Genomic DNA, 57,671 nt, shown 5'->3' with positions numbered 1-57,671 from the left:
CACAGCAGCCAGTACGGCGAAGGCGGCTATCCTCAGGTGCGAATGGTTTGTCTGATGGAGCTGAGCAGCCATCTGATCGCCGCCAGTGCATTCGACAGTGAAAAAGTCAGTGAAATGCGGCTGGCTGAGCACCTGACGGAGAAAACCCCGAATAACAGTATCACCCTGTTCGATAAGGGATTTTATTCGATGGGTCTGCTTCATCACTGGCAGACAGCAGGAGAACACCGTCACTGGTTGTTGCCGTTGAAAAAACACGTACAGTATCAGGTGGTTCGCCGTTTGGGGCGTGGAGATGAACTGATATGCCTGAAAACCAGTCCACGAGCCAGGAAGCAATGGCCAGGGGTCCCGGAAGAAATGGTGGCAAGACTGCTGACCCGCAGGGTAGACGGTAAAGAGAGGCAGGTGCTGACGTCACTGACAGACCCGAATCGCTATCCGGGTAAAGATATCAGCGAGCTATATCGCCACCGCTGGGAAACAGAACTGGGCTACCGGGAAGCAAAGCAGGGTATGCTGGACAGCCGGTGGACATTACGCAGTCGCCTGCCGGAGCTGGTGAGACAGGAGCTATGGGGGGTACTGCTGGCTTATAACCTGGTGCGATATCAGATGGTGCAGATGGCGTTCCATCTGAAAGGAGATTACCTGCCTTACCAGCTGAGCTTCAGTGGAGCGATAAGCGAAATAATCCGGATGCTGATAACCCTGCCCTGGGCTTCGCCGGGAAAAATGCCGGGAGAACTGAGAACCCTGTATGAACAGGCGAAATGGCTTGTGTTACCGGGTAGAAGAGAGCGAAGTTACCCGAGAGAGTTGAGGGTAAAGAGCAGGAAATATCCGGATAAAAAGGTTGCTGGTCACCTTAAGTGACCAGCATTAGGTGTACTAGCTCAGACCTGATCTGACAGTTACCGGTTATTTATACAGGTGTCTGTCAGATTAAATCTGGTTCAGATTTTTTTCTGCCCAGACCCGTTTACCATCAAGTAAAGTTGCCATTGGCGTACGCCCGCAGCACATTTTACCCTGATGAGTTCGCTCATTATTGTAATGCCACAACCAGTTGTCCAGATCTGCCTGCAGGCTTTCCAGGTCTCCATATAACTTCTTGCGGAACGTAACCTGATAAAAATCCTGCAAAATGGTTTTATGGAAGCGCTCGCAGATACCGTTCGTCTGTGGAGACATCGCCTTCGTTTTCGTATGGTCGATATCGTTGATGGCCAGATAAAGCTGATAATCATGCTGCTCCACTTTACCACAGTACTCCGTACCCCTGTCGGTCAGTATTCTCAGCATCGGCAGTCCCTGAGCCTCGTAGAACGGCAATACGCGATCATTGAGCAGGTCGGCGGCGGTGATCGGCGTTTTACTTGTATACAGCTTGCAGTGTGCCACTTTTGAGTACGTATCCACAAACGTCTGCTGGTAGATACGGCCAACACCTTTCAGATTGCCCACGTAGAAGGTGTCCTGCGAGCCCAGATAACCCGGATGTGCCGTCTCGATTTCGCCGCTGGCCTCATCATCATGCGCCTTTTTCTCCAGCGCTGCGATTTGGGCATCGGTAAGCACAATGCCTTCTTTAGCGACTTTCTCCTCAAGCGCCTTCAGGCGTTTACGGAAGTTCTCCAGGTCGTGTCGTTGCCAGATGGAGCGCACGCCGCTGCCGGAGATAAACACGCCTTTTTTACGAAGTTCATTGCTAGTCCGATGCTGACCATGAGCCGGGAACTCAACGGCGTACTCAACAACCGCACGTTCCGTGGCCTCATCGGCGCGGTTCTTCAGGTTGGGTACCCTACGACTTTGATTAACCAGCGCATCAATACCGCCTTCTTCAGCCAGTTCCTGATAACGGTAAAACGTGTCTCGCGACACGCCCATGATCTTACAGGCTTTTGATACGTTACCGAGCTCTTCGTCCAGATTGAGTAAACCGGCTTTGTGTTTGATGATGGGATTGTTAGTATGAAGCATGAGAGTTACCTCGCGTTTTGTATAAGGATTCGACACCCATATCAAAACCGGTAACTCTCAACCTTTCAAGGCCCATTGTCAGATCAAGTCGCGACTAATACACATTAGGCTTACGCCGGTTGATTTTTTTGACTTCAGTGTAAAAGCTGAACTCGCCCAACTTGCTTCTCACACCAGACACTTCTTTCTCATTCGTCCCGGCTTTGTAATTGCAGAATGTTTTTTTCCAGCCGCGCAACTAGCGTGACCATTCTGTCGATGTCCTCAGAGGAGATACCCGTGAGGATGTCATCCCGCGTAGCATTAATAACATTCTCAACCTGGCAAATAATCGATGCAGCTTGCTCAGTCAGTGTGATTCGTTTAGCGCGCCGGTCACTGGCACAGGTAGTACGAACAATTAAGCCCTTATCCTCAAGCTGGTCCAGGGTGCGCACCAGCGAAGGCTGTTCTATTCCAATCGCTTTTGCCAGCTGGATTTGAGACTGTTCCGGTGGCAATTGATGAATATTGTGCAAAGTTACCCAGTGTGTTTGGGTTAATTCCAGCGGTTTCAAGCGTTGATCGATTAATGACCGCCAGATACGCACTAATCTTGCGAGATACGTTCCTAAAGATGCATCCAATTTCATCTCCTTATAATTAGCTTGCTATCTGTCATGCGTCAATCTGAACTATTCTGCGAGTTTAACGATCAAAATACAAATTCAGGATACGGCTTCCTTATGATGAAGAAGTCAATGGTAAGAACGAATTAACATAACTCCAGTGACGCGTCAGCCTCTCAATATATACCGCCCCCGCCGTCGACACCATTTCGTCTTTCAGGAGGGTTAAGAGGCATATCCCTATTTTTTATCATGCTATTTATTGTTTTTACGCCCTGAAATTAACTTAATTAAGGTAAAATTTGCTATACGCCTTTGTCAGAATTTACCTTTAAATTTCTTTTCTGGCGCTTTCGCTAATCTGATCGGCGATAATTATCAGAAATTTCTGGCGTAAAGGCGCAGAACGTTATGAAGCAATGGCACTTGCAAAGACTCTGTAGAAGCAGTCCGTTTACTTTGCCGTTAACGGCCACTTTCTGCATTCGACAATGAGTGATTCACTGGCGCGTTTTTGCACAAAAATCCAGGATCGTACTCGAGAGGATTCATTATTATATAAACCCATCATTGTGACGTTGTCACAATAACTTTAACATATTTTGAAGATATTTTTAGCCAGTTAAGATGGAAAACTCACTCTCCACACCTAAATTGCACAGTTAATTCGACGCCTGATAAACATTGCAGCAAACGATCGGAGATTCAGTTATTAAGCCCCGTTCACTGAGTAAGTTATTTTAAAATACAGTGAAATGGCAGAGTGCTGAGGGAGGTCAAAGCCGGAAAGAAACGTGCCTGGCAGGCTGATATAACTGCCTGATTGCAGCCGTAACGCCTACCTGCTGACGCTGACAAAAATTTAAAATAATGAAGGTTGCTCTGGCGCAGACGGAAGGTCGTTTTTTTCGCTTCGTTGCTGACGTAATAATCGCTGACGGCAAAGCCGTAACACATCACGTTTTTGTGTATCGCTGTATTTCATCCAGTTAAAACGCTCGTCACGACTGCGCATGCAGCCATGGCAATAGCCACGTGGATCGGTTTGACAGATCCCACGACATGGGCTTGGAACCGGAAAAAATTCGAGTTGCTCCGCCACCGTCACTCCTGATGCATTAATGACAATCTGGATATTACGCTCTTACGGCACGCCGCAATGAAAGCAACCTCACCAGCAAACCGTAAATAAAATATACGGGCAATGATATTGCATCTTATACACCATTATCCATCCTAACGGATGTTACAAAAAAGTTATGACTTGTTCGATAAACGCAAATAAAGAAGCAAGCATGTTGTGCCGTCGCCGCACACTGGGTTACGGTGGCGAGAGAAACGCACGCGTTTTGCCCTTGAAGTGGTGGACACCGCCATTTCGGGTTGGGGTGCCGACCGTATGGGATCCGTATTTCACCGCTGTAGGCCATTTAATGGTCCGGACAACGGTGATGATCAGAAAGAAGCCGCGCTTTATTACATTGGCGAACTGGCAAAACGTAACCTTGCTTATCTATACATTTCCGAACCAGACTGGGCAGGTGGCAAACCTTATAGTGAAGCATTCCGTAAAGCCATCCGGGCTACCTTCCCCGGCGTAATCGTTGGTGCAGGTTCGTATACGGCGGCAAAAGCAGAAAGCCTGATTGAGCAGGGATTAACCGATGCCGTAGCTCCTGGACGCACCTATATCACAAATCCAGACCTCGTCGAACGTTTACAGTATAATGCCTCGCTGAACGGATCCCGGCCTGCATTTTTCTACGGTTGTGATGCGCATGGCTATACGGATTATCCCGCTTTAGGTGCTAAGTAGATAAAGTGGGGCAGTTATCTGCCCCACTCGGCGCTATACTGTTTTTTCCGTCATCAAATGATGACGCTTTTATTACAGAGGATATTATGCGTCTGCTTCATACCATGTTACGCGTTGGTGATTTACAGCGCTCCATTGATTTTTATACCAAAGTTCTAGGTATGCGCCTGCTTCGTACCAGTGAAAACAAGGAATATAAGTACAATCTTGCCTTTGTTGGCTATACCGAGGAAAGCGAAGGCGCCGTAATTGAGCTGACCTGGAATTGGGGTGTTGATAGCTATGATCTGGGCAACGCTTATGGTCACATTGCACTGGGCGTTGATGACGTGGCCGCAACCTGTGAACGCATTCGCAAAGATGGCGCGAATGTAACGCGTGAAGCCGGTCCGGTCAAAGGTGGGACAACCGTTATTGCGTTTGTTGAAGATCCAGACGGGTATAAAATCGAGCTCATTGAAAATAAACACGCGGGTCATGGTATTAGCGCATAACCCTTCAGGGCACCAGCAGGTGCCCTTGCTCCCTTCCCCATGCTGCATCCGGCAATGAAATTTGTCATAATGTGTGCTGCCTTTTTTACCTGTGAGATCCTGATGTCTGAATCGAACCAACTGAATACCCTCAGCGACCGTTTTCGTGGCTATTATCCGGTAGTGATTGATGTTGAAACTGCAGGATTCGACGCCAAAACCAATGCATTGCTGGAAGTGGCAGCCATAACGTTAAAAATGGATCGTAATGGCTGGCTGGAGAAAGATCAGACAATGCATTTCCACGTTGAGCCTTTTGAAGGTTCAGTTCTACAGCCGGAAGCGCTGGCGTTTAACGGCATCGATCCAAATAATCTCTTACGTGGTGCCGTAAGTGAATATGAAGCACTGCATGCTATATTCAAAATCGTTCGTAAAGGCATCAAGGATTTTGGCTGCAGCCGCGCTATCATGGTGGCCCACAACGCCACGTTTGACCTGAGTTTTATCAATGCCGCCGCAGAAAGAAGCGGCCTCAAACGCAATCCATTTCATCCGTTCGTTACTTTTGACACCGCAGCAATGAGTGGTCTGGTACTTGGCCAGACAGTTCTGGCCAAAGCCTGCGCGGCGGCCGGCATGGCGTTTGACGACACGCAGGCACACTCAGCGCTCTACGATACAATGCAGACTGCAGATCTTTTTTGTGAACTGGTCAATCGCTGGAAACGACTGGGCGGCTGGCCGCTGCCTGAAACACAGAACACCCATTGACAATGGCGCGGTCACAGTATCTTTGATGAGTGCTTATCTCTGCAGCCCGCTGCAAATACTGTGGGACAGTTGCTGAGACAACAGGTTCTCTTTTCGCACGGACCTACCCCTAATGCTGGTCACTTAAGGTGACCAGCAACCTTTTTATCCGGATATTTCCTGCTCTTTACCCTCAACTCTCTCGGGTAACTTCGCTCTCTTCTACCCGGTAACACAAGCCATTTCGCCTGTTCATACAGGGTTCTCAGTTCTCCCGGCATTTTTCCCGGCGAAGCCCAGGGCAGGGTTATCAGCATCCGGATTATTTCGCTTATCGCTCCACTGAAGCTCAGCTGGTAAGGCAGGTAATCTCCTTTCAGATGGAACGCCATCTGCACCATCTGATATCGCACCAGGTTATAAGCCAGCAGTACCCCCCATAGCTCCTGTCTCACCAGCTCCGGCAGGCGACTGCGTAATGTCCACCGGCTGTCCAGCATACCCTGCTTTGCTTCCCGGTAGCCCAGTTCTGTTTCCCAGCGGTGGCGATATAGCTCGCTGATATCTTTACCCGGATAGCGATTCGGGTCTGTCAGTGACGTCAGCACCTGCCTCTCTTTACCGTCTACCCTGCGGGTCAGCAGTCTTGCCACCATTTCTTCCGGGACCCCTGGCCATTGCTTCCTGGCTCGTGGACTGGTTTTCAGGCATATCAGTTCATCTCCACGCCCCAAACGGCGAACCACCTGATACTGTACGTGTTTTTTCAACGGCAACAACCAGTGACGGTGTTCTCCTGCTGTCTGCCAGTGATGAAGCAGACCCATCGAATAAAATCCCTTATCGAACAGGGTGATACTGTTATTCGGGGTTTTCTCCGTCAGGTGTTCAGCCAGCCGCATTTCACTGACTTTTTCACTGTCGAATGCACTGGCGGCGATCAGATGGCTGCTCAGCTCCATCAGACAAACCATTCGCACCTGAGGATAGCCGCCTTCGCCGTACTGGCTGCTGTGTTTACTGAAGACGGCTCTGTTTTCCGGCGTATCGGCGGTACGCCAGACCACGCCGTCGACAGCAAACAGATTCAGACCGTGCCATTTTGGATGTGCAGCCTGCTGATTCCAGTGCTGCTGTGTGATATCAAAAAGCTCCCGCACTGCATTTTCACCCAGAGTCTTACGGCGCTGAATGACAGCGCTGCGTGCGGTAAAAGGAGCTCCGGTCCGGTCAGTAATATCCATCAGATTGACGATTTCGGTCATCGGACGATCGCAAAAAATGGACATCCCAACGACAAGCCAAATCATGGATTCGAGGGAAAGTTTACGTTTACGCAAAGTAACGGTATCGGTCAGGGTGAGCGCCTGCTGAATAAGCTCGGGAGGAATAAGGTCGGCGAGACTACGGGCGCGCTCAGGAGTGGCGGCATTGATGATGCCGAGGGCCTGGGAAAGTTCCATTTAAAAAGGGTTCCATGATGAACATAGAACCCTTTTTACCGCATAAACCGGATCGGTCAACCGATCCTTAAATGATCGGCATTAGGCGTAAGCCGGTTGATTTTAGATTAACGAGGTGACACTGTCACCTGACTGCCATTCGAAGCAATCGCTACGCGCATACCAGGAGCGAAACGGCTTGCGGCCTGTTTCTGGACCACCATTATAGTGTTGCCATCATCCTTACGGATTTCCAGTTCAACACCTTGTGACTTGTTCATCGCTCCCTGTACACCCTGTCCAGCAACGCCGCCAGCAACTGCACCAGCAGCCGTTGCCAGGCTGCGCCCTGTACCGCCACCAACTGTATTGCCGAGGAAACCACCCAGAACCGCACCACCAATAGCGCCGATGACATTATTTTCATCGCCACCCTGAATTTGAACCGGGCGAACAGATACCAGTGTACCATAGGTAACACTTTGAACCTGGCGGGCTTCCGAAGCACTGTAAACATCGCCAGACAACGTGTTGTTATTGGCACAGCCTGCTAAGGTTACACTTGTCAGGGCTACAATGGCTATACGCTTAAACATGGTCAGAACTCCTTTATTATTCACATGCTGCAGTGAATCGTGCAGCGATCAACAACGTTATTATATGGCACAAGTCATGCATGTAACTTGCTTTTGTTGAAAAAAACGCAGGCGTTGAGAATAACCCGGCATCGATAAACCGGTCATCAATCAGCAATAAGATAGCCGGAAATGAGAAAAAACGTAACGGTGTTTAAAAATGCACGTTCAATCATGGTATTGCGTTATTGATTTTGCGACTCTCCGGGAATAGCGATGATTAATATGAATGGTTGAGGCGCAAAAAATGAAATCAGGGCGTTATATTGGGGTGATGTCAGGGACCAGCCTTGACGGTGTGGACGTTGTGCTGGCAGCTATTGACCAGCAGATGGTGGCGCAACAGGCAAGCTACTGCCATCCGATGCCAGCAGCGATACGTCAGGACATTCTCGCTGTATGCCAGGGGCAGCCTCTCACGCTGTCACAGCTAGGGCAGCTTGATACGCGACTGGGTCGACTGTTTGCAGAAGCGGTGCAAACGTTACTTCATCGGGAAGGACTGGAGAAAGACGATATCGCGGCTATAGGCTGCCATGGTCAGACCGTCTGGCATGAACCACAAGGTGATGCGCCCAATACTTTGCAGATTGGCGACAACAACCAGATTGTCGCCGCGACCGGCATAACCGTTGTGGGCGATTTTCGCCGTCGGGATATGGCACTGGGTGGGCAGGGAGCGCCCCTTGTTCCGGCTTTTCACCACGCCATTTTAATGCATCCGCTGGAGCGAAGGATGGTACTGAATGTTGGTGGCATTGCTAATCTTTCATTGTTGTTACCCGGGCAACCTCCGGGTGGCTATGACACCGGACCGGGGAATATGTTGATGGATGCCTGGATTTGGCAGTATAAAAAAGAATCCTATGATCGTGGTGGTCGATGGGCCAGTGGCGGAAATGTAAGTTATCCGCTATTACAAAAGATGCTCGCCGATCCCTGGTTTGCACTCGCCGGGCCTAAATCCACTGGTAGGGAATACTTTAACCGTGGCTGGATCGAACAACAGCTGGCATCCTTTCCTGACTTGTCTGCTCAGGACGTGCAGGCCACGCTGGTGGAACTTACTGCCACGACCATCGTGGATCAGATCGTGATAAATGGCGGCTGTGAACGGTTGCTGGTGTGCGGTGGCGGTAGCCGAAATCGGCTGCTGATGTCGAGGTTGACCCATCTGTTAGCAGGCACCGCAGTCGCCTCAACTGACAGCGTTGGCATAAGCGCTGATGATATGGAAGCACTGGCTTTTGCCTGGCTGGCTTACAAAACACTCTCAGGCGAAGCAGGTAACATGCCCTCGGTGACCGGCGCACGGGAAGCAACCATTCTGGGCGTGATTTATCCAGCCAATAATGGCTGCCATCGCTGAATGGCTATTGCGGGGGGCAGTTAAAAATTCGATGATTTTTTGGCCTGATATTGCCGTCAGGCCATACCACATCCTTTTTGCATGCGTGATTGTCAAGAACGGCATATCATTTAATAACAAAGCGCAGCGAGAAATCTCAACCCGGTTTTGTCGAAGCACAACGATATGCACACTGCAGCTTTTCCGGGTAATGGCGCGGATATTGTCACCCTCTGACTGGATAAGCGGCAAACATACATAAGCACAGTGGGGTATGGATGATGGCGCTATCCGCCGGGGCTACTCCGTTGAAATCCTGCTGTACAGAGCGCACAATGCGCTTTTCCCTCTTTTAGCCGAAGCCGGAATAATGAACGAAACCGATAGCCTGCAACAGATTGCCCACCTGCGTCGTGAGTACACGCGCGGGGGACTGCGACGCAAAGACCTGCCCGCCGATCCGTTAACCCTGTTTGAACACTGGTTGAGCCAGGCGGTTGCAGCTCAGTTACCCGATCCCACGGCGATGAGCGTGGCAACCGTTGATCGTCATGGTCAGCCTTACCAACGCATTGTTCTGCTGAAATATTTTGATCAGCGTGGCCTGGTGTTTTATACCAATCTTGGCAGCCGCAAGGCACAGCAGTTGGATGAAAATTCCCGCATTAGCCTGCTGTTTCCGTGGCACATGCTTGAGCGGCAGGTAATGGTGCTGGGAGCTGTTGAAAAACTCTCTGTTGTCGACGTGGTGAAATATTTCCACAGCCGCCCCCGTGACAGCCAGATTGGCGCGTGGGTGTCAAAACAGTCCAGCCGGATCTCTGCCAGGGGCGTGCTCGAAGGTAAATTTCTCGAACTTAAACAAAAGTTCCAGCAGGGAGAGATTCCGTTGCCCAGTTTTTGGGGCGGCTTTCGCATTAAACCTGAGTCAATAGAGTTTTGGCAGGGGGGAGAACATCGTTTACACGACCGTTTTTTCTACCAGCGTGAAGGTGATAGCTGGAAAATTGATCGTCTGGCTCCCTGAACCCGCGAAATAATCCTGTTAAGCGCTGGTGCAGAGTGCGTCAGCGCTTTATCCTGTACACCTCATTTTTTTCGTCCGTGCCTCGTCGGAAAGTGATTTATCAGTAATCAGTAAAGGTGCAGACTTATTTTTACATGGAGTCACAGATGGCCAGCAGTAGTCTGATTAAACAATTGCAGGAGCGGGGCCTGGTAGCCCAGGTTACGGATGAAAACGCGTTAGCAGAACGACTGGCGCAGGGGCCAGTCGCACTCTATTGCGGTTTCGATCCAACGGCCGACAGCCTGCATTTGGGACATCTGGTGCCCTTACTGTGTCTCAAGCGTTTTCAGGATGCGGGGCACCGTCCGGTCGCGCTGGTCGGCGGTGCCACCGGCATGATTGGCGACCCCAGCTTTAAAGCAGATGAACGCAAGCTTAACACCGCAGAAACTGTTGGCGAGTGGGTGGAAAAAATCCGCCGTCAGGTTGCGCCATTCCTTGATTTTGAATGCGGGAGCAACAGCGCAATCGCGGCTAACAACTACGACTGGTTTGGGCAAATGAACGTGCTAACCTTTCTGCGCGATATCGGTAAGCACTTTTCAGTTAACCAGATGATCAATAAAGAAGCCGTTAAGCAACGACTGAATCGCGACGACCAGGGCATCTCCTTCACCGAATTCTCCTATAACCTGTTACAGGGCTATGATTTTGCCTGCCTTAATGAGCGTCATGGCGTGGTATTGCAGATTGGTGGCTCCGATCAGTGGGGTAACATCACCTCCGGCATCGATCTGACGCGCCGTTTGCATCAAAACCAGGTTTTCGGCCTCACCGTGCCGCTGATCACCAAATCAGATGGAACTAAATTTGGCAAAACCGAGGGTGGTGCGGTCTGGCTTGATGCAAAAAAAACCAGCCCTTACAAATTCTACCAGTTCTGGATCAACACTGCGGATGCAGATGTCTACCGCTTCCTCAGGTTCTTTACTTTCATGAGCCTAGACGAGATCAATGCGCTGGAAGAAGAAGATAAAAAAAGTGGCAAAGCGCCGCGTGCGCAATATGTCCTTGCGCAGCAGGTCACCCGACTGGTACATGGTGCAGCAGGTCTGGCAGCGGCAGAGCGTATCACTAACAGCCTCTTCTCCGGTAGCCTGGATGAAATGACCGAAGCGGACTTTCAACAGCTGGCGCAGGATGGCGTGCCGTTCGTTGAACTGACGCAGGGGCAGGATCTGCAGCAGGCGATGGTCGATGGCGAGCTGGCCCCATCGCGCGGCCAGGCTCGTAAGCTGATTGAAGCCAGCGCGGTTAGCATCAATGGTGTTGTGCAGCCTGACAGTGAATATGTTTTCAATGCGGCTGAACGTTTGCATGGACGTTACACTCTTCTGCGTCGTGGCAAGAAAAATTACTGCCTGATCGTCTGGAAATAACACCTGGCTTAAGGTCGGTCTAACCGGCCTCTTTTTCTCACAGGGTATAATGAAAAATATTCTTTCTGTGCAGTCGCATACCGTTTATGGGCATGCGGGAAACAGCGCATCTGAGTTCCCCATGCGGCGGATGGGGGCCAATGTCTGGGCATTAAACACGGTGCAGTTTTCTAATCATACGCAATATGGCCACTGGACCGGGATGGTGATGCCTGCCAGCCACCTGAGTGAGATCGTCCAGGGGATTGCCAGTATCGATCGCCTGAAAATCTGTAGCGCGGTGTTAAGTGGTTATCTCGGTTCGGCAGAGCAGGGTGAACAGATCCCGGACATCGTGCGTCAGGTTAAGCAGGCGAATCCCGATGCCTGGTATTTTTGCGATCCGGTGATGGGGCACCCAGAAAAGGGCTGTATCGTTGCGCCCGGCGTTGCCAAATTTCACACACAAGCTGCGCTGCCAGCCAGCGACATCGTTGCACCGAACCTGCTGGAGCTGGAGATCCTCAGCGGACATGCCGTCAACAGTGTGGAACAGGCGGTGTTCAGCGCACGAGAGCTGATTGCCCGGGGACCAAAGATTGTACTGGTTAAGCATCTGTCCCGTGCAGGGCAAGGTAGCGACCGCTTTGAAATGCTGCTGGTTACGGGCGACGAAGCCTGGCATATCAGCCGCCCTCTTGTGGATTTCGGCGTGCGTCAGCCGGTGGGCGTCGGGGATTTAACCAGTGGGTTGCTGTTGGTGGATTTATTGCATGGCATGCCGTTAGCTCAGGCGCTGGAGCATGTTACCGCAGCCGTTTATGAAGTTATGTTGAAAACCCATGAAATGGGTGAGTATGAATTGCAGCTGGTGGCGGCGCAGCAGAGCATTGCACAACCACTTAACCACTTTTCAGCGGTTAAGTTATCTCCTGTTTGATTTATTCCAAATTGAAAACCACCTCCTGTAGGCGTGGTCATCAGCAGGTTTTGGCTCTGCCTTATTGTCTTTGATTGAAATCTAACAGGACTGCCAGAAACTTCTTTTTAAGGGGTTGGGTACGCCCTTTTAGGGCGCAATCGATGCCGACTTCAATGAAGGCGGATTTTTACTCTTTAGAAATATGCCGACGCCTGCTCGCTGGAATAGCAGGCGTTTTTGGGTTGATTTATTTATACCCACATGAGAACCAGGTTATTAAAAAAGCCACCCAGACTGGAAATACATTAATTTTTCAGGAACTCACCGTGAACGTAAACAGCCGCTATCATACTCCTTACGCCGTTTACCATTCCGATCATGACAACCAACCTGAATCATCAGCAGGCACGTCATCTCATGCAGCAACGGCTTCCGAAGTGGCCAGAAACATTAATGGCTGGGGGATGCATGAAAGGCTGAATGATTTATCCAGAAGGATTGAAAGCCGGACAACATTGACGACAACGGGTTATCAGTTTGCCATGGCAAGGGTTAATAACCCGCAGAAACTTGATGCTAACTCAGGTATAACCATGCGTCGTGCCCAGCAATATATTCAGTGTGCCAAAAAGCGCTTTCCTCAAAATACCCTGGCAAGTCTTGCCGCTCTTCAACATGACAGTATTTACCGTACTTCTGACGGTAAGCTTAAGGGTGGCATAGAAATGAATATGCAGCAGCTTACTGAATCTCTGGAAAAATGCCGTAAGACAGGGTTTGCGAATTGTGACATGCAGGCGCTTGAGATGGGACTGCATATAAAACACTGTCTGGGCATTAATGATTTCACGATCTACAGCAATAAGGCGTTAAGTCACAACTATGTAGTGATCAAACCCGGTGAACTCTTTCACCGTGGTGCCATCGTTGACTCCTGGAGTGGACACGGTGTGTTTGAATTATCGCTAAAGAATAAGCTGGTTTTTATGCATAAAGAAAATAACCTGGCAGTAAATCACACTATGCATGCGTGGATTGACGAGTATGGCAAGGATTTTGTTATCGATTAAGCCGTGAATAAAATTTAAAAACGCCCTGACATTACCGATTGCTGAATATGCTCGCACCGGAAAAAATGCCGCCGGGCAGGAATTGACACCCGGCGGTCGGTGCTAATGTGTTATATTCCTTCCGCCTTTAACGCCTCTGACACCGCAGGGCGTTCTGCCACCCGGTCAGACCACGTATTGAGTGATGTGTGAGCGGATAAATCCAGCCCGACAACCGCAGCCCAGCGCAATACGGTGAACAGATACGCATCTGCCACGGTGAAATGCGAACCGGTCAGCCACTGTTTATCCTGTAGCTGATCTTCAACCCAGCTGAATTTTTGCGCGAGCTGATTTCGCAGGCCAGCTTTTAACTCTTCAGGCGTATCGGGCCGGAACAAAGGTGCGAAACCCTTGTGCAACTCGGTGGCGATGAAATTCAGCCACTCAATGGTGTGGTATCGGGCCGGGCTGCCCACTGGTGCCAGCAGCTGGCGATCCGGCTTGCAATCGGCCAGATACTGTACGATTGCAACGCCTTCAGTAAGGATACTGCCATCATCGAACTGCAACGTTGGCACCTGTCCTTTTGGATTAACTAATAAAAAGTCCTCTTCCTGCTCGGTCTTTTTGTTTTGCAAATCGACTTTGATCAGCGTGAAATCAATGCCGGTCTCACGTAAAACGATATGGGGTGAAAGTGAACAGGCCCCCGGCTTGTAGTAAAGCTTCATTGAATTGCTCCTTCAATTGCACGACTAACACAGTCTTCAGCTTAGTGTCGGTGGGTGGAAAAGTCAGCAGCGGGCAGGCGGATCTGTCGAATAATCTGTGAAGCAAAGCACTATTTGAACAGCCAGCGGCGTTTTGGGCGGGGTGCCGTCCTTGATAATACAGGGCTACATCGCTGCAGCCCTGTGAATGACAGCGTCAGAACCTGCTACGCATTACCCTTCGCCATTGAGTGGTCGTCCTGCGCCATCCGATTTAGTTTGGGTGCCGTCAGCAGCATAATCAGCGCTATCGCGGCGGTAACAATACCAATTTTCAGGAAAACATCGCTGTACACATGCAGGGATTGCAGTAAGGTCTGGGCGACTCCTCGCTGATCAATGGCATGTGTTATATACGCGGTAACGCTATGGACTACGATAACTGGGCGAAAAAAGCGGGGCTGGAAAGTTGGTCTTATCTCAATTGCCTCCCTTACTTTCGCAAAGCTGAAAAGCGTGATATCGGCGAAAATGACTGGCACGGTGGAGACGGCTACCTGAGTGTTACCACGCCGAAAGCGGGAAACAACCCGCTGTTTCGTGCCTTTATTGATGCGGCAAAACAGGCGGGTCATAATGAAACGGACGATCTGAACGGCTATCGTCAGGACGGTTTTGGCCTGATGGATCGCACCGTTACGCCGCAGGGGTGTTGTTCCAGCACCGCCAGAGGCTATCTGGACGTGGCAAAACAGCGCCCGAACCTGACCATCATTACCCATGCGCAAACCGATCGTATTCTGTTCAGCGGTAAAACCGCCACTGCCGTGTGCTGGATGCGTAATGGTAAAGCGTACCAGGCAAACGCCAGCCGTGAAGTTGCTCTGTGCGGGTGCGATTGCTTCGCCGCAGATCCTTCAGCGTTCTGGGGTTGGACCGGAAGAGTGGCTGCGAGAGCTTGATATCAACGTGGTACACGCTTTGCCCGGCGTTGGTCGAAACCTTCAGGATCACCTCGAAGTTTATATGCAATTTCGCTGTAAAAAGCCGGTCAGTCTTTACCCTTCGCTGCAATGGTGGAACCAGCTGGCTATCGGCGCGGAATGGTTGTTTAGGGGGTCTACGCCGCAAACCTGGATATTTCCGCAACCAGTAACGGCGGGGGTTGTCACGTAAACGACCGGTTGAGTGACAATCATGAAAACAACGATTCTGATGCTGAAAGTCGTCACATAACCCGTAATTTATTCAACGCCATGCAAATCATATGGTCTTTAGCTTTGGTGACGGAATTTTCTGGGGTTCAGGCGGACAACCCCGTTTAAAGGCACCGGCATCGGAGCCAGCAACCAGTTTGAGGCAGGGGGATTCATCCGCAGTGATGATCGGCCGGACTGGCCGGACCTGCAATATCACTTTTTGCCAGTTGCCATTAATTACAACGGTAGCAACCCGGTAAAAGAGCATGGTTTTAAGGCTCACGTCGGACCAATGCGCTCGCGCAGTCGGGGACGGGTTAAACTCACCTCGAAACACCCCTATGCTGCGCTGTCAATCTTCTTCAACTACATGTCTGAGCCGCGCGACTGGGAGGAATTCAGAAGCGCGGTGCGCCTGACGCGGGAAATCATGAAACAGCCTGCACTGGCGGAATATTGCGGCGAGGAAATCCAGCCCGGTGTCGCGGTGCAGAGCGACGAGCAAATTGACGCCTTCGTGCGTGAGCATGCAGAAACGGCCTATCATCCCTGCGGCAGCTGCGCGATGGGCTACGATGACATGGCAGTTGTGGATGCTGAAGGGCGGGTCCATGGAATAGCAGGCCGGCGGGTGGTGGATGCATCGATTATGCCGCAGATCACCACCGGAAACCTGAACGCGCCAACAGTGATGATTGCTGAAAAAATGGCCGACATCCTTCGTAGCCGAACCCCACTGCCCGCCTCTGGGGTCGATTACTACCGGCTTCAGCGCAATCTCGCGGCTGAAAACCTCTGACATTGTTTAATCCGGCAACGGAGTACCGGATTATTCTGTGCGCGGGTGATGTCGCATCCTGCCTGAGTTAAGAAGCAAACCAAGGGTTCCTGCCATTGAGCAGGGGGTTAGATTCCCGTAGAGACGGCAGCGGTGTCGCTGGTGGTTTTAGTGCTGTCAGCAGCAGACGAGCTGGTATTGGTACTGGCGGCAGCGGTATCGCTGGTGGTTTTATTGCTGTCAGTAGCAGACGAGCTGGTATTGGTACTGGCGGCAGCGGTGTTGCTGGTGGTTTTAGTGCTGTCAGCAGAAGACGAGCTGGTATTGGGGCTGGCGGCAGCGGTGTCGCTGGTGGTTTTAGTGCTGTCAGCAGCAGACGAGCTGGTATTGGTACTGGCGGCAGCGGTGTCGCTGGTGGTTTTAGTGCTGTCAGCAGCAGACGAGCTGGTATTGGGGCTGGCGGCAGCGGTATCGCTGGTGCTTTTGGCACTGGCGGACACCTGCGTCTGACCACCCTGTACTGGCACAGTCTCATCCGGTTTTTTGGCGGGTGGCGGCACCGCAGTGGGTGCGGTTTCTGTAAATGTTGGCTTATTTTTTACCACGGAATAGGTAACATGCTTAATCTGACCCGGTACCGCAGTCACGTCGATAGCCTGAATCGTCACGCGACCATAGCCTAACAGAGTCGAAACATAGCCGCCGACTTTATGCTTTCCTGAAGCCATATGTAATTCGGCGGTTTCACCGCGCACCAGCGGTTCGGCATCCTTACCATCAACCGTCACCATAATTAAAGAACCGTCATCGGTAAGGCTGTCAACGTGGGAGAAGGTCACCAGCGACGAACCGCTGGCAAAATCCTGTACCTGCGAAGTGGTTCGCTGCGCACAGCCCGTCAGCGTCAGCGCCGCCGTAATGGCAGCAAGCGTAAAGCGAAAAATCATTGTAACTCATACTCCTTAACGGTCAGTAAATCCTATTTTAAAGATGCAGGGCGGCTGATAACAGAGGGGAAATATTCAGGTTGTTCTTAAAATCATAAGTAAATGTGAAATGCCCTGACACTAACTCAAGGCCAGCGGGGTTGTTGACCGACACCCCGGCATTGTAGCGGGGAATATGACTGCGCCTGCTGGCGGGGCAGATTATCAGACGTGCGGTTTTTCAGTATGCGCGGAGGCGGGCCCGTTTTATGACGCAGACGGCCAGCAGGCGTCGTTAAATGGTTACCTGGTAAAGAGAGAAGAAGAACCCTGTGACACTATTGCGCAATCATTCCGCCTTATCGCCATATTCACACAAATCTTCAATCAGGCATGAGCTACAGCGGGGCTTACGGGCAATGCAGGTATAACGTCCGTGCAGGATTAGCCAGTGGTGGCAGTCGACCTTAAATGCCTTTGGCACCACTTTCAGCAGCTTTTCCTCCACCTGCTCAACGTTTTTACCCGGGGCAAAGCCGGTGCGGTTACTGACACGAAAAATATGGGTATCCACCGCGATGGTTGGCCAGCCAAAAGCGGTGTTGAGTACCACGTTAGCTGTTTTACGACCCACACCGGGCAGGGCCTCCAGTGCCTCCCGATTTTCCGGGATCTCGCCCTGATGTTTGTCCAGCAGGATACGGCAGGTTTTAATGACATTTTCCGCTTTGCTGTTAAACAAGCCAATAGTCTTGATGTACTCTTTTACGCCGTCAACCCCAAGTGCCAGCATTGCCGCTGGTGTGTTCGCCACCGGATAAAGCTTTGCGGTAGCTTTATTGACGCTGACGTCGGTTGCCTGCGCGGAGAGTAACACCGCAATCAGCAGTTCAAATGGCGTGGTAAAATTTAGCTCGGTGGTGGGATGGGGATTATTATCCCGCAGCCGCAGCAAAATTTGCTGACGTTTATCTTTATTCATAGAGCACCTGCTTTACCATCCAGCTCACGCTGTGCGGTCTGTTCAGCCTTGCGGGCCGCGCGCATCCGATTATCAATCAGGTATTTTGCTGCCAGCAGCATACCCAGCCCGATAAAGGCACCCGGCGGCAGCATGGCCAGCAGCATCGGCGAATCGAAATGCACCACCTGGATGCGCATCACTTTCGCCCAGGGGCCAAGTAGCTGATCGGCGCCGTTAAACACCGTGCCGTTACCGATAATTTCGCGTAGCGAACCGAGCACTACCATCACGCTGGTGGCACCCAGTCCAATTGCCATACCGTCCAGCGCGGAGAGCGGAACGCTACTGCGTGAGGCGACCGCTTCAGCGCGTCCCACCACAATGCAGTTAGTGACGATCAGCGGAATAAAAATGCCCAGCGACTGATAAAGACCGTGTGCATAGGCATTAATCAGCATCTCCACGCAGCTGACCACCGCCGCAATAATCATCACGTAAATTGGAATACGGATATCGGCGGGTACCCAGCGGCGCGAGGCGGAAATGGCACTGTTAGTGCAGGTCAACACCATGGTGGTGGCCAGGCCCAGACCCAGCGCGTTGGTGGCGGTTGAGGTCACTGCCAGCAGCGGGCACAGTCCCAGCAGCTGAACCAGCGCCGAGTTGTTTTTCCACAGTCCGCCGACCAGCAGCGTTTTAGCTTCACTCATTGGTTTCTCCACAGTCAGGCAGCAAATTAAGTCGCTGCGGTAGGGTTTCGACAAACAGGGTGGTGCGCTTTGCAGCATTCACCACCGCCCTTGGCGTAATGGTCGCACCGGTAAACTGATCAAAGTTGCCGCCGTCCTTCTTTACCGCGAAATGGGGGGCGTGCTGGCTTTTAATCTGCACGCCGTTAAACGAATTAATCCAATCGGAAATACGCAGTTCGATTTTGTCACCCAGTCCCGGTGTCTCATGGTGTTCAACCACGCGTACGCCGAGCACTTTACCTTTAAAATCAGCGCCGACAATCATCTGAATTGCACCAGAATAGCCGTCGGGCGCAGTGGTCTCAATGGCGACGGCCACGGGCTGATCGTCTTTACGCGCCAGATAGAGACGGTGCGGGCTGGCATTGCCCAGCGCCGGGTCAGTGACGCGGTAACATTCTTTCTGAATGGCATTATTGTATAGCTCTGGCGGAACCACCTGATCCAGCAGGATTTTCTGCTGTAGCGCCGTCTGGTGTTCAATGGTTGGCCTGGTCACTGTGTTGATCACGGCGGTTACGCCAGTGGTTACCGCAGCAAAGATAGCCAGAGTCACGCCATTTTTACGAATCGCATCCAGCATCACTTCTCCTTACGGTGGCCGTAAACGCGCGGCTGCGTATAGTAATCAATTAAGGGCACGGTAATATTCGCCAGCAGCACGGCAAAGGCTACGCCGTCTGGATAGCCGCCATAACTGCGGATCAGCCACACCAGCAAACCGATCAGCACGCCGTAAACCAGCCGACCCTTATTAGTGGTGGAAGCGGTAACCGGGTCTGTGACGATGAAAAAGGCACCGAGCATGGTGGCACCGGAGAACAGATGAAGCAGTGGCGACAGCAGCGACGTGGGCGAAATCAACCAGCCAATTGTCGAAAACAGTGCCAGCGACAGCAGGAAGCTGACCGGAATATGCCAGCGAATGCTGCGGGTAAACAGTAAAAACAGGCCGCCAGCCAGATACCCCAGATTGATCCATTGCCAGCCTGCACCAGCAATGACCCCGGAGTAAATCGGCCCGGCAAGGAGCTGTTCAGCGCTGTGTCCGGCCCGTAAGCCGGTCTTAAAGGTATCCAGCGGCGTGGCCTGGCTGACGCCATCAACATCCATCTGCAATTGTTGCATGGTGTGGCCGTCGGCAGTATGACCGTGGAAAATCACCCCGAGGGAATCAATGAAACCTGGCGTCAGTGTTTGCAGTGCTTCTGGCGGCAGCCAGCTGGTCATCTGTACCGGGAACGAGATTAGCAGCACCACATAGCCAACCATCGCAGGGTTGAACGGGTTCTGTCCCAGTCCACCATAGAGCTGTTTGGAAATGACGACGGCAAACAGCGTGCCAATCACGATCAGCCACCACGGTGCCAGCGGTGGAATGCTGATGCCTAACAGCAACGCAGTAAGCAGGGCGGAGTTATCACCCAGCGTTTTGGCCAGCGGCAACTTACGCAGCTTCAGAATTAGCGCTTCAGCACCGATTCCGGCGATGGCCGCGATGCCAACCTGAATCAGATTACCCCAGCCAAAAAAGTACCACTGGGCGGCTATACCAGGGATGGACGCGATAAGCACCAGCAGCATAATGGTGCTGGTGCTGCGATGATTATGAGTGTAGGGCGAACTCGCGATACGAAAAGCCATTTAGTCCTCTTGCATGGAATGCTGCGCTTTGCGCGGGTCGTCTGTGGGCGGTGCTGCTTCTGCCACATACGTTAATGCATCGGTAGTTGGCGTCGCGGTCTGTGCAGCTTTTTTCGCTTTAACTCGGGCGATAGCGGCTTCCACCACCGCTTTGCGCGGGTCGTCTGCCAGGCGCGTTGATGTTTCAGCCACTGGCTGCTGCCACGTGCTTTGCGCCAGTGCTTCGGCCTGATGTGCAGCAGCAGTCAGATTTTCCGACGTTAAATTGCCGTCTGTTCCGCTTGACTGCTGTTTTGCTTTAACTCGCGCCAGCGCAGCGGCAATCTCACCGCTCTCTTTATGACTTACGCTGTGTTTGGCCTGCTGATAACGGGATTCTCGGGCGGTTTTTTCACGTTCAAGTCGCTGCTGACGCGCCTCAAAACGGGCTTTAGCCTGCGCGGTGCGTTCGGTTTCGAGATCGATCGCGTGCAGTTCGGCTTTCTCCTGACGATAATACTGCACCAGCGGGATATTACTGGGACAGACCCAGGCGCAGGCACCGCATTCAATACAGTCGGCAATATTATGTTCCCGTGCCTTATCATGATCGCCGCCGCGGCTGTACCAGTAAAGCTGCTGCGGCAGCAGGGCAGCCGGACACGCATCGGCGCAGGCGCTACAGCGAATACAGGATTTTTCAGCAGGCTGTTCGCCCGTTTCGCTGGCGGACGGTGCCAGAATACAGTTGGTGATTTTGACCACCGGCACGTCCAGCGTTGGCAGCGTGAAGCCCATTAGCGGCCCGCCCATTATCACCATTTGCTCACTGGCGGGCGTGAAATTCGCATGGCGAAGCAGGTGACTGACAGGTGTACCAATACGCCCCCAGACATTACCAGGCTGACCCACCGATTCTCCGGTGAGCGTGACCACGCGCTCTGTTAGCGGCTCGCCATCAATGACGGCGCGCTTTACCGCATAGGCGGTACCGACGTTCTGCATGAGCACGCCGATATCCGTCGAACGGCCGCCGTGTGGCACCTCCAGCCCGGTCAGGATTTTGGTCAGCTGTTTAGCCCCGCCGGACGGGTACTTGGTGGGGATCACGCGTATTTGCAGATCAGTTGCCTTGCCAAGCGCTTTTTTCAGCGCGGTGATAGCCTGCGGTTTGTTATCTTCAATGCCAATCAGCACGCGTTCGGACTGCAGCAACCACGCCAGAATCCGGCTGCCTTCCAGCACCTCCTGCGCGCAATCCTGCATTAAACGATCGTCGGCGGTGATATAAGGTTCGCATTCTGCCGCGTTAATGATCAGCGTATTCACGCCGCGAATACCGCTTTTCAGCTTGGTTGCGGTAGGAAAGCCTGCGCCACCCAGTCCTGCCACGCCTGCCTGATGGATAAGGTTGATAATGTCGCTACGTTCGCGCTGCTGATAGTCCGCCAGCGGCTGGCGCTCGCACCAGCGATCTTCGCCGTCAGGCGTGATAAACACGCACATTTCGGCCAGCGCTGACGGATGGGCAATGGTGTGTGGTGCAATACGCGATACCGTGCCGGACGTTGGCGCATGAACCGGCAGCATTCGTCCCCGGCCAAAGGTAAGTGGCTGACCACGCAAGACCTTATCGCCGGAGCTGACCAGCAGCTCGCCTTCATGGCCGATATGCTGTTTGACCGGAATAATAAAGTGTGTCGGGAGCGGCAGCTGACGTAGTGACGTGCCGTTGGACTGGGTTTTCATCTCAGGCGGATGAATACCGCCATCGAAATCCCATAATTGATCTTTTTTAAACAGCCTGAACAGATTACGCATGGTGTTCCACTGGGATAACTCTGACCGGGATGGTTTTCAGGTCCCACTTCCAGTTGTCGGTCGTGGTTGCGACCGGACGCATTTCAATACAGTCGGTCGGGCAGGGGGTAATGCAAAGATCGCAGCCCGTGCAGACGTCGCTCAATACGGTGTGCATGGCACGTGTCGCGCCAACAATGGCATCAACCGGGCAGGCCTGAATACATTTGGTGCAGCCGATACAGTTCGCCTCATCAATCCAGGCGACTTTGCGTTCAGGCTCGCGGGCCGCTTCATCGCCTAGCGGCTGCGGTTCAATGTTGAGCAGCGTGGCCAGCTTGAGCATGGTCTGCTTCCCGCCGGGTGCACATTTGTTGATCATTTCACCGTTGTTGCCAACCGCATCCGCATAGGGCCGACAGCCGGGATAGCCGCACTGACCGCACTGGCTTTGCGGCAGGATCGCGTCAATCTGCTCGACGATGGGGTCATCTTCCACTTTGAACCGGCGTGAGGCGTAGCCCAGCAGACCGCCAAATAACAGCCCCAGCAGGCTTAATACTGCAATAGCAATCCACACCGCGCTCATCAGAATTTCACCAGTCCGCTGAAGCCCATAAATGCCAGTGCCATCAGTCCGGCCGTGACCAGCGCAATGGACGATCCTTTAAAGGGCGCAGGCACGTCGGCCAGCACCAGCCGCTCGCGAATGCCGGCAAACAGCACCATCACCAGCGAGAAGCCCAGGGATGCGCTGAAACCATACAGTGCGGCCTGCAAAAAAGAGTGGTTAAGATTGACGCTTAACAGTGGCACGCCAAGTACGGCGCAGTTGGTGGTGATCAACGGCAGAAAAATACCCAGCAGACGATAAAGGTCGGGGCTGGTTTTACGCACCACCATTTCGGTAAACTGCACCACTACTGCGATCACCAGGATATAGGCCATGGTGCGCAGGTAGATCAGATCCAACGGCAGCAGGATTAGATGATTCACCAGCCATGCACATATTGAGGCCAGCGTAATGACGAAAGTAGTGGCAAGCCCCATGCCTATAGCCGTTTCCAGTTTTTTGGAAACGCCCATAAAGGGGCAAAGGCCGAGAAACTTCACCAGAACGAAGTTGTTCACCAGCACTGTGCCAATAAAAAGAAGCAGGTAATCGGTCATTATTCCGCCTGACAAAAATGAGAGCGACCTATTATCGGGGATTCGTCGCCCGACGACAACATATCAATACTAAGGAGATCTTCTCACCAGGGCGCTGGTCAGTAAGATTATGAACAGCCAGGCAAGGGGAACGAGCAGCAGTCCGGCGATGCGTGGTTTTGAATCTGTCACAGGACGTCCTTCTGAGACGTCGAGTCATAGAGGGTTGTCCTTTGGTGTTAACTGGCTTGTTATTCATTTTAGTTGGCTTTAAGTGAATATTTATGTGATTTTAGATGACTATCTATTCATTCTATTGTGTCCTTATCTGTTAGTCACACCTCAAGTGACTCACTAAGTGAAGACAGTAAGTGACACAAGGCTGACCCAAAGCTGACCCAAAGAACGCCACAAGTAATCACATCATAAGTTATACCAAATGTTTAACGTAAAGAAGACCGTTAGTAACTGCCCTGTATTCACTCATGCAATCCGTAAAGCTAACAAAGTAATTACACACACTGACGCTGCTGGGGTCCTTCTTATTGTGGATGGACCGGAGGCCAGAAAGATGACAATGGGCCAACTTGTTGGATTATCTGTAGGTCCTGAGCTTGGTATGTAGGGTCTTGTTGGATGTTATGTTGATGGGCCTGAATGTCTCCTGTATCAGGTCGAATATAGGACACTGAATGGTGAAATCGGGGAGTTACTCATCGACCTGTATTCTTGATGAGGGTGGTAAATAACAATGATTAGATGTACTAGCTCAGACCTGATCTGACAGTTACCGGTTATTTATACAGGTGTCTGTCAGATTAAATCTGGTTCAGATTTTTTTCTGCCCAGACCCGTTTACCATCAAGTAAAGTTGCCATTGGCGTACGCCCGCAGCACATTTTACCCTGATGAGTTCGCTCATTATTGTAATGCCACAACCAGTTGTCCAGACCTGCCTGCAGGCTTTCCAGGTCTCCATATAACTTCTTGCGGAACGTAACCTGATAAAAATCCTGCAAAATGGTTTTATGGAAGCGCTCGCAGATACCGTTCGTCTGTGGAGACATCGCCTTCGTTTTCGTATGGTCGATATCGTTGATGGCCAGATAAAGCTGATAATCATGCTGCTCCACTTTACCACAGTACTCCGTACCCCTGTCGGTCAGTATTCTCAGCATCGGCAGTCCCTGAGCCTCGTAGAACGGCAATACGCGATCATTGAGCAGGTCGGCGGCGGTGATCGGCGTTTTACTTGTATACAGCTTGCAGTGTGCCACTTTTGAGTACGTATCCACAAACGTCTGCTGGTAGATACGGCCAACACCTTTCAGATTGCCAACGTAGAAGGTGTCCTGCGAGCCCAGATAACCCGGATGTGCCGTCTCGATTTCTCCGCTGGCCTCGTCATCGTGGGCCTTCTTCTCCAGCGCTGCGATTTGGGTATCGGTAAGCACAATGCCTTCTTTAGCGACTTTCTCCTCAAGCGCCTTCAGGCGTTTACGGAAGTTCTCCAGGTCGTGTCGTTGCCAGATGGAGCGCACGCCGCTGCCGGAGATAAACACGCCTTTTTTACGAAGTTCATTGCTAGTCCGATGCTGACCATGAGCCGGGAACTCAACGGCGTACTCAACAACCGCACGTTCCGTGGCCTCATCGGCGCGGTTCTTCAGGTTGGGTACCCTACGACTTTGATTAACCAGCGCATCAATACCGCCTTCTTCAGCCAGTTCCTGATAACGGTAAAACGTGTCTCGCGACACGCCCATGATCTTACAGGCTTTTGATACGTTACCGAGCTCTTCGGCCAGATTGAGTAAACCGGCTTTGTGTTTGATGATGGGATTGTTAGTATGAAGCATGAGAGTTACCTCGCGTTTTGTATAAGGATTCGACACCCATATCAAAACCGGTAACTCTCAACCTTTCAAGGCCCATTGTCAGATCAAGTCGCGACTAATACAGATTAGACCCTGTAAATAATTCTGTGTAACTGCCACCACGTCAAAGGTGAACGATCAGGCGGTCACCGAACTCAATAATAAAGCGGCTCATCGCCAGCCGACAGTTCTGGATCGGCATACTCCATTTTTTCGATGCCGACTGGATTGCCAGGTAAATAACCTTTCGCACTGAGTCATCCGTCGGGAATACCTTGCGTTTCTTAATGGCGGCACGGATCACGCTGTTCAGCGACTCAATGGCATTCGTGGTGTAGATAGCTTTTCGGATGTCAGACGGATAGCCGAAGAACGTATTGAGGTTTTCCCCGTGCGCACGCCAGCTTTTGCTGATTTGTGGATATTTGTCATCCCATTCTTCGGCGAACGCATCCAGCGCCATCCGTTCGGCCGCTTCTGTTGGTGCCTGATAAACGGTTTTCAGCCCGCCCGTGACCGCTTTGTAGTCCTTCCACGCCACGTATTTCAGGCGGTTACGCACCATGTGGATGATGCACAGCTGGATGTGAGTCTGTGGATAGACGCTGTTTATCGCATCCGGGAAGCCCTTCAGTCCATCCACGCAGGCAATCAGGATGTCCTGAAGGCCGCGATTTTTAAGTTGCGTCAGCACGTTCAGCCAGAACTTTGCACCTTCATTTTCAGCCAGCCACATCCCCGGAAGCTCTTTCCGGCCTTCGGTATTGATGCCCGGTGCCAGGAACACCGCTTTGTTAATCACGCTGCCATTCTGACGAACCTTAACAACAATACAGTCCAGATAAACAATGGGATAGAGCGCATCCAGCTGGCGATTCTGCCATTCGGCGACCTGCTCTTTAACGGCATCCGTGACTTTTGATATCAGGGGCGGTGACACATCAGCATCGTACATCTCTTTGAACGTATCGACGATTTCCCGCGTGGTCATGCCTTTGGCATACAAGGATAAAATCTGGCTGTCCATCTGCGTGATACGCGTCTGATTCTTCTTAATCAGCTGAGGTTCAAAGGTATTTTCCCGGTCGCGCGGCGTGTTTAGCCCGATTTCACCGTCGTCGCACAGCAGCGTTTTCGGAGAGTAGCCGTTGCGGGTATTGGTGCCGGTTTTAGGGGCATTTTTCTCATGCCCGAGGTGGTCAGTGAGTTCTGCATTGCGTGCCGTTTCAACGGTCAGCTTCGTGAGCATGCGGAAAAACTGATTAAGGTCGGCCTCAGTTTTGAGACCTTTGGCCAGTTCAGCAGCAAGGGCCTTAAGTTTCTTCTCGTCCATAATTTGCCTGTCTCTATTGTTGGAGTGAACATATCAAAAACAGGCAATTACACAATTTTAATTACAGTCTCCACAGGACTGTTTTTCTCCATCTGTCATATTGGTGCGCATAATGTGCCACACGTTATGTTAAAGAGGCCGCTGCGAAAATCGAATCCCGCAGCGGCCTCTTTAATATAACGTCATTGTGCGAACCTGTGCTTAATCAGTGCATTCCACTGTTGCTACTGTTCCGTAATAAGTAATGTAAAGAAAACTTCCATTTTTGAATTGTCCAACAGACGTGGATACTTTTACTCCATATATAACATTTACTTGTCTTCCTGCTGAACTGACGAAAGCATCATACACTTCCTGATGTTCATTTCTTTTGCGTTCCATAAATCCACGAATTAAACCTTTATCAGAAATTTCAATGGGATAGGTTTTTTCAATGAACCCATGTATTTCAACGACTTTCATGTTGGAAGGTTGTAGTGGCACACTGAATTTGTCCACCTGAGTTGAGGTGATATGCCCACCTCAAAATTTCACAGGTGAACCAATGAGCAAGGTATTTACTGCTGAATTTAAACTTGAAGCGGCAAAGCGGGGCCTCGACCAGCACTACACACACGGTGAAGCTGCTAAGGCGATGAATGTCAGTCTTTCTGCCATCAACCGGTGGGTAAAATCGTTACGTCTGCAGCGTCAGGGAAAAAAACATCGGGGCTGCCTGTCACTCCTGAGCAAACTGAACTCAGGGAAATGAGAAAACGTATACAGCGCCTTGAAATGGAAAACGAAATCCTAAAAAAGGCTACAGCGCTCTTGATGTCGGACTCCCTCAACAGTTCTCGATAATCGACAGTCTGAGGGCGCATTACCCGGTTGCCTCATTGTGCCGACTGTTCGGTGTTCACCGCAGCAGTTATCGCTACACACGTAAAAACAGTACTGAGCCTGATGCTGACCGTGCCGTTAAACGCCGTCTGGTCAGCGAGGTCTGGAACGCCAGTGGGGGTTCCGCCTGTGCCAGAAGTATCGCCACGATGGTCACGACAAAGGGCGTACAACTCGGTCGATGGCTGGCTGGTCGACTGATGAAAGAGCTGGGTATCACCAGTTGTCAGATACCGGGGCATAAATACAAACGTGGGGGCAATGAGCATGTTGAAATCCCGAATCTTCTTGCCCGGCAGTTTGCAGTGACAGAACCGAATCAGGTCTGGTGCGGTGATGTGACCTACATCTGGACGGGCAAACGGTGGGCTTATCTGGCCGTGGTGCTGGCTCTGTTTGCCCGTAAACCGGTGGGCTGGGCGCTGTCGTACTCACCAGACTCAGACCTCACTATAAAAGCACTTCAGATGGCATGGGAGCTACGGGGGCGGCCATCAGGCGTGATGTTCCACAGTGTTCAGGGGAGTCATTATACCAGTCGTCAGTACCGACAGATGCTGTGGGGCTACCGGAGCACACAGAGCATGAGTCGCCGGGGAAACTGCCGGGATAACAGTCCGATGGAGCGGTTCTTCCGTAGACTGAAGAGTGAATGGGTACCAACGACGGGCTACGAAAGCTTAGGGGAAGCACGGTTATCGATAATCCGATATATCACGGGGTACTACAGTGCTCTCAGGCCTCACTGGAATAACGGCGGCTTAACGCCAAATGAATCAGAGCGGCTGTTCCACGAACAGTCAGGTCGTGTGGCCAAAATTAGTTGACCACTACAGGTAATGTATCGGTAATTAACACTAAAATGTTGATATCCTTTTCTTTTTTTCTGTCTCTTTTCTGAGAGGGAGGGTAACTTATCTGGTATTCATTTTTCTGGCTTATCTGGCGGTGGAGGAAAATCCCCGTCCTGTAAAACGGGGGGTAGTCTCAGGATAACTACGGGCTATCAGACCATTCCAGCTCAGATAGCTCAATTTGAATCATAATCTTGCAGACAAAGATACTATTTATTTTTTTCCATTCTGCTTATTTTTTACTTTTTCTTCAGATAAAAGTTCGGCTGCTGCATCTTTATGATACTTATCAATAATATAAGTAAACAACCCTGTCCATTTGAAAGTTTTTCCCACCTTGTGGCTTACGTCTACAGCAAGCCTTTCAAGTCTTATCTGTCTGTCTGCGGTTATGTTGTAAGTTTTTCTATTGGAAGCCATTTCGCTGATATATACCGAAGTGCTGAAAGTGCCTTATATGCTTGACCCACAGCTTGTGAATGATGAGCGGATGCTGACGTTCAGGCTGACGCCGGATATTGATGAACGGGAATTCATAACCCGTTATTTTGAAAACATGAATATCCGCATATGGTCGAAGAAGGGTGTTGACTTCATCGCGCCTTACACACCGAAAGAGCCGGTTAAACCGCGCTACACATGGACTTATACGCCACAGTGCCGTTCAGTAGCTTATCTGTCTGATATTCTTGCTGGTTATGTTTCAGGCCCGTTTAATAACAGCGGCGCGGTGAGTTCTGATGGTGCGCTGAAAGGCTCGTCCGGGGCCAGCAACTAGATTAACCGTTCCGGGGATATTCTCGTTTATTACGGCACAAAAGAGGATATCGCCATTCTGAAAACGCTGGTAACCTCCGCCGGATACCATCAGTGACGAAGTGGTGGTGTCCGGCTATGTCTTTGAGGTGCAGACGGCGCAGTCTGACGGCTCCGGTATTCTTTTAGCGGCTAAAATCCTGTCTGATAAGTTCAGTGTATCGCTCGGTGCTGCCGGACTGGATAACTTCATCAACATCAGAACCGGCTCTGTGGATGCCATTTTTAACCTGCTGAAAACGGACAGCCGCTTTACCGTGGTCAGTGCGCCAAGGTTGCGGGTAAAAAATAATGCCTCTGCATCGTTCTCGGTGGGTTCTGATGTGCCGGTGCTGGGCAGTGTCACGGTGAATAATAATGTCACCACGCAATCGGTAGAGTATCGCTCCAGCGGGGTGCTGTTTAACGTGACGCCGTCACTAAAAAGCCGGACAATGGACCTTAAAATTGAGCAACAGCTTTCAAACTTTGTCACCACGGAAACCGGCGTCAATAACTCACCCACGCTTATCAAGCGTGATGTCACGACAGAAGTGAGCCTCGCTGATGGTGATATTATTATGCTGGGTGGTCTGGCTGAACAGAAAGACAGTACTGCCCGTTCCGGCTGGAGCTTTTTCGGTTCCCGCCCCCGTGAGAACAGCAAGACAGATATTATGGTCATGCTTCAGGTCAGAAAGGTTGACCGGAGCAGGGCGGCGCCCCACAGCGCCGCGAGGAGCGGAGACCTGTTCCGGGGCAACCTGAACTGATTCAGGGGGGGGGTAATTTAACGTACTATAAGATTGTCCGGTATCATATTGATGGTACTGAAGAAATTGTTTTTGATTCGCACGCATCAGGTACAGATTTACCAAAGTTAACGGGTGAGTGGCGGGTATTAGACGGGATTGAACAGGTCTGACTGGTGAGGTCAGGCCTGTTCATTTACTGCGGATTGACGTTTGATTCTGATTCGTTATGGAGTAAACGGATGGTTATGAATCAGCACCAATAGTAGCCAGTTGACGGCCAGTGTCAACGGGTGGTGTCGTGTTGAAGAAAGTGTTATATGATTTCTCTGGAGCTGATTAACCAGAAGGGAATATTTTATGACAACAGGATTTGCAGCCAGAGAAGAACCCGGTCGATATTATACATTTCAGTCCCGGTTGCCCCGGGGGGAATTTTTTGAAATCCGTCCGCGACTTTTACCCCACAATGCCAAACCCATAACCGATGACGAAAGCGGGATGTGTATCGGTTATTCCGTGTCACAGGCTCCCGGTCTTTGGCGAATTTATGACACCGATGGACTTTTTGTCAGACTGGAAGAAGCACCGCTGGAATCACCGCTGATTGACCCGATTGATATTGCGTTACTCGCAGCAGGTGTTTTTCGCATTTTTTTTGCGGGCAGGGCACTGTTGCAAAGCGGAGTCAGAACGGCCATCACGGTAAAACTCAGTCAGGGAACGGTCAGTTTCTTACGAAGCCAGTTAAAATTGGGTCTTTCAGCCCGTAATCTTAAAATGACAGAAACCGCTGCGAAGCATATGTATAACCCCGGACGCTATGTGCCTTTGCAGCTTCAGGAGAAAGCTATCCGCTATGGCAGGAGAACACCAGACCCCAGGAAATCCCCTGGCCTTTTTCGTTATGAAACAGAGATGTACAGGTTAGTTGAAGATAAATCCCGAAAAGGATATTACTTCTATAAACGTTTTATACTTGAAGTTGTAGTTCGTGAAAAAGACTGGACGGTCACTCATTTTTTATACAAGTGACGGAGTTTATTATGATAGAAATCGTAAGTGGTGCGAGGATATTACGTGTTTCTCCATTTGAAAGACAAAATACGCCAGAAGCTCCTGAATATGACTGGATAAGAACGTATATTGAATATAATCTCCCTGAGCTAAATACTCAGTATCAGGCATCCTTTAATTCTGGGGAACTAACTGATTTAAAACAAAAAATAAACTACATGCATCAAAGTTTACTCAATGGGATAAAACCGTCTGATGTGAATTTTGATAGCATGGAGAATCAACTAAATATTCATTTTATTCCAATGACTGATAATTCCGTTGCTGTAGAGTTGACTCTCAGGCCTGAAAATCCGGCTGAAAGCGTCATCATAAAAGATTTTTTTGGCATAGATGAGAGCTACTTTCCAGCGTTGCTGTCCGGCCTTGACGAGATGATTCACTGGCAGAACTGACCGGGACCGCCTTCCTGTGGCGAAGGTGCGCATAATGTACGACTCGTTATGTTGAAAAGGCCGCTGCGAAAATCGAATCCCGCAGCGGCCTCTTTAGCATAACGTCATTGTACGAACCAATATTCAATCAATGCACTCTACTGTGGCAACTGTCCCGTAATAAGTAATATAAAGAAAACTTCCATTTTTGAATTGTCCTGCTGATGTAGAGACTTTCACTCCATATATGACATTCCCTTGCCTTCCTGCCGAATTTACGAAAGCATCATACGCTTCCTGATGTTCATTTCTTTTTCGTTCCATAAATCCACGAATTAAACCTTTATCAGAAATTTCGATAGGGTAGGTTATTTTCAATAAACCCATGAATTTCAATGACTTTCATGTTGGATGGTAATGTATCCGTGCTTAATACTAACATATTGATTTCCTTTTACTTTTTTGCTACCATTCTTCTTCTGCGAGAACCATCTGGTTTGAATCTATCAGGAACATTAATTTCCTGTTTTTTCTGACTTACAAGCTTAACCCATTGCCTTTTTATATTGTCGTCGTCACTTTTTTCTGCATTTATGGCTAATATTATTTCATCCGCATCAATACCTAATGCTTCAGCAACTCTTAGACATTTATCACTGGCTAACCAGCATTTCCCGTATTTTAACGTTGTTATATATTGACGGCTTACATCCAGATATTCTGCTATTTTTATATTGGTATTTAATCTTGTGTATCTTTTTAGATCTAAAATGTAATCGTATAATTTTCGCATGCCTTAACTCCTGTACACATTCTGACCGCGTAGCGGTTCGGGGTTCAGTGACACCCGAACTTTACCGTGGTTTCCCACGGTATTTTTACTTTTTCCCCTTCGGCTGGGGAAGGTTTAGCATTTTCAGCGTTTCTTCTTCTGTGTAGCTGTAACGTTTGGTTTTGACACTGTTTATTGTGCGATCCAGATTCAGTAAGTCTATAAATTTTATTCAAGAAAAACAACATGATCTTTATCTATGTCTCGGATCGCGGCCATCAGGCGGATCTTCGCCGCCGCTTCACCTGCTTCATGGCCTTGTAACTTAAAATCCACACCGTAACCAAAAGCAGTCATATCTTCGCCAAGGCTCTCAGGTAGAGGAAGGGTTGACTCACCGAATGCTAACCATACCGGGTTTTTCCCTGTCGCTTTAGCTATTTTACTGATTTATATTAATTTTGGTTCTCTTTCTCCAGAAGCCAGCCGTTTAAGGGTACTGACGCTGATACCTGTTTCATTCTCGATATCGTAATATGTGAAATTTTGGATGATAGACAGACGTATACGTTCTGCACACTCTTTGTCTACTGCCATATCTGCTGCCTTCTCATGCTGATTGCAAAGTCTCAATTTTAACCTCCATTTTTCATGGCTGAACTCATAGGGTCAGTTTTGATATTTACTGGTGTCAATACCATTGACGTTTCTATATTGAGCCTTGCGGTTCATCCTGAATGATTGAGAGATTCTATGTTTTACGACTGGCTAACTATCGAACAGGATTTCGGCTATCAGTTGCCGATACTGAGCGATGTAGCTTATCAGCGTATACATCTTGAAAGCGGTGAGGCTTCAGCACTCAGCCAGCCTACCTTTCAGCATAAAGGATCTTTCTGTGATGTAATTTCAATCTCGATACGGGGTTCATCGTTGAAGGTATCAGGGAATCCGTCACGGTGGGGGAGGCTCGATAATCTTTTTGGGCTTAAAAGTGTTGATGCCTGCGTTGCTGTTTATAACGAGATCCTTACTTCACTTGGTTTACCCGTTTTTACTAAATGTACTCGCCTGATGCCCCGGCAGGGAAAAGAAAGGGAAAAGAAAATGAATCGGTTTCAATGGTCGCTGATGGAGCGTGTATCAGAGAAGTGCATATTACTTCGAATCGTTCTGTTGGGAAAGATAATGAGGATGCTTATATATCTGGCTTATCTACATTACCATACAGGAATAGCGTTCCGTGTCTTCACAGCAATGGTAAGTCTGTAGACTGGTTATCAAAAAAAGGAAATGCGAGTCTTATTTATCCAACCGTATATAACAAGGCACATGAGCTTACATTACATTCATTACAAAAAATAAAATCAAAATTTGGTGAAAGCTCTAAAGAACACAATTACATTAATATGTATTAGTCGCGACTTGATCTGACACTGGACCTTGAAAGGTTGAGAGTTACCGGTTTTGATATGGGTGTCTAATCCTTAAACAAAACGCGAGGTAACTCTCATGATTCATACTAACAATCCCATCATCAAACACAAAGCCGGCCTGCTCAATCTCGCCGAAGAACTCGGTAACGTATCAAAAGCCTGCAAGATCATGGGCGTGTCACGCGACACGTTTTACCGTTATCAGGAACTGGCTGCTGAAGGCGGCATCGATGCGCTGATTAACCAGAACCGCCGCGTCCCCAACCTGAAGAACCGCGCCGACGAAGCCACTGAACGCGCTGTTGTTGAATATGCCGTTGAGTTCCCGGCCCACGGGCAACACCGGACCAGTAATGAGCTGCGTAAAAAAGGCGTGTTTATCTCCGGTAGCGGCGTGCGCTCCATCTGGCAACGGCACGACCTGGAGAACTTCCGTAAACGCCTGAAGGCACTTGAGGAAAAGGTCGCCAGAGAAGGCATCGTGCTTACCGACGCTCAAATCGCAGCGCTGGAGAAGAAGGCCCACGATGACGAGGCCAGCGGAGAAATCGAAACTGCTCACCCGGGTTATCTCGGGTCGCAGGACACCTTCTACGTGGGCAATCTGAAAGGTGTGGGTCGTATCTACCAGCAGACGTTCGTGGATACGTACTCGAAAGTGGCACACTGCAAGCTGTATACGAGTAAAACGCCGATCACCGCCGCAGACCTGCTCAATGATCGCGTACTGCCGTTCTACGAGGCTCAGGGACTGCCGATGCTGAGGATCCTGACCGACAGGGGAACGGAGTACTGTGGTAAGGTGGAGCAGCATGATTACCAGCTGTATCTGGCCATCAACGATATCGACCATACAAAAACGAAGGCGATGTCTCCGCAGACGAACGGCATCTGCGAGCGCTTCCATAAAACTATTTTGCAGGATTTTTATCAGGTTACGTTCCGTAAGAAGTTATACGAAGACCTGGAGAGCCTGCAAACGGATCTGGACAACGGGTTGTGGCATTACAATAATGAGCGAACTCATCAGGGAAAAATGTGCTGCGGGCGTACGCCAATGGCCACGTTACTTGATGGTAAACGAGTCTGGGCAGAAAAAAATCTGAACCAGATGTAATCTGACAGACACCTGTATAAATAACCGGTAACTGTCAGATCAGGTCTGAGCTAGTACAATTAATAAAATAATTGAATATTGCTCTGACAATGGAATAGTCAGATTGACACCTACCCTGTAAATAATTCTGTGTAACTGCCACCACGTCAAAGGTGAACGCTCAGGCGGTCACCGAACTCAATAATAAAGCGGCTCATCGCCAGCCGCCAGTTCTGGATCGGCATACTCCATTTTTTCGATGCCGACTGGATTGCCAGGTAAATAACCTTTCGCACTGAGTCATCCGTCGGGAATACCTTGAGTTTCTTAATGGCGGCACGGATCACGCTGTTCAGCGACTCAATGGCATTCGTGGTGTAGATAGCTTTTCGGATGTCAGACGGATAGCCGAAGAACGTATTGAGGTTTTCCCCGTGCGCACGCCAGCTTTTGCTGATTTGTGGATATTTGTCATCCCATTCTTCGGCGAACGCAGCCAGCGCCATCCGTGCGGCCGCTTCTGTTGGTGCCTGATAAACGGTTTTCAGCCCGCCCGTGACCGCTTTGTAGTCCTTCCACGCCACGTATTTCAGGCGGTTACGCACCATATGAATGATGCACAGCTGGATATGTGTCTCGGGATAAACGCTGTTTATCGCATTCGGGAAGCCCTTCAGTCCGTCCACGCAGGCAATCAGGATATCCTGAAGGCCGCGATTTTTCAGCTCTGTCAGGATGTTCAGCCAGAACTTCGCGCCTTCATTTTCAGCCAGCCACATCCCCGGCAGTTCTTTCTGACCTTCGGTATTAATGCCCGGCGCAAGGAAAACGGCTCTGTTTATCACGCTGCCATTCTGACGAACTTTTACGACAATACAGTCCATATAAACAATGGGATAAAGTGCATCCAGCTGCCGGTTTTGCCACTCAGCAACCTGTTCTTTTACGGCATCGGTGACTTTAGATATCAGGGTGGGTGAGACATCGGCGTCATACATCTCTTTGGACGTGGCAACAATTTCACGCATGGCCATTCCTTTGGCGTACAGGGGTAAAATCTGGCTGTCCATCTGCGTGATACGCGTCTGGCTCTTCTTAATCAGCTGAGGTTGAAGGTGTTTTCGCGGTCACGCGGTGTGTTCAGCTCAATCTCGCCATCATCGCAAAGCAGCGTTTTTGATGCGTAGCCATTGCGGGTGTCAGAGTCTTTTTTGGGCGCGTTTTTCTCATGCCCGAGGTGGTCGGTCAGTTCAGCATTGAGCGCCGTTTCGACGGTGAGCTTCGTCAGCATTCGGGAAAACTGGTTAAGGTCAGCTTCGGTTTTAAGACCTTTAGCCCGTTCAGCCGCAAGGGCTTTAAGTTTCTTTTCGTCCATAATTTGCCTGTCCTCGTTGTTGGAGTGAACATATCAAAAACAGGAAATTACACAATTTTAATTACAGTCTCGACAATAATAAGTAAGTTAGCCCTGTATCATCATCAATGATGGTACAGGGCTAATATTCACGTAGCTACTACGGTATCAATAGTTTTGGCCATCTTATATGCACGGTAATTTTTTAAAGAAGGCGGTTTTATTGAAACATCAACTTGTTACGCCTGTCATTCATATCATTGGCATATTGTTTCAGGGCATTTACCATTAAATACACTTTATTGTCGGCTGTTAATTTTTATGCCAATTAGCCGTGTCAAATATCGTCAGAACTGCTGATTTTTAGACAAAACCGGTCTGGGCAGGGGCAAAGGCCAGCGATTTCATAAATTGACATGATGCTTCCTCTGTAGAGGACACGTCCTTATGCTAAGTGCAGGCTCTTTTCCACGCCGTCATTCAGTGAAATTAATACGCAGTCAGAGTAGAGGCAAAATAATATGCCATGGACGTTCGATGTTAACTGCATACGGCCTACAGTGCTGGTTATAAATGGCAATGCCCTTATCAACATGGCTACGCCTGTAAAATAAGGCATCTTTATCTGGCTGGCGCACGTTATTTCATCGTAAAAAACTCGCGCTGGAATGACCACAACTAAAATGGCCCCTAATTCAGGGGCCATTCGTTGAGAGAAATATGAAAAAGCAGATACCTCGCCGTGGTGTGACCATCCTTCAGGTAACGGCAGTTTAACGGCTAATCTGATGTCCGATAATACCCCCAACGGCAGCACCGCCAATGGTGCCCAGGCCGCTACCGTTGGTCAGAATTGATCCACCAATGGCACCGGCACCCGCACCGATTGCCGTATTGCGGTCACGTTTAGACCAGTGTGAACAGGCGCTCAGGGAAAGCACTAATGTTGCTGCCAGCAGGCCAGCGGTAATGCGTTTTGCAGTTATTATCATTTTCGTTTCTCCATCATTGCTGTTACAGAACTTTCTCAAAAAAGTATAGAGAGATTCTCTGCGTACCTGACCGCTTTCACCGCATTATTACTGGGATACCTCTCATTTAGAGAAAAAATCGCAGTTTCTTAACGCATCCCTTCGGTTTGCCTGCATTCTATATTTTTTTACTTGCTGTGACAGGTAAAAAATCTTATTTCCAGTACTATTTGGTGCGCCATAGCCAGAACTTGCCGCTTATCCAGCCAACATCTCCATACTCTGTCATCACAATGCGGGCGACAATAGCACCAAAAACCAGGAGGTAAGCATACTGGAAACGTTAAAAGAGCAGGTACTGGCAGCCCATATTGCGCTGCCGCCATATGGGCTGGTCGTGTTTACCTGGGGTAATGTCAGTACTATTGATCGCGCCAGCGGGCTGATGGTGATCAAGCCTTCCGGTGTCCGCTACGAGGAAATGCAGCAGGACGATATGGTGGTGGAACTTGCCACAGGCAATGTTGTTGAAGGAAAACTGCGTCCCTCTTCCGATACTGAAACCCACCAGGCGCTTTATCTTACATGGCCTGAAACAGGCAGTATTGTCCATACGCATTCCCGGCATGCTACCATCTGGGCACAGGCTGGGAGCGAGCTTCCGGTCTGGGGAACCACGCATACCGATGATTTTTATGGTGTGGTTCCCTGCAGCCACCCCATGGAGGCTACAGAAATTATGAATGACAGACCGGGCAGGTCATCATTGAAACCTTTCGGGAGAAAGGGTTGGGCCCATTCACTATTCAGGCTATCCTTGTTCATGCACACGGACCATTTTGCTGGGGGAAAACCCTGTAAGAAGCCGTGCACTCGGCGGTAGTACTGGAGGAAGTGGCGTATATGGGGATTTTCTCGCGGCAGCTAACACCGCAATTATTCGCTATCGGACAACCGCTGCTGGACTGCCATTATTTGCGTAAACATGGCGACCATGACAGATATGGGCAAAAAATAGGGTCTTCCCCGATCATGGTGGCTGGTAACTTTAATCAATTTCCTTAAGATTTTGTTAAGATCTATCCTGTCAGTTAACCCGATACGCTTTCACAAGGAGATGAAGCATGAAAAAAACACTTTTGGCCGTCTTATTAACCGGACTGACGTTTGGTGCTTTTGCACAACAACAGGGTTTTGTAGCCCCTCCAGGCCAGGGATACTCTCAGGGAGGCTTCAGTGGCCCCACCCCGGGATTGTCATCCGTGGAGCAGGCCAAAACGCTACGTAATGATGCTTGGGTCGTTCTTGAGGGTAATATCATCAAGCAGATTGGTCATGAACTCTATGAGTTCCGGGACACAAGCGGCACCATCTATGTTGATATTGATGACAAACGCTGGATGGGGCAAACCGTTTCCCCTGACAAAAAAGTACGTATTGAAGGGGAGGTTGACAAAGACTGGAACAGTGTTGAGATTGACGTCAAAAACCTTCATGTGCTTAAGTAACACCTGAAGGAGACTTTTATCCTGACAGCGGTTTGGGCGCTATCTCTTACAGTCATGTCAATAAGAGGCCGCTGTCATGGACGAAAAGTCCCTCTACGCTCATATGTACTAGCTCAGACCTGATCTGACAGTTACCGGTTATTTATACAGGTGTCTGTCAGATTACATCTGGTTCAGATTTTTTTCTGCCCAGACTCGTTTACCATCAAGTAACGTGGCCATTGGCGTACGCCCGCAGCACATTTTTCCCTGATGAGTTCGCTCATTATTGTAATGCCACAACCAGTTGTCCAGATCCGTTTGCAGGCTCTCCAGGTCTTCGTATAACTTCTTACGGAACGTAACCTGATAAAAATCCTGCAAAATAGTTTTATGGAAGCGCTCGCAGATGCCGTTCGTCTGCGGAGACATCGCCTTCGTTTTTGTATGGTCGATATCGTTGATGGCCAGATACAGCTGGTAATCATGCTGCTCCACCTTACCACAGTACTCCGTTCCCCTGTCGGTCAGGATCCTCAGCATCGGCAGTCCCTGAGCCTCGTAGAACGGCAGTACGCGATCATTGAGCAGGTCTGCGGCGGTGATCGGCGTTTTACTCGTATACAGCTTGCAGTGTGCCACTTTCGAGTACGTATCCACGAACGTCTGCTGGTAGATACGACCCACACCTTTCAGATTGCCCACGTAGAAGGTGTCCTGCGACCCGAGATAACCCGGGTGAGCAGTTTCGATTTCTCCGCTGGCCTCGTCATCGTGGGCCTTCTTCTCCAGCGCTGCGATTTGAGCGTCGGTAAGCACGATGCCTTCTCTGGCGACCTTTTCCTCAAGTGCCTTCAGGCGTTTACGGAAGTTCTCCAGGTCGTGCCGTTGCCAGATGGAGCGCACGCCGCTACCGGAGATAAACACGCCTTTTTTACGCAGCTCATTACTGGTCCGGTGTTGCCCGTGGGCCGGGAACTCAACGGCATATTCAACAACAGCGCGTTCAGTGGCTTCGTCGGCGCGGTTCTTCAGGTTGGGGACGCGGCGGTTCTGGTTAATCAGCGCATCGATGCCGCCTTCAGCAGCCAGTTCCTGATAACGGTAAAACGTGTCGCGTGACACGCCCATGATCTTGCAGGCTTTTGATACGTTACCGAGTTCTTCGGCGAGATTGAGCAGGCCGGCTTTGTGTTTGATGATGGGATTGTTAGTATGAAGCATGAGAGTTACCTCGCGTTTTGTTTAAGGATTAGACACCCATATCAAAACCGGTAACTCTCAACCTTTCAAGGTCCAGTGTCAGATCAAGTCGCGACTAATACAGCTCATATTCTCAACCTGTCCGCTCTGTGGCAGGTAAACTCCCTTTATCTCGATGAAAATGCCTGTTCTGTTATCGTCACTGTCGGGATCGCTGAAAACACCCGGTTAGCCTGTCCGACCTGCGGTCAGTCCAGTTTTGTTCACGACCACCGCCATCGTAAATGGCGCCATCTTGATACCTGCCAGTTCACCACGATTGTCGAAGCAAATGTTCCCAGCATTATGTGTCCGGAACATGGCTGCCAGATGTTGTCTGTTCCGTGGGCATGGACTGGCAGCCGGTATACGCTGCTGTTCGAATCGTTCGTGCTCTTATGGCTGAAAATCAACACCGTTGATGCTGTCAGGAAACCGCTAAAGTTCAGCTGGAATGCGGTTGACGGCATTATGACCCGGGCAGTTAAGCGAGGTCTTGCCCGGATAAAAAAGCCATTATACGCCCGTCATATGAATGTGGATGAGGCCTCCTTTAAAAAAGGACATCGTTACATAACGGTGATCTCTGATCGCGATGGCCGGGCGCTGGCCTTAACGGATGATCGCAGCACAGAGAGTCTTGCGGCTATCTTCGCACGCTCACTGATGGGCAGTTACTGGCTATCAAAACGCTCTCAATGGACATGAATGCAGAATATATCAGAGCAGCACGTATCCACTTAGCTTGTGCGGTTGAGAAAATCGCCTTCGACCGCTTCCATGTGGCAAAGCAACCGGGCGAAGTAGTGGATAAAACCCGGCAGAATGAACATCCGCACCTCCCTGTGGAAAGTCGGCGTCAGGCAAAGGGGACCCGCTTCCTGTGACAGTACAGCGATAAGTGGATGACCGAATCCAGGCAGGAAAAGCTGATATGGCTGCGTGCACAGATGAAGCTGACGAGTCAGTGCTGGGCGCTGAAAGAGCGGGCAAAGGATATCTGGAACAGGCCATGGAACGAGGAAAGACGTAATGACTGGGGGAGATGACTGGCGCTGGCGGTCCACAGTGACGTTCCTGTGATGAAAAACGCCGCGAAAACGATCAGAAAAAGGCTCTATGGGATCCTGAATGCCATGCGACACTGTGTCTCAAACGGAAATGCAGAGGCGCTTAACAGTAAGATCAGGCTGCTGAGGATAAAAGCGAGGGGATAGCGCAACCGGGAGTGCTTTAAGCTGGGAGCAATCTTCCAGAGACTGTAATTAAAATTGTGTAATTGCCTGTTTTTGATATGTTCAATCCAGCATCAAAAGCAGGTTAATTTATGGACGAAAAACAGTCGCAGGCCCTGACTAACGAACTGACCAAAAATCTCAAAACCCCTGACGATCTCAGTCAGTTTGAGCGCCTGCTGAAAAAAAATCAGTGTCGGGGCGGCGCTCAACGCTGAAATGACCCGTCACCCCGGCGACGATAAAAATCAGCCAGAACCGGCGCTCAACGCCCGCAACGGCTATTCCACAAAGACAGTGACCACCGGTGATGACCCGCTGGAACTACGTACTCCGCGTGATCGTGATGGCTCTTTCGAACCGCAACGGGTGAAGAAAAACCAGACCCGGAGCACCGGGATGGATAACCCGATCTTATCGTTGTATGCCAAAGGTATGACCACCCGCGAGATAGCGGCCGCATTCAAAGAGCTGTATGACGCCGATGTCTCGCCAGCGCGGGTCTCAAAGGTACTGATGCCGTCATGGAGCAGGTCACCGGATGGCAAAACCGGCCACTGGATGCCGTTTGTCCCATCGTTTACCCTGACTGTATCGTCCTGAAGGTCCGGCAGGACAGTCGTGTCATCAATAAATCCGTGTTCCTGCTCCCCGAAACCTGGTGAAAATTTGTGCTTTTCCAGGTTGTTTTTCAGGCTGCCAGCGTGCGCGAAACGGATCTTTCCTGCGTCAGCCCGGGATGTACCTCATCAGGCTGATTTCCCGCGCATGCGTTTTCAGCCCCTGCACATTCAGACCCGCCACCGCGCGGCGGTACTCCATACGTCCGCCGCACAGCACGCATTCGAACGGGTCACGCCGCATGAACTACTTACTCATCTGTACGTAGCAGACCTTCGGTAGCGGATCCGGCTTTTCCATCCCCGGCGCGCGGCAAACCACCGGCAGCTTTTCTCCGCGCACCCTGTTGGCCAGAAAACCAAAATAGCGCACCATCCGGAAGAACTTCTCCGGAATATGCTGTTTCAGCCGCGCCACTATGAGGAGGGGCAGACCCGGCTGTGGCAGGCGTTGCTGATGTATCTGGCATGCCGGCAACCGGGATTATCGCAGCCATATTCCTTCACGCCAGTGATGCGGGTGCCGCAGGCGAGCATTTTGGTGACGGCTTCGACCTCGATATCACACAGCCCGCCGGCATCCAGGAAGGAGGTCCAGCACGGGACAGATTGAGCTTCAGTTGTCTGCAGACGGGCAAGCGCGGCGGTGTCGCCCCGGCGCTCCAGTATAGACCTGGCGACCATAACAGGCGGCGGGTCCATGGGTTTGAGCATCTTCATCCAGTCCCATTCACGCTGAGAGAGCTTATCCGCGGCAACGGAGAGCAGGATGGTATCGATGCTTTTACGGGTCATCATGGGGAAGGCTCTGAGCAAAATATGTAGTCAGATCATACATATTCAAATCACTGTATGACAACTCAGAGTCCGGCAGATGGCGCAGTTTTCAGTTCGCGGCCGGCAGGCTGCCCTGTTCTCGATATAGTGTTCAAAATGCAAATCGTCTACAGTGCACTTTCCGGTACCACCACCGCCGCTGCCCGAGTGTATATTACCGGGCTGGCCAACTGACCAGCGCCATCTTAAAACCTCAATCTCTCCTTTATGGGTGGAATCTTGTGACTCCCCCCGATACCATCAATTTTTATAAAAATATCCTGAGCCATAATTCTCCCTTTTATGAGTAAAATAATTTACAGCTTTTCTCTGCCTCGTATAAGCGTTCGGTAAACAGTCGGGCGCGATACCGAAAACAGCTCTGCCAGGTCACTGATTTAGTGTTCCCCTCAGCCGTACATACGGCACAGCTCCTGTTGTTGCCTGTCTGAAAGCTTTGGTTGTTTACCTTTCAGTTTTCCTTTTGTCCGTGTGATGGCCATTCGTTCGCGGATCCTGAGTCGTATAATGTCCCCCTCAAATTCCGCGAAAGTGGCCAGTACATTAAAAAACATTTTCCCCATCGGATCTGCCGGGTCATAAACGCTGTTTCCGAGCGCCAGTTTCACCACCCCGCGCCTGGAGAGCGTCCGCAATCGCTCTGGCGTCCGGGACTGAACGGTCCAGCCGGTCCAGCTTTGGCACAACGACGCACCGCTGCTAGGGCCTGGTCCCGGTCGCTGGCGATGTGAACCTGTAAGTCCTTTATCGGTGTAAATCCGATCAGGGGAAACGCACAGTCTGGTCAGGGCTTCCTGTTGTGCAGCCAAATCCTGGCTGTCGGTGGAGCAGCGTGCATAGCCTATGCGTATTTCAGTCATAATATGTACGATTAAGGGGCCATGAAAGAGATTGATAACGTACTATCTATATGAGATAATTTTATGCTTGATTTTCTGCGGATACCATAAACATTTTTGAATGTCCGCAGAACTATCCTCTTACGGATATATTCAGTGCGATGTCAGGATGACACCCCGTCGTAAAGATAAAGGCAAAAGGCTCTCCGTTTTAACGGATGCAGAAAAATTCGCACTGTATGGTCTGCCTGATTTTGATGAAGGCCAGCAACTGGAGTATTTGTCGCTTACGGCAGAGGAGCTGGCGCTGGCAACCAGCCGCCCCGGAATACTGGCGCAGATTTATTGCATCCTGCAGACGGGTTATTTTAAAGCCAAACATGCCTTCTTTCATTTTTCACTGAAGGGTGTGGAAAGTGATTTCGATTTTGTGGTTCAGCGTTACTTTCGTGAGATATCCCTCACCGACCAGACCATTACCGATCATGAATATTATGCCCGGCGCAAGCTTATTACCGACTTCTTTGGATATCATCAGTGATCCGGCACCGTTGGTCCGCAGCTGGATGCCCGCGCAGCACAGATTGTGCGTCGTGATATTACTCCTGGATTTGTTGCCACCGAACTTATCTGCTGGCTGAATAAGAAGAAAATCGTTCGGCCAGTATATTCCACGCTTCAGAAAATCATCAGTAAAGCGCTGTCAACGGAACGACAGCGCCTGGCGGACATGCTGCTGTCTTTCCTCGATACAGAAACACAGAGTGCGCTGGATTCACTCCTGAAGAAAGATGATGCACTGTCCGGACTGGCCGTGTTGAAGCAGGAGGCGAAAGATTTTCGGCGGCGACAGATGTCCAGGTAAAGGGAGAAACGAAACCAGCTGGAACCGATATATCAGAAGGCACGATAGTTGCTGCCCGAACCCGGGATCTCGCAACAAAATTTGCTGTATTTCGCCAGCCTGGTCAATTTTTATACCATCCACGATCTGCGGAACCTCAAAACAGAGCAAACCTGGTTGTATATGATGTGCTATATCTGGCTTCGCTACTGGCAACTGTCAGATAACCTCACCAGTATCATGATATGGCACATGAAGCAGACAGAAGAGCGCTGCAAGGAAGAGGCCAGAAAAAACTTTGGAGCAGATGTTCTGCAGCGGCAACAGGAGAATAATAAAGTCGGCCGTCTGTTATCCCTGTTTATCGATGATGATGATGTGATGGATAGCATCCCCTTTGGAGATATGCGCCAGAGGGCCTGGAAAATCATGCCCCGAGAGGTTCTGCAGAACACTGCGCAGCGAATGCGGATTAAACCTGCCAGCCGGATGGCTCGACGATGAGAGGCGGTTGACACTCAGACTGCTCACATAAGACGCCATTTACGCCCGATGTTTTGTACTCTGAACTTTTCCAGCGTGACGCCTGAATGCCCCTGGCTTGCTGCGTTGGCATGGGTCATGGCGGCGTTCTTCAGGTAGTTGCGGTTGACGCAGCGGCCGCTGGCAGAATGCCTACCGACCACGCTACTGCCACGACTGCGAACTTGGTTATTGAGCGTTGATGAAAACGATACACCAAACGGGCTGCATGCCAGCCGTTATGAATTCTGGTTGTACCGACAAATAAGAAAACGACTTGAGGTTAGGGAGCTTTATCTTGATGACAGCCTGCAGCACCGCCACCTTTCAGATGAGCTGGTCTCGGTAGAGGAAAAAGCCGACATTCTGGCCCAGATGGGTATCCAGTTTTTACGTACCCCGGTCGAACAGCAGCTGGATGAACTGACCCGCGAACTGCATGAACAGTGGATAGCGTTCAACAGGGAGCTTAAGCAGGGTAAGTTGTCACATATTGAATTTGATCATGATACACAAAAACTTAGCTGGCGTAAGTCGGACATGACCGGGCAATTGGACAGTGTGATGGATTTTTATTCACAGTTACCCCTGTGTGAACTGGCGGATATTTTTCGCTTCGTGAATCAGCGGTGTCAGTTTCTGTCGGCACTTACACTGCTACAACCCCTGTATGTGAAAACGGGAGCTGATGCAGACAGTCTGATGGCGGTAATAATGGCACAGGCCATTAATCACGGTAATCTGACGATGTCCCAGACCAGTGATATTCCCTACCATGCGCTCAACGATTCCTACTAGCAATATCTGCGTCTCTCCACGCTGAAGGCTGCATATGACTGTATTGGTGACGGCATTAAGACGCTTCCTGTCTTCCCGTATTATTCACTGGAGTTGGGAGAACTGTATGGCGCTGTCGATGGACAAAAATTCAGCGTCGAGCGTCCGACGATCAAAACCCGGGCATCAAAAAAATATTTTGGACTTGGGAAGGGCGTGGTGGCCTACACTCTGCTGTGCAACCATATTCCACTAAATGGTGATCTCATCGGTGCCCATGAATATGAAGTACATCACGTCTTCGATATCTGGTAATGGAATACCAGCGGGATTGTACCAACGGCGATAACCGGTGACATGCACAGTATTAACCGGGCTAATTTTGCCATTCTTCACTGGTCTGCGTTTTGACCTCCGCTTTACCTCGACAGAGGACATGCTGAAAGAGCCATACTGCGCGGGCGATCCGGAGCGTTATAAAAATGTCTTATCCTGCCTGCAGGTCAGATAAATCAGAAAGTTATCATCAATGAAAAACCTCACCTGGACCAGATTGTCGCCACGCTGGGGATGAAAGAAATAACTCAGGGTGCTAAGAACATTCTTTATTATTAATGAGTTGCGGCTTTTCATTAATTATGAATGTAATAATGATATGGCATTTAAGGCCTTCTTGAGGGGGATGATGATAGGCGAGACATTTTATATAAAAACTTATCTTTCCTGAATATTGAAAGCATCGTCCTTGATGGAAATTTACTTTTTTACGAAAAAACATACTTACAGTTTTCTTCAATTCAATGGTTTTATTTATAACTAAACCATTGAATTTAGTATAGCATATACGCTAAACAGCGTAAAGGTCTTTTTAACCATTTAACTAGCATAATGAGAAAATTAATGTTATTAATGTTATTAATGTTATTAATGTTATTAATGTTATTAATGTTGGGGTCGTGACGCAGATTTATTGATAATGATGAAGAGTAAGATACCAACCGATGATCTTATCGTGCATTTCCTCTGACTTCGAAAAGCAAATTGTTCTGCGGGTCAGTCGTTTGATATGTGTGCGAAGATTAAGATTATGCCGTTCTGTCCGTTGGGTATATTTCTTGCTCACCACGTGGCCTGTTGCACTTAACAGAACTTTATAAACCGGCCAGGCATCTGTCATATAAAAGGCAATGTTAAATTTGCTTAACAGGGCCGGCAATCGTCGCAGGGTCGGGGCATTTCTCGGGTCGAAGACGTGGGCCAGAGCACGTTTGCGGATACGGTCATAAGCATAGAACAACCACCGGGGATTGCTTTTACACCGCACGTAAGACCATTGTTCACCGGCTTCACAGCAGATAACAACCGCCGTTTCGGGGTCGATATTCTCAGCTACCTGCTTTGGCGAAATTTTTTTACGTGTCGCAGAACCGTATTGAGGCTGATACCGAGAACCCGTGCGGTATCGCGACATCCGTAACCATTCATGGCCATATTAACAATGGTCTGGTGTGTGTCTGGTTTGGCACCGGAGTAGCTAAATTTGAGCTGGAGGGTCTTTGAACAATGCTTGCAGATGTAACGTTGGGCACCGGATGCTGAATGTCCGTTACATCGTACAGCATGAGTTTCATTGCACTGAGGGCAGACGACATCAACTTTAGCCATATGTTACATCCAAAGCGCAAAGCATACGTGATCAGCAACTTTGCGTCACGACCAATGTTGGCGTGTGAGAATCAATTCTATTTAGAGTAAAGAGGAACAGATATATGAGCGCAAAAATCTACCTTCTGTGGGGTGCAACAACAACGGGGAAAACATCCGATTCGACCGTGTTGGCTAAAGAAAAAAACTTGCCTGTGATAGCACTTGATCGATTTCAGGGCTATAACGAAATAGCAACGGGAAGTGGATCGCCGACTAAAGATGAGTTACAAAGCACGGAGAGAGTATATGTCACACCCTCATCATCTATGAATAGGGGGGTTGCTTCTTCCAGAGAGTGTCACATTATTCTCAAAAACACAGCAGCATCTCTTTTATCCGCTCACTCAGGTGCCATCATTGAAGGTGGGTCAGTTTCATTACTGAAAGAAATGGTAAATGATGATTACTGGTCTGGTTTTCACTGGATTATAAAAAAGTTTACGCTACCCTACAAAGAAGTTTACCTTAGTAAGGCAGAAAAAAGGATTTACGATATGTTTCATCCACAAGATGGGAGGATGTCTATCCTTGACGAAGTTAGCCGCTTTTTCAGAGAAAATAACACAGTTACTCCGCTGGAAGATATAGATGGTTATCGTGTGATAATATCCTATCTCCGGGATAACCAGATTGAATTTGATGATATTAATAAATTAACTCTCAAAGATGAGAAAACGTTGATAAAAATGATTTCCGATGAATATTATCAACACGCGCTGTGGCAGGAAAGAGAATTTCCCTGTATTCCATCGTCATGGAAATGGGATGCGTTGTTGAGTTAACACCTCGTTTATTAAGCCATTCTGCACGCTTAGGGCATATCTTGTAATAATTATAAGACCCTGTAAATAATTCTGTGTATCTGCCACCGTATTAAAGGTGATCGCTCAGGCGGTCACCAAACTCGATAATAAAGCGACTCATTGCCAGCCGCCAGTTCTGGATCGGCATACTCCATTTTTTCGAGGCCGACTGGATTGCCAGATATATCACCTTGCGCACTGAGTCATCTGTCGGGAACACTTTGCGTTTCTTTATCGCTGCCCGGATAACGCTGTTCAGCGACTCGATGGCATTCGTGGTGTAGATAGCCTTACGTATATCTGGTGGATAACCAAAGAACGTATTGAGATTTTCCCAGTGTGCACGCCAGCTTTTGCTGATTTGCGGATATTTGTCGTCCCAGACATCAGCGAACTTATCCAGGGCCATCAGCGCTGCTGCTTCTGTCGGAGCCTGATAAACCGCTTTCAGACCGCCAGTAACGGCTTTATAGTCCTTCCATGACACGTATTTCAGGCTGTTGCGTACCATGTGAATAATGCACAACTGGATATGCGTCTGCGGGTACACGCTGTTTATCGCATCCGGAAAGCCCTTAAGGCCATCCACGCAGGCAATCAGGATATCCTGGAGACCTCGATTCTTCAGCTCAGTCAGCACGCTGAGCCAGAACTTCGCACCTTCATTTTCTGCGAGCCACATGCCCAGTAATTCTTTCTGGCCTTCGGTGTTAATACCCAGAGCAAGGAATACGGCTTTGTTAATTACAGTGCCACTGTGGCGAACTTTTACGACAATACAGTCAAGATAAACAATGGGATACAGAGCATCCAGCGGACGGTTTTGCCACTCAGATACCTGCTCTTTCACCGCATCAGTGACTTTCGATATCAGCGTGGGTGAGACGTCCGCATCGTACATTTCTTTGAAGGTGGCGACAATCTCCCGGGTGGTCATGCCTTTTGCATACAACGACAGGATCTGACTGTCCATCTGCGTAATACGTGTCTGATTTTTCTTAATAAGCTGAGGTTCGAAGGTGCTTTCACGATCACGTGGTGTACTGATTTCAATCTCACCATCGTCGCACAACAACGTTTTTGACGAATAACCATTGCGGGTATTTGAGCCTGTTTTGGGTGCGTTCTTTTCGTGTCCGATGTGGTCAGTCAGCTCAGCATTGAGCGCAGTTTCAACTGTAAGCTTCGTCAGCATGCGGGAAAACTGGTTGAGATCGGCTTCGGTTTTCAGCCCCTTAGCCAGTTCAGCCGCAAGGGCTTTGAGTCTTTTTTCGTCCATAATTACCTGTCTCCGTTATCGAAATGAAGATATCAAAAACAGGCAGATACACAATTTAAATTACAGGCTCAATTATAACAGCAACACTTCATTCTCATCATTCTGTAAAATCGATATATATGTCGATAAGCCTCCTCAATGTATTGATATATAGCCAGAAACCACGTTTTAAAATGGTTGCTACAGCCTGAGTGATGTGATCGGTCGTGACGCAGACTTGCTGATCACGTATGCTTTGCGCTTTGGATGTAACATATGGCTAAAGTTGATGTCGTCTGCCCTCAGTGCAATGAAACTCATGCTGTACGATGTAACGGACATTCAGCATCCGGTGCCCAACGTTACATCTGCAAGCATTGTTCATGGTTAGGAAACTGAATCATCGTTTTAAAAATTTCCTGACCATGAGCAGCAGTGTCTGTAATGCAGTAATGATGTGCCATCGGGAACGTTATGGTCATAAAATGGCATTTGCGGCGCGTTTTTAACCTGAAAGCTGTTTTTCAGACGCACTTATCCCGCAGTCTGTGCCAGAAGCCATCGTTTCCGGTCGATGTTATGCAGTCTTTCTGCCACCAACTCCGACGCGTGCCTCCCGGCCTGCGCACTGCTGAAGCGCAGTCGGTTGCCGCACAGAATGCATTTGTACGGATCCGTGCGCAGAAATTCTTTCATCAGCGCGGCGAAGCCGGGCTTCTCCGGTTTTTTCCGCGCTTCCATCTCCAGGGCTTCATACACCTTCGGCAGCAGGCTACCCCGTTTACGGTTTGATAAAAAACCGTAATAACGCACCATCTTAAAATGCTTCGCCGGGATATGGCTGATATAACGTCCGATCATATCTTCCTGCGTCAGCGTCTGCTGCCGGTACTGCTGCGTACGGTGGTCGTAATAGTGGTGCACCACCGCGCCGCCGCTGTAGTGCCTCAGCTTCGCCGCCGACACGGGGGGCCGTTTCAGGTACCGGCCCAGATATTTGACGCTCCGCCAGGCCCCCCGGGTCTTCTTCGCGAAGTGGACCTTCCAGCGGCGCCCGTACTGCGCCTGCAGATAGCGCAGCCACTGTTTTTTGTCGTGGATATGCCCCAGCCCCGGCAGCCTGCCGGGGTTAATCAGGTCATAGCTGTGGCGCAGCAGCCGGATGACGGCTCCGCGCCAGATTTCCTCCACGGCATGCTTTTTAAAGAAGAGGTCGCGCCATACGCCGTGTTTAATATCAAGCCCGCCGCGGGTGACGGAGAGATGAATGTGGGGATGCTGGTTGAGCTGGCGACCGTAGGTGTGCAGGGCGCAGAAGATACCGACTTCCACACCCTGTTTTCTGGCCCAGCGGAGCATGGCGCGGGTGGCTGCGCGGAACAGGGCATTGAGCAGAGGCCAGTTATTGTTGAAAAAGGGCCACAGCAGATGGGGCATGGTGAAGGTGATATGCTGCCAGTCGCAGTCGGGCAGAATTTGCTGTTGCTCTGTAATCCACTGCTCCGTGGCCTTATGTCCGCAGGAGCTGCAGCCTTTTGATTTACAGGTCTGGCAGAAGAAGCGGGTGTGGGTGCAGTCCGGGGAGGCGCAGCAGTATCGCTTCACCCCCATGGCAGCAGTGCCGCAGGCGAGCATGCGCTCGACGCAGAGTACGGTCCAGGGGCTGAGGGTGTCCCCGTGTTTATCCATATACCGGTTCCAGGCGTCATCAGTGGTGAACAGCAGTTTTGCCGGGCGCGGGATATACATGCGGCGGATTATCGCTCTGCAGTGGCACCGGTATTATAGTGCCAGTCGTCACAGTCATCGGCCCAGTTGTCGGTGTGTTTATCCCAGGGAGCGAAGGTCACCGGCAGCATGCCGGATTCTGTGGCGATAATAAACACATCGGCTGGCATGGACTCAAGGACGACATCGCCGTCGGGTGAGTCAGGCGGCTCAAAGCCGCGGATGATGCAGACGAGAGGCGGGTCGAAGTGTGTATCGAGGAAAAACTGTGGCCCCAGGTGGACACAGTGACGAATGGCATCCTGCGGAGTGTCGTAAAAAACTCGTCGGGGTCGTCATAATCGCTCCGGGGCGGAATGGACACCAGAAAACGCTTAGGATATCCGGGTATAGCGCGTCGGGACGAGGGCGTGGGTTTACGCTTTCTGGGGGCTTTGCTACGGGCCATGTGAATGATTTCCTGAGAAATTAACATACCGCAGAGTATAAAGCTGTGAGCCGGTCATGAACACCCTCGGAACGGCAGAGCCGTGACGCTCGCCCTGTAAGGGCGCTATGTTCAAAGACCTTTCAGCTCAACTTTAGCTACTCCGGTGCCAAACCAGACACACACCAGACCATTGTTAATATGGCCATGAATGGTTACGGATGTCGCGATACCGCACGGGTTCTCGGTATCAGCCTCAATACGGTTCTGCGGCACGTAAAAAAATTTCGCCAAAGCAGGTAGCTGAGAATATCGACCCCGAAACGGAGATTGTTATCTGCTGTGAAGCCGGTGAACAATGGTCTTACGTGCGGTGTAAAAGCAATCCCCGGTGGTTGTTCTATGCTTATGACCGTATCCGCAAACGTGCTCTGGCCCACGTCTTCGGCCCGAGAAATGCCCCGACCCTGCGACGATTGCTGGCCCTGTTAAGCAAATTTAACATTGCCTTTTATATGACAGATGCGTGGCCGGTTTATAAAGTTCTGTTAAGTGCAACAGGCCACGTGGTGAGCAAGAAATATACCCAACGGACAGAACGACATAATCTTAATCTTCGCACACATATCAAACGACTGACCCGCAGAACAATTTGCTTTTCGAAGTCAGAGGAAATGCACGATAAGATCATCGGTTGGTATCTTACTCTTCATCATTATCAATAAATCTGCGTCACGACCGATGTGATCCTACCCGCGTAATGTGGACAGCCTCCTAAGCGAGGTTCTGTTTTTCAAATTGTTCCGGGCTTACGTCGCCACAATGCCATCTGCATGGCATAGCAGGTCAGTTGTGCTGTCATCCGCGATGACATTGACCAGCCAATAACCGCCCGTGACCACAGGTTGATAACCACGGCCAGATAAAGCCAGCCTTCATCCGCGCGAAGATACGTGATGTCACCTGCCCATTTCTGGTTCGGACCGTTGGCATAAAAATTCTGCTTAAGAAGATTTTCTGACATCGGCAGGTCGTGTTTACGGTAGTTCACCGGGCTGAACCGATGTGACGCTTTTGCCCTCAGACCCTGACGTCGCAGGCTGAAGGCTATCGTTTTCACACTGTATATCAGGTCCTGCGCTGCACTCCTCTGCCAGGCGGGGTGCACCGTAGCGCTGTTTAGCCTGGCTGAAAGCGTTACTGACGATGCTGTCGCAATCATGGCGTAACCGCTTGCGTGCGTTGATTACTGTGTAACGGTTCCGCCAGGCGTACCAGCCGCTTCGGGCCACACATAGCACCCGACACATGGCTTTAATGCTGATTCGGCATGGTGTTGTTCGATAAAGACATACTTCATTTCAGGCGTTTCGCGAAGTGTGTTGCGGCCTTTTGGAGAATGGCGGGTTCCTCAGTCTGCCCCGCGAGCTGGCGTTTAAGGCGGGCGATCTCGGTCGTCTGTTCGCTCTCGCGTTCAGAAGCCGTTGTCTGATTCTGCTGTTTGCTGCGCCAGTTGTAGAGCCGGGATTCATACAGGCTGAGTTGGCGTGCAGCAGCAGTGATACCGATGCGTTCAGCCAGCTTCAGTGCTTCATCACGAAATTCGGGCGTGTATTGTTTGCGTGTTTTCTTATCGGTTGTTGCTGATTTTGTCATGTGAGTCACCTCTGGTTGAGTGTTTACTCACTTAGTCATGTGCCCACTATTGGCGGGCAAGATCAATAATATCGGGTGAATAACTTTATTATGAGAGAACCGCTACTGATATAAAAATGATGAGAGGCGCTGAATTCATCACCTTTTGTGTAGCTGCTGTCTTTAGTGCAGATTTGTACAAAATAGTGTGCTTTTGCGCCGATGGTTTTCTCTCAATTACATGCAAGTTTAAACATGAACTGTAGTTATATCAGATGCCGCCCTCAACATGAGGGCGGCGTAAATCTTTGTTCTGTTTGCAACCACAGACATACGTTCGGCCAGAGCGATGATACCAGGATAGTCGATCAGTGGTCCGATCTTTTTGCTTTCGGCAAAGCGCAGGACTACCCTGCAAATATTTCGCCATCGGGACTCGGCTGCCGCAAGTTGCAGAGCTGACTGACTGCGAAGCAGGGCGTTTACTGTTCCATTATTTCTTAAATTCCAGCGCCAGAAATTTCAGTGACACTACTGTGTCACCACCGTTTACTATCTGTTTTCTGCTACACTGCGGCAAATTCTTACGTCGTTTTATCAGAGAGCACCCCGTGACCAGTTTTTCCACCCTGACTTTGCTTTCCATCAGCCAGATTGCCAACCTTAATGAACTTGGCTACTACAATATGACCCCTGTTCAGGCTGCATCCCTGCCCGCCATCCTTGCAGGCAGGGATGTGCGCGCTCAGGCTAAAACCGGAAGCGGTAAAACGGTCGCTTTCGGACTGGGCGTCATGCAGCATATTAATGCTGCTCAATTTGCGACACAGGGCCTGATCATTTGTCCCACGCGCGAGCTGGCCGAACAGGTCGCTGAAGAAATGCGTCGTTTGGCCAGAGCGACAGCGAATATGAAAGTTCTCACGTTGTGTGGCGGCCAGCCCGCTTCCGCACAACGTGATTCACTGGCTCGCGCACCTCATATCGTGGTTGGCACGCCGGGACGGATTGTCGATCATCTGAAACGGGAGACGTTGAAACTTGACCAGTTGAAAACGCTGGTGCTGGATGAAGCCGACCGGATGTTAGAAATGGGCTTTCGTGATGAAATTGAATCGCTCATTAACTATTGTCCCTCTCGTCGGCAGACGCTGCTTTTCTCCGCGACCTGGCCACATGATATAAAACAGATCAGTCGGCATCTTCAGTGCGATCCCACCACCGTTGAAACGGAAACAACACCTGATTTATCGAATATTGAACAATTTTTTTATGAGGTATCTCCCAGAGAAAAGCCTGCGGCACTAATCGGACTACTGAGCGAGCGCCAGCCGTCTTCCTGCGTGGTGTTTTGCAATACTAAAAGGGAATGTAATGAAATCGCCGATGCGTTAGAAAGCTGCCAGATCAGTTCGCTGGCACTGAATGGCGATTTAGAACAACGCGAACGGGAGCATGTGTTGATTCGCTTTGTGAATGGAAGTTGCCGCGTGCTGATTGCAACAGATGTCGCCGCTCGCGGGCTGGATATCAAGCTACTGGCAATGGTGGTGAACTATCAACTGTCATTTGATCCCGAAGTGCATGTGCATCGCATTGGCCGTACCGCCAGGGCAGGAGAAAAGGGGATTGCAATCAGTTTTGTCGCACCGGGTGAGATGACCCGCGCCCTTGCGCTGGAAGACTTTTTACAACAAAAAATGCTCTGGCGTGACGTTAACTTGCTGAAATCTTTTACGCCTTATCCCTTGCTGGCGGAAAATGCCACACTTAGCATTGATGGCGGTAAAAAGGCAAAAATTCGTCCGGGAGATATTCTCGGGGCGCTCACGGGTGAAGCGGGACTGCAAAGCGAATCCATTGGAAAAATTACCGTCACTTCCAGCCATGCCTTCGTGGCTGTGCGCCTTGATGTCGCTCGTAAAGCGGTGAGACAATTGCAGCAGGTGAAGATAAAAGGTAAAGCCTGTCGGGCACGCCTGTTGGAGTAAATCGTCAAGCCTGATTAGCGGTGAACGGTCATCATTTTTGCCATGAGACTGATGCCGCTTTTTTAGGTAAGTATTCTCTGTATTAAATAGCTGCGCGGAATAGTGCTCCACTGTTGGCCAGCCCATGCTGTGCAAGGTATCAGGGCTGTTTTCTTTGCCTGATGGTGTTATATCGGAATTGAGATGTGTTGCCCATACGCAACATCCCCTCATCAGTAAACGGCAGGTGTAGCGGTATTAGGCGCAGCTATTTAGGGCGCTCCAGCTACGCTTCCGGTTTACTCAGCGTATTGAACGTAACAACCTGACACTTCGTATTCGTGTCAGGCAGTTAGTTCGAAAAACAATTTGCTTCTTTCTCTCAATAGCGGTCCACGAAAAGGTCATTGGCTCCTTCATTGAAAAATACATGTTCTGCTGATTGAATGCATTACCCCTGGTCATGGCATAGCGTGATTTTCTGTACGTAACAGATGTACGAATGTGCGAAACGAATTAAATTTACTCTTGTGCATCTTTTGCAGGAGGTGTACGAAACCGCTCGGCTCCGTATATAATATTTAATACTACTATCGCTATGTAATATTATGGACAGGGAAACGAAACTTATTGATATCGTCATCCGTTATTTTTTCATTGATGGTTACCACCAAAGGCGTAAAACTGAGCCGCTGGCGGGCAACAACACTGATGAAAGAGCGCCATCTCATCAGTTGCCAGCAACCAGGTCACCAATATAAGAAGGCATCCAGGGAACACGTTGAACTCCCCAATTATCTGGAGCGGCAGTTTGCTGTAACAGAGCCTAATCAGGTGTGGTGGGGCGACGTAACGTTTATCCGGGCAGGGAAACGCCGGGCTTATTTAGCCGTTGTGCCTGATTTGTTTTCCCGTAAACCGGTTGGCTGGGCGATGTCATTTTTCCCGGACTCTGCGCTGGCAGCAAAAGCGCTGTCCATGGCCCGGGAAGCGCGAGGAACCCCCACTAATTTGCTGTATCACTCAGATCAGGGTAGCCACTATACCAGCAGGAAATTCAGGCAGTTACTGTGGCGATACCCAATAAAACAAAGCCTGATTCGCCGGGGGAATTGTTGTGATAACAGTCCAGTGGAGCGATTCTTCAGGAGCCTGAAAACGGAGTGGATACCGAATAATGGATACGCTAATTTTAGCGAAGCCAGCACAGCGATAACGAATTACATAACAGGATATTACAGCCAGCTCAGACCTTAATGCCGATGATTTAAGGATCGGTTGACCGATCCGGTTTATGCGGTAAAAAGGGTTCTATGTTCATCATGGAACCCTTTTTAAATGGAACTTTCCCAGGCCCTCGGCATCATCAATGCCGCCACTCCTGAGCGCGCCCGTAGTCTCGCCGACCTTATTCCTCCCGAGCTTATTCAGCAGGCGCTCACCCTGACCGATACCGTTACTTTGCGTAAACGTAAACTTTCCCTCGAATCCATGATTTGGCTTGTCGTTGGGATGTCCATTTTTTGCGATCATCCGATGACCGAAATCGTCAATCTGATGGATATTACTGACCGGACCGGAGCTCCTTTTACCGCACGCAGCGCTGTCATTCAGCGCCGTAAGACTCTGGGTGAAAATGCAGTGCGGGAGCTTTTTGATATCACACAGCAGCACTGGAATCAGCAGGCTGCACATCCAAAATGGCACGGTCTGAATCTGTTTGCTGTCGACGGCGTGGTCTGGCGTACCGCCGATACGCCGGAAAACAGAGCCGTCTTCAGTAAACACAGCAGCCAGTACGGCGAAGGCGGCTATCCTCAGGTGCGAATGGTTTGTCTGATGGAGCTGAGCAGCCATCTGATCGCCGCCAGTGCATTCGACAGTGAAAAAGTCAGTGAAATGCGGCTGGCTGAACACCTGACGGAGAAAACCCCGAATAACAGTATCACCCTGTTCGATAAGGGATTTTATTCGATGGGTCTGCTTCATCACTGGCAGACAGCAGGAGAACACCGTCACTGGTTGTTGCCGTTGAAAAAACACGTACAGTATCAGGTGGTTCGCCGTTTGGGGCGTGGAGATGAACTGATATGCCTGAAAACCAGTCCACGAGCCAGGAAGCAATGGCCAGGGGTCCCGGAAGAAATGGTGGCAAGACTGCTGACCCGCAGGGTAGACGGTAAAGAGAGGCAGGTGCTGACGTCACTGACAGACCCGAATCGCTATCCGGGTAAAGATATCAGCGAGCTATATCGCCACCGCTGGGAAACAGAACTGGGCTACCGGGAAGCAAAGCAGGGTATGCTGGACAGCCGGTGGACATTACGCAGTCGCCTGCCGGAGCTGGTGAGACAGGAGCTATGGGGGGTACTGCTGGCTTATAACCTGGTGCGATATCAGATGGTGCAGATGGCGTTCCATCTGAAAGGAGATTACCTGCCTTACCAGCTGAGCTTCAGTGGAGCGATAAGCGAAATAATCCGGATGCTGATAACCCTGCCCTGGGCTTCGCCGGGAAAAATGCCGGGAGAACTGAGAACCCTGTATGAACAGGCGAAATGGCTTGTGTTACCGGGTAGAAGAGAGCGAAGTTACCCGAGAGAGTTGAGGGTAAAGAGCAGGAAATATCCGGATAAAAAGGTTGCTGGTCACCTTAAGTGACCAGCATTAAGCTCAGACCTCATCAATACAATGGTGGCTTGACGCCGAATGAATCAGAGCGACTGTTCTGGGAAAACTCTGAAGCCGTGGTCAGTTTTGTTTGACGACTACAATATGCTATATGTTGTAAGCGGCTACTCATA

Annotated in this window: 43 protein-coding genes and 20 pseudogenes (1 of these 63 running past the window's edge); 28 read left to right on the top strand and 35 right to left on the bottom strand. The window is 50.1% G+C overall.

Annotated elements, in window-relative coordinates:
* A protein-coding gene (locus LU633_RS14035; RefSeq protein WP_046371900.1) for an IS4 family transposase crosses the window boundary here: on the top strand, positions 1 to 876 show its 3' portion. Its footprint begins 447 nt before the window's first position; only the last 876 of its 1,323 coding nucleotides appear in the window; its start codon lies beyond the left edge, outside the window; it ends in the stop codon at positions 874 to 876.
* A 69-nt stretch (positions 877 to 945) separates the two neighbouring features.
* On the opposite strand, the gene LU633_RS14030 is transcribed toward LU633_RS14035, so the two are convergent.
* The 3 genes from LU633_RS14030 to LU633_RS14020 all read right to left on the bottom strand — a co-directional run bounded on the left by LU633_RS14030 (position 946) and on the right by LU633_RS14020 (position 3,696).
* Positions 946 to 1,986, bottom strand: a complete 1,041-nt coding sequence (locus LU633_RS14030; RefSeq protein WP_046371818.1) for an IS481 family transposase — start codon at positions 1,984 to 1,986, stop codon at positions 946 to 948.
* A gap of 188 nt (positions 1,987 to 2,174) precedes the next feature.
* Positions 2,175 to 2,612 carry a transcriptional regulator SlyA gene (slyA, locus tag LU633_RS14025; protein ID WP_016169806.1) on the bottom strand — a complete coding sequence of 146 codons (438 nt, stop codon included), beginning with the start codon at positions 2,610 to 2,612 and terminating at the stop codon, positions 2,175 to 2,177.
* 844 nt (positions 2,613 to 3,456) lie between these two features.
* A complete protein-coding gene (locus tag LU633_RS14020; protein WP_071598843.1) occupies positions 3,457 to 3,696 on the bottom strand; it encodes a DUF1289 domain-containing protein in 240 nt (79 codons plus the stop codon).
* Positions 3,697 to 3,927: 231 nt separating this feature from the next.
* Here LU633_RS14020 and LU633_RS14015 point away from each other — a divergent pair.
* The 3 genes and pseudogenes from LU633_RS14015 to rnt all read left to right on the top strand — a co-directional run.
* Positions 3,928 to 4,410, top strand: a pseudogene (locus LU633_RS14015) (oxidoreductase); the annotation flags it as partial.
* A gap of 86 nt (positions 4,411 to 4,496) precedes the next feature.
* Entirely contained in the window at positions 4,497 to 4,904 is a 408-nt protein-coding gene (gloA, locus tag LU633_RS14010; protein ID WP_016169802.1) for a lactoylglutathione lyase, read from the top strand.
* Positions 4,905 to 5,006: 102 nt separating this feature from the next.
* Complete coding sequence (gene rnt / locus LU633_RS14005) at positions 5,007 to 5,657, top strand: ribonuclease T (protein WP_016169801.1); 651 nt, start codon at positions 5,007 to 5,009, stop codon at positions 5,655 to 5,657.
* Positions 5,658 to 5,776: 119 nt separating this feature from the next.
* On the opposite strand, the gene LU633_RS14000 is transcribed toward rnt, so the two are convergent.
* Together LU633_RS14000 and slyB are read right to left on the bottom strand one after the other, a co-directional pair.
* Complete coding sequence (locus tag LU633_RS14000; protein WP_046371900.1) at positions 5,777 to 7,099, bottom strand: IS4 family transposase; 1,323 nt, start codon at positions 7,097 to 7,099, stop codon at positions 5,777 to 5,779.
* Positions 7,100 to 7,206: 107 nt separating this feature from the next.
* On the bottom strand, positions 7,207 to 7,674 hold the full coding sequence (gene slyB / locus LU633_RS13995; RefSeq protein ID WP_016169800.1) for an outer membrane lipoprotein SlyB: 468 nt from the start codon (positions 7,672 to 7,674) through the stop codon (positions 7,207 to 7,209).
* Between the two features lie 286 nt (positions 7,675 to 7,960).
* Between slyB and anmK the strand changes: the two genes are divergently transcribed.
* The 5 genes from anmK to LU633_RS13970 all read left to right on the top strand — a co-directional run bounded on the left by anmK (position 7,961) and on the right by LU633_RS13970 (position 13,480).
* Positions 7,961 to 9,082 carry an anhydro-N-acetylmuramic acid kinase gene (gene anmK / locus LU633_RS13990; RefSeq protein WP_016169799.1) on the top strand — a complete coding sequence of 374 codons (1,122 nt, stop codon included), beginning with the start codon at positions 7,961 to 7,963 and terminating at the stop codon, positions 9,080 to 9,082.
* Positions 9,083 to 9,431: 349 nt separating this feature from the next.
* A complete protein-coding gene (pdxH, locus tag LU633_RS13985; protein ID WP_016169798.1) occupies positions 9,432 to 10,088 on the top strand; it encodes a pyridoxamine 5'-phosphate oxidase in 657 nt (218 codons plus the stop codon).
* 146 nt (positions 10,089 to 10,234) lie between these two features.
* Positions 10,235 to 11,509: a tyrosine--tRNA ligase gene (gene tyrS / locus LU633_RS13980; protein ID WP_016169797.1), complete on the top strand. Its 1,275-nt coding sequence runs from the start codon at positions 10,235 to 10,237 to the stop codon at positions 11,507 to 11,509.
* Positions 11,510 to 11,558: 49 nt separating this feature from the next.
* Entirely contained in the window at positions 11,559 to 12,428 is an 870-nt protein-coding gene (gene pdxY / locus LU633_RS13975) for a pyridoxal kinase PdxY (RefSeq protein WP_016169796.1), read from the top strand.
* A 155-nt stretch (positions 12,429 to 12,583) separates the two neighbouring features.
* On the top strand, positions 12,584 to 13,480 hold the full coding sequence (locus tag LU633_RS13970) for a hypothetical protein (protein WP_200896930.1): 897 nt from the start codon (positions 12,584 to 12,586) through the stop codon (positions 13,478 to 13,480).
* A gap of 110 nt (positions 13,481 to 13,590) precedes the next feature.
* Here LU633_RS13970 and gstA read toward each other — a convergent pair whose 3' ends face one another.
* Positions 13,591 to 14,193 carry a glutathione transferase GstA gene (gstA, locus tag LU633_RS13965; protein WP_016169794.1) on the bottom strand — a complete coding sequence of 201 codons (603 nt, stop codon included), beginning with the start codon at positions 14,191 to 14,193 and terminating at the stop codon, positions 13,591 to 13,593.
* A 206-nt stretch (positions 14,194 to 14,399) separates the two neighbouring features.
* Positions 14,400 to 14,543: pseudogene (locus tag LU633_RS13960) on the bottom strand (hypothetical protein); the annotation flags it as partial.
* 3 nt (positions 14,544 to 14,546) lie between these two features.
* Between LU633_RS13960 and LU633_RS13955 the strand changes: the two are divergent.
* Together LU633_RS13955 and LU633_RS13950 are read left to right on the top strand one after the other, a co-directional pair.
* Positions 14,547 to 15,285, top strand: a pseudogene (locus LU633_RS13955) (GMC family oxidoreductase N-terminal domain-containing protein); the annotation flags it as partial.
* Positions 15,286 to 15,495: 210 nt separating this feature from the next.
* Positions 15,496 to 16,170: pseudogene (locus LU633_RS13950) on the top strand (GMC oxidoreductase); the annotation flags it as partial.
* A gap of 107 nt (positions 16,171 to 16,277) precedes the next feature.
* On the opposite strand, the gene LU633_RS13945 reads toward LU633_RS13950, so the two are convergent.
* From LU633_RS13945 to LU633_RS13895, 11 genes are all read right to left on the bottom strand, one after another.
* Positions 16,278 to 17,096: a hypothetical protein gene (locus LU633_RS13945; protein WP_016169792.1), complete on the bottom strand. Its 819-nt coding sequence runs from the start codon at positions 17,094 to 17,096 to the stop codon at positions 16,278 to 16,280.
* A gap of 328 nt (positions 17,097 to 17,424) precedes the next feature.
* Positions 17,425 to 18,057, bottom strand: a complete 633-nt coding sequence (gene nth / locus LU633_RS13940; protein ID WP_016169791.1) for an endonuclease III — start codon at positions 18,055 to 18,057, stop codon at positions 17,425 to 17,427.
* On the bottom strand, positions 18,054 to 18,749 hold the full coding sequence (locus LU633_RS13935) for an electron transport complex subunit E (RefSeq protein WP_016169790.1): 696 nt from the start codon (positions 18,747 to 18,749) through the stop codon (positions 18,054 to 18,056). Before LU633_RS13935 ends, nth begins: the two co-directional genes overlap by 4 nt.
* Positions 18,742 to 19,374 carry an electron transport complex subunit RsxG gene (gene rsxG / locus LU633_RS13930; RefSeq protein ID WP_016169789.1) on the bottom strand — a complete coding sequence of 211 codons (633 nt, stop codon included), beginning with the start codon at positions 19,372 to 19,374 and terminating at the stop codon, positions 18,742 to 18,744. Before rsxG ends, LU633_RS13935 begins: the two co-directional genes overlap by 8 nt.
* The gene (rsxD, locus tag LU633_RS13925) at positions 19,374 to 20,435 is read right to left on the bottom strand and encodes an electron transport complex subunit RsxD (RefSeq protein WP_016169788.1); all 1,062 of its coding nucleotides are present in this window, start codon (positions 20,433 to 20,435) and stop codon (positions 19,374 to 19,376) included. Before rsxD ends, rsxG begins: the two co-directional genes overlap by 1 nt.
* The gene (gene rsxC, locus LU633_RS13920) at positions 20,436 to 22,235 is read right to left on the bottom strand and encodes an electron transport complex subunit RsxC (protein WP_016169787.1); all 1,800 of its coding nucleotides are present in this window, start codon (positions 22,233 to 22,235) and stop codon (positions 20,436 to 20,438) included.
* Positions 22,228 to 22,803, bottom strand: coding sequence for an electron transport complex subunit RsxB (gene rsxB / locus LU633_RS13915; RefSeq protein WP_016169786.1), 576 nt, complete (start codon positions 22,801 to 22,803; stop codon positions 22,228 to 22,230). Before rsxB ends, rsxC begins: the two co-directional genes overlap by 8 nt.
* Positions 22,803 to 23,384, bottom strand: coding sequence for an electron transport complex subunit RsxA (gene rsxA / locus LU633_RS13910; protein WP_016169785.1), 582 nt, complete (start codon positions 23,382 to 23,384; stop codon positions 22,803 to 22,805). Before rsxA ends, rsxB begins: the two co-directional genes overlap by 1 nt.
* A gap of 797 nt (positions 23,385 to 24,181) precedes the next feature.
* Complete coding sequence (locus tag LU633_RS13905) at positions 24,182 to 25,222, bottom strand: IS481 family transposase (protein WP_046371899.1); 1,041 nt, start codon at positions 25,220 to 25,222, stop codon at positions 24,182 to 24,184.
* A 142-nt stretch (positions 25,223 to 25,364) separates the two neighbouring features.
* Positions 25,365 to 26,573: an IS256 family transposase gene (locus tag LU633_RS13900; RefSeq protein ID WP_046371898.1), complete on the bottom strand. Its 1,209-nt coding sequence runs from the start codon at positions 26,571 to 26,573 to the stop codon at positions 25,365 to 25,367.
* A gap of 201 nt (positions 26,574 to 26,774) precedes the next feature.
* Positions 26,775 to 27,056, bottom strand: coding sequence for a hypothetical protein (locus tag LU633_RS13895; protein ID WP_233481920.1), 282 nt, complete (start codon positions 27,054 to 27,056; stop codon positions 26,775 to 26,777).
* A gap of 61 nt (positions 27,057 to 27,117) precedes the next feature.
* Here LU633_RS13895 and LU633_RS13890 point away from each other — a divergent pair.
* Positions 27,118 to 28,282: pseudogene (locus tag LU633_RS13890) on the top strand (IS3 family transposase).
* A 240-nt stretch (positions 28,283 to 28,522) separates the two neighbouring features.
* Here LU633_RS13890 and LU633_RS13885 read toward each other — a convergent pair.
* Positions 28,523 to 28,729 carry a hypothetical protein gene (locus LU633_RS13885; RefSeq protein WP_040465252.1) on the bottom strand — a complete coding sequence of 69 codons (207 nt, stop codon included), beginning with the start codon at positions 28,727 to 28,729 and terminating at the stop codon, positions 28,523 to 28,525.
* Here LU633_RS13885 and LU633_RS13880 point away from each other — a divergent pair.
* The 3 genes and pseudogenes from LU633_RS13880 to LU633_RS13870 form a co-directional block, all read left to right on the top strand.
* Positions 28,710 to 29,877 (top strand): annotated as a pseudogene (locus LU633_RS13880) (type II secretion system protein GspD); the annotation flags it as partial. The gene LU633_RS13885 and the pseudogene LU633_RS13880 overlap by 20 nt on opposite strands.
* A 339-nt stretch (positions 29,878 to 30,216) precedes the next feature.
* On the top strand, positions 30,217 to 30,891 hold the full coding sequence (locus LU633_RS13875; protein ID WP_046371895.1) for a hypothetical protein: 675 nt from the start codon (positions 30,217 to 30,219) through the stop codon (positions 30,889 to 30,891).
* Between the two features lie 11 nt (positions 30,892 to 30,902).
* Complete coding sequence (locus tag LU633_RS13870) at positions 30,903 to 31,328, top strand: WapI family immunity protein (RefSeq protein ID WP_016169781.1); 426 nt, start codon at positions 30,903 to 30,905, stop codon at positions 31,326 to 31,328.
* Between the two features lie 123 nt (positions 31,329 to 31,451).
* Here the strand turns inward: LU633_RS13870 and LU633_RS13865 are convergent, their stop codons facing one another.
* The 3 genes from LU633_RS13865 to LU633_RS25795 all read right to left on the bottom strand — a co-directional run bounded on the left by LU633_RS13865 (position 31,452) and on the right by LU633_RS25795 (position 32,436).
* Positions 31,452 to 31,694 (bottom strand): hypothetical protein, encoded by a 243-nt coding sequence (locus tag LU633_RS13865; RefSeq protein ID WP_016169780.1) that lies wholly within the window; start codon positions 31,692 to 31,694, stop codon positions 31,452 to 31,454.
* A 67-nt stretch (positions 31,695 to 31,761) separates the two neighbouring features.
* A complete protein-coding gene (locus LU633_RS13860; protein ID WP_016169779.1) occupies positions 31,762 to 32,100 on the bottom strand; it encodes a phage protein in 339 nt (112 codons plus the stop codon).
* 207 nt (positions 32,101 to 32,307) lie between these two features.
* On the bottom strand, positions 32,308 to 32,436 hold the full coding sequence (locus LU633_RS25795; RefSeq protein WP_016169778.1) for a hypothetical protein: 129 nt from the start codon (positions 32,434 to 32,436) through the stop codon (positions 32,308 to 32,310).
* Positions 32,437 to 33,591: 1,155 nt separating this feature from the next.
* Between LU633_RS25795 and LU633_RS13855 the strand changes: the two genes are divergently transcribed.
* On the top strand, positions 33,592 to 34,632 hold the full coding sequence (locus LU633_RS13855) for an IS481 family transposase (protein ID WP_046371791.1): 1,041 nt from the start codon (positions 33,592 to 33,594) through the stop codon (positions 34,630 to 34,632).
* Between the two features lie 146 nt (positions 34,633 to 34,778).
* Here the strand turns inward: LU633_RS13855 and LU633_RS13850 are convergent.
* Together LU633_RS13850 and osmB are read right to left on the bottom strand one after the other, a co-directional pair.
* Positions 34,779 to 35,986 (bottom strand): annotated as a pseudogene (locus LU633_RS13850) (IS256 family transposase).
* A gap of 752 nt (positions 35,987 to 36,738) precedes the next feature.
* A complete protein-coding gene (gene osmB, locus LU633_RS13845) occupies positions 36,739 to 36,957 on the bottom strand; it encodes an osmotically-inducible lipoprotein OsmB (RefSeq protein WP_233480677.1) in 219 nt (72 codons plus the stop codon).
* Positions 36,958 to 37,267: 310 nt separating this feature from the next.
* Between osmB and araD the strand changes: the two are divergent.
* A pseudogene (araD, locus tag LU633_RS13840) lies at positions 37,268 to 38,001 on the top strand (L-ribulose-5-phosphate 4-epimerase AraD).
* Positions 38,002 to 38,060: 59 nt separating this feature from the next.
* Entirely contained in the window at positions 38,061 to 38,444 is a 384-nt protein-coding gene (locus LU633_RS13835) for a YgiW/YdeI family stress tolerance OB fold protein (protein WP_233480676.1), read from the top strand.
* 162 nt (positions 38,445 to 38,606) lie between these two features.
* Here LU633_RS13835 and LU633_RS13830 read toward each other — a convergent pair whose 3' ends face one another.
* Positions 38,607 to 39,647 (bottom strand): IS481 family transposase, encoded by a 1,041-nt coding sequence (locus LU633_RS13830; protein WP_046371797.1) that lies wholly within the window; start codon positions 39,645 to 39,647, stop codon positions 38,607 to 38,609.
* A 75-nt stretch (positions 39,648 to 39,722) separates the two neighbouring features.
* Here LU633_RS13830 and LU633_RS13825 point away from each other — a divergent pair.
* Both LU633_RS13825 and LU633_RS13820 read left to right on the top strand, forming a co-directional pair.
* Positions 39,723 to 40,879, top strand: a pseudogene (locus LU633_RS13825) (ISL3 family transposase); the annotation flags it as partial.
* 113 nt (positions 40,880 to 40,992) lie between these two features.
* Positions 40,993 to 41,547: pseudogene (locus LU633_RS13820) on the top strand (transposase); the annotation flags it as partial.
* A gap of 82 nt (positions 41,548 to 41,629) precedes the next feature.
* Here the strand turns inward: LU633_RS13820 and LU633_RS13815 are convergent.
* From LU633_RS13815 to LU633_RS13800, 5 genes and pseudogenes are all read right to left on the bottom strand, one after another.
* Positions 41,630 to 41,941: pseudogene (locus LU633_RS13815) on the bottom strand (transposase); the annotation flags it as partial.
* Positions 41,938 to 42,057, bottom strand: a complete 120-nt coding sequence (locus LU633_RS26510; RefSeq protein ID WP_456151886.1) for a transposase zinc-binding domain-containing protein — start codon at positions 42,055 to 42,057, stop codon at positions 41,938 to 41,940. The pseudogene LU633_RS13815 and the gene LU633_RS26510, both read right to left, overlap by 4 nt.
* 81 nt (positions 42,058 to 42,138) lie before the next feature.
* A pseudogene (locus LU633_RS13810) lies at positions 42,139 to 42,318 on the bottom strand (hypothetical protein); the annotation flags it as partial.
* 117 nt (positions 42,319 to 42,435) lie between these two features.
* Positions 42,436 to 42,626: pseudogene (locus LU633_RS13805) on the bottom strand (type VI secretion system tube protein Hcp); the annotation flags it as partial.
* Between the two features lie 27 nt (positions 42,627 to 42,653).
* Positions 42,654 to 43,217 (bottom strand): annotated as a pseudogene (locus tag LU633_RS13800) (recombinase family protein).
* A 148-nt stretch (positions 43,218 to 43,365) separates the two neighbouring features.
* On the opposite strand from LU633_RS13800, the pseudogene LU633_RS13795 reads away from it, so the two are divergent.
* Positions 43,366 to 45,930 (top strand): annotated as a pseudogene (locus tag LU633_RS13795) (Tn3 family transposase); the annotation flags it as partial.
* Between the two features lie 376 nt (positions 45,931 to 46,306).
* On the opposite strand, the gene LU633_RS13790 reads toward LU633_RS13795, so the two are convergent.
* A protein-coding gene (locus LU633_RS13790) for an IS1 family transposase (protein ID WP_233485064.1) occupies positions 46,307 to 47,004 on the bottom strand; the annotation gives its coding sequence in 2 pieces (ribosomal slippage) (positions 46,307 to 46,755 and positions 46,755 to 47,004; 699 coding nt in all).
* A 104-nt stretch (positions 47,005 to 47,108) separates the two neighbouring features.
* Between LU633_RS13790 and LU633_RS13785 the strand changes: the two genes are divergently transcribed.
* Positions 47,109 to 47,828, top strand: coding sequence for an isopentenyl transferase family protein (locus LU633_RS13785; protein WP_233485063.1), 720 nt, complete (start codon positions 47,109 to 47,111; stop codon positions 47,826 to 47,828).
* Positions 47,829 to 47,919: 91 nt separating this feature from the next.
* Here LU633_RS13785 and LU633_RS13780 read toward each other — a convergent pair whose 3' ends face one another.
* Positions 47,920 to 49,128 carry an IS256 family transposase gene (locus LU633_RS13780; protein ID WP_046371917.1) on the bottom strand — a complete coding sequence of 403 codons (1,209 nt, stop codon included), beginning with the start codon at positions 49,126 to 49,128 and terminating at the stop codon, positions 47,920 to 47,922.
* Positions 49,129 to 49,383: 255 nt separating this feature from the next.
* Here LU633_RS13780 and LU633_RS13775 point away from each other — a divergent pair.
* Positions 49,384 to 49,488, top strand: a pseudogene (locus LU633_RS13775) (IS1 family transposase); the annotation flags it as partial.
* Between the two features lie 153 nt (positions 49,489 to 49,641).
* Here LU633_RS13775 and LU633_RS13770 read toward each other — a convergent pair.
* Together LU633_RS13770 and LU633_RS13765 are read right to left on the bottom strand one after the other, a co-directional pair.
* Positions 49,642 to 50,856 carry an IS91 family transposase gene (locus LU633_RS13770; RefSeq protein ID WP_046371879.1) on the bottom strand — a complete coding sequence of 405 codons (1,215 nt, stop codon included), beginning with the start codon at positions 50,854 to 50,856 and terminating at the stop codon, positions 49,642 to 49,644.
* A gap of 8 nt (positions 50,857 to 50,864) precedes the next feature.
* Positions 50,865 to 51,005, bottom strand: a complete 141-nt coding sequence (locus LU633_RS13765; protein ID WP_161796965.1) for a hypothetical protein — start codon at positions 51,003 to 51,005, stop codon at positions 50,865 to 50,867.
* Between the two features lie 383 nt (positions 51,006 to 51,388).
* On the opposite strand from LU633_RS13765, the pseudogene LU633_RS13755 reads away from it, so the two are divergent.
* A pseudogene (locus LU633_RS13755) lies at positions 51,389 to 51,987 on the top strand (IS1 family transposase); the annotation flags it as partial.
* 83 nt (positions 51,988 to 52,070) lie between these two features.
* Here the strand turns inward: LU633_RS13755 and LU633_RS13750 are convergent.
* Positions 52,071 to 52,918, bottom strand: a pseudogene (locus LU633_RS13750) (IS3 family transposase); the annotation flags it as partial.
* Positions 52,919 to 53,508: 590 nt separating this feature from the next.
* On the opposite strand from LU633_RS13750, the gene dbpA reads away from it, so the two are divergent.
* The 4 genes and pseudogenes from dbpA to LU633_RS13730 all read left to right on the top strand — a co-directional run bounded on the left by dbpA (position 53,509) and on the right by LU633_RS13730 (position 57,528).
* Positions 53,509 to 54,888 (top strand): ATP-dependent RNA helicase DbpA, encoded by a 1,380-nt coding sequence (dbpA, locus tag LU633_RS13745; protein ID WP_233480672.1) that lies wholly within the window; start codon positions 53,509 to 53,511, stop codon positions 54,886 to 54,888.
* A gap of 277 nt (positions 54,889 to 55,165) precedes the next feature.
* Positions 55,166 to 55,309, top strand: a pseudogene (locus LU633_RS13740) (IS1 family transposase); the annotation flags it as partial.
* A 218-nt stretch (positions 55,310 to 55,527) separates the two neighbouring features.
* Positions 55,528 to 56,124 (top strand): annotated as a pseudogene (locus tag LU633_RS13735) (IS3 family transposase); the annotation flags it as partial.
* 81 nt (positions 56,125 to 56,205) lie between these two features.
* Positions 56,206 to 57,528 (top strand): IS4 family transposase, encoded by a 1,323-nt coding sequence (locus LU633_RS13730; RefSeq protein ID WP_046371868.1) that lies wholly within the window; start codon positions 56,206 to 56,208, stop codon positions 57,526 to 57,528.
* The last annotated feature ends 143 nt before the right edge of the window (positions 57,529 to 57,671 follow it).

It is taken from the genome of Erwinia tracheiphila, from assembly GCF_021365465.1.
Classification (GTDB): domain Bacteria; phylum Pseudomonadota; class Gammaproteobacteria; order Enterobacterales; family Enterobacteriaceae; genus Erwinia; species Erwinia tracheiphila.
Note: the sequence above shows the minus strand (reverse complement) of the source record. Positions and strands in the feature narration are given on the sequence as shown.

Bases quoted from the DNA above. Each gene is read 5' to 3' on its own strand.
- LU633_RS13875 (WP_046371895.1), top strand. From the start codon at position 30,217: ATGACAACAGGATTTGCAGCCAGAGAAGAACCCGGTCGATATTATACA.
- LU633_RS13780 (WP_046371917.1), bottom strand. From the start codon at position 49,128: ATGGACGAAAAAAGACTCAAAGCCCTTGCGGCTGAACTGGCTAAGGGG.
- LU633_RS13935 (WP_016169790.1), bottom strand. From the start codon at position 18,749: ATGAGTGAAGCTAAAACGCTGCTGGTCGGCGGACTGTGGAAAAACAAC.
- LU633_RS13970 (WP_200896930.1), top strand. From the start codon at position 12,584: ATGAAGGCGGATTTTTACTCTTTAGAAATATGCCGACGCCTGCTCGCT.
- LU633_RS13870 (WP_016169781.1), top strand. From the start codon at position 30,903: ATGATAGAAATCGTAAGTGGTGCGAGGATATTACGTGTTTCTCCATTT.
- LU633_RS13885 (WP_040465252.1), bottom strand. From the start codon at position 28,729: ATGGCTTCCAATAGAAAAACTTACAACATAACCGCAGACAGACAGATA.
- LU633_RS13770 (WP_046371879.1), bottom strand. From the start codon at position 50,856: ATGTATATCCCGCGCCCGGCAAAACTGCTGTTCACCACTGATGACGCC.
- rsxA (WP_016169785.1), bottom strand. From the start codon at position 23,384: ATGACCGATTACCTGCTTCTTTTTATTGGCACAGTGCTGGTGAACAAC.
- LU633_RS13855 (WP_046371791.1), top strand. From the start codon at position 33,592: ATGATTCATACTAACAATCCCATCATCAAACACAAAGCCGGCCTGCTC.
- LU633_RS14000 (WP_046371900.1), bottom strand. From the start codon at position 7,099: ATGGAACTTTCCCAGGCCCTCGGCATCATCAATGCCGCCACTCCTGAG.
- anmK (WP_016169799.1), top strand. From the start codon at position 7,961: ATGAAATCAGGGCGTTATATTGGGGTGATGTCAGGGACCAGCCTTGAC.
- rsxD (WP_016169788.1), bottom strand. From the start codon at position 20,435: ATGGCTTTTCGTATCGCGAGTTCGCCCTACACTCATAATCATCGCAGC.
- gloA (WP_016169802.1), top strand. From the start codon at position 4,497: ATGCGTCTGCTTCATACCATGTTACGCGTTGGTGATTTACAGCGCTCC.
- rsxG (WP_016169789.1), bottom strand. From the start codon at position 19,374: ATGCTGGATGCGATTCGTAAAAATGGCGTGACTCTGGCTATCTTTGCT.
- gstA (WP_016169794.1), bottom strand. From the start codon at position 14,193: ATGAAGCTTTACTACAAGCCGGGGGCCTGTTCACTTTCACCCCATATC.
- LU633_RS26510 (WP_456151886.1), bottom strand. From the start codon at position 42,057: ATGCTCGCCTGCGGCACCCGCATCACTGGCGTGAAGGAATATGGCTGC.
- rnt (WP_016169801.1), top strand. From the start codon at position 5,007: ATGTCTGAATCGAACCAACTGAATACCCTCAGCGACCGTTTTCGTGGC.
- LU633_RS13730 (WP_046371868.1), top strand. From the start codon at position 56,206: ATGGAACTTTCCCAGGCCCTCGGCATCATCAATGCCGCCACTCCTGAG.
- rsxB (WP_016169786.1), bottom strand. From the start codon at position 22,803: ATGAGCGCGGTGTGGATTGCTATTGCAGTATTAAGCCTGCTGGGGCTG.
- LU633_RS13765 (WP_161796965.1), bottom strand. From the start codon at position 51,005: ATGCCAGCCGATGTGTTTATTATCGCCACAGAATCCGGCATGCTGCCG.
- LU633_RS13860 (WP_016169779.1), bottom strand. From the start codon at position 32,100: ATGCGAAAATTATACGATTACATTTTAGATCTAAAAAGATACACAAGA.
- LU633_RS25795 (WP_016169778.1), bottom strand. From the start codon at position 32,436: ATGACTGCTTTTGGTTACGGTGTGGATTTTAAGTTACAAGGCCATGAA.
- LU633_RS13905 (WP_046371899.1), bottom strand. From the start codon at position 25,222: ATGCTTCATACTAACAATCCCATCATCAAACACAAAGCCGGTTTACTC.
- LU633_RS13835 (WP_233480676.1), top strand. From the start codon at position 38,061: ATGAAAAAAACACTTTTGGCCGTCTTATTAACCGGACTGACGTTTGGT.
- tyrS (WP_016169797.1), top strand. From the start codon at position 10,235: ATGGCCAGCAGTAGTCTGATTAAACAATTGCAGGAGCGGGGCCTGGTA.
- LU633_RS13830 (WP_046371797.1), bottom strand. From the start codon at position 39,647: ATGCTTCATACTAACAATCCCATCATCAAACACAAAGCCGGCCTGCTC.
- LU633_RS13865 (WP_016169780.1), bottom strand. From the start codon at position 31,694: ATGGGTTTATTGAAAATAACCTACCCTATCGAAATTTCTGATAAAGGT.
- LU633_RS13785 (WP_233485063.1), top strand. From the start codon at position 47,109: ATGAGCGCAAAAATCTACCTTCTGTGGGGTGCAACAACAACGGGGAAA.
- rsxC (WP_016169787.1), bottom strand. From the start codon at position 22,235: ATGCGTAATCTGTTCAGGCTGTTTAAAAAAGATCAATTATGGGATTTC.
- slyB (WP_016169800.1), bottom strand. From the start codon at position 7,674: ATGTTTAAGCGTATAGCCATTGTAGCCCTGACAAGTGTAACCTTAGCA.
- LU633_RS13900 (WP_046371898.1), bottom strand. From the start codon at position 26,573: ATGGACGAGAAGAAACTTAAGGCCCTTGCTGCTGAACTGGCCAAAGGT.
- LU633_RS13945 (WP_016169792.1), bottom strand. From the start codon at position 17,096: ATGATTTTTCGCTTTACGCTTGCTGCCATTACGGCGGCGCTGACGCTG.
- pdxY (WP_016169796.1), top strand. From the start codon at position 11,559: ATGAAAAATATTCTTTCTGTGCAGTCGCATACCGTTTATGGGCATGCG.
- nth (WP_016169791.1), bottom strand. From the start codon at position 18,057: ATGAATAAAGATAAACGTCAGCAAATTTTGCTGCGGCTGCGGGATAAT.
- osmB (WP_233480677.1), bottom strand. From the start codon at position 36,957: ATGATAATAACTGCAAAACGCATTACCGCTGGCCTGCTGGCAGCAACA.
- pdxH (WP_016169798.1), top strand. From the start codon at position 9,432: ATGAACGAAACCGATAGCCTGCAACAGATTGCCCACCTGCGTCGTGAG.
- LU633_RS14030 (WP_046371818.1), bottom strand. From the start codon at position 1,986: ATGCTTCATACTAACAATCCCATCATCAAACACAAAGCCGGTTTACTC.